Here is a 56,891-nt window from a genome sequence, read left to right as displayed (position 1 = left end):
CGGGTTCGTCGATCTCTCCGGCCGGCAGGGTCTGCTGGGACAACGGGAAGGGCGCACCACCGCCGTTGTGATCGGCTGGCTCACGGACACCCGGGTTCCGAGAGTCGATCGAGTGCATGGCGATCGACCCGGCGGCCGTCTACACCGGCGCGGTCCGCACGAGGGCCTTCTTCCGAACGCGACGTTGGTGGTCGACCACTTCCACCTGGTTCAGGCAAACCAGGCGGTGACGAAAGGTCCGCCGCCGCGTGACGTGGGAACTGCGGGACCGCCGCGGTCGCAAGGCCGATCCGAAGTGGGCGAACCGCCGTAGATTGCCTACAGGGCGGGAGCGACTGTCGGACAACAGATTCGCACGAATATGAAATTCGATTTTGACGAGGACCCGCGCGGGCAGATCCTGTCCGCTGATATCGCGAAGATCGATGGCGCTGGCGCTGCAGGCGTCGCTGCTGCTGCGCGAGGCGCCCACCGCCGTCGCGGAGGGCTTCGTCGCTGCTCGCCTCGGCGAGGACCGTGCCTTCGAATACGGCACACTGCCAGATGGTTTGGACGTCGCGGCGATCGCCGCGCGCGCTTAGCGACCCGGTTGCTTCTGCCCGACGAAGTTGCCGGGCAGGAGCACCCGTTCGTAGCCGCCGGGGTGGATCAGGGCTCAGTGGGGGAGAAGGCCGGTCAACAGCCAGACGCCCACTGTCGTGAGTGCGAAGTTCACGATCAGGAAGACGATCGGTGCGCCGGTTCCGCGTCGTCTCCGTGACAAAGTCTCCAGGACACCGGAGCTCACACCGCCGACAGACAGTACGAACATCGTGACAGCTCCGTCGACACCTCTGACGTAGCCGAGCAGCGCGCTGGTGAGCAGCGCAAGGCCGGAGAACACGGCGACGCCGCACATGGCCCAGGTGATGCCTCGGAGTTTCTCGTACTGCCGCGAGTTCAGACTGGTCGTGAACACCTGGAGCCTCTCGATAGGGTGCAGGCGATCGTCGGCTCGTCGGAACGGCCCGCCTAGTTCCGAACAGTATCCGGACGAAGGAGAGGTTGGCGGCGGCGAGTTCCAACGCCGATGGCGCCGGCGCCATCTCGTCCGGTAGGCCGTGTCCGGGCTCGAAGGCTCCGATGAAGGAGTGCTCTTCCGCTCGCGGGATCTGCGCGGAGGGGTGTCAATCCGACTGGGTATCGGCGAACACGTTCTCGACCTCGTCCAGGTCCAGTCCGGTCGCCTCGGCGATGTCGTTCAAAGGGAAACCGGCCCTGCACAACTCGACGACGAGGACACGGGGACCGTTGAGCCCACCGAACTGCGTGAGTAGCTGCTCCGCCCCCTCTCGGAGTTCCGCGCGTTGGTCCCGGGACCACGGCGCGGAGCGCGTCCGGGACGCTCGTCCGATCCACTCGTGGAGCAACTCGCCGAGGGTCTGGCGCTGCTGCGCCGTGGTCGTGCCGTCCACTGATTCCTCCGTCACGCACAGATCGACGAGAAGCGACGGCTCGGTGCGCTCGAAGCGGGTGAAGGACCGGCGGCCGATGTCCGCGGGCAGGCATCTCAGGCAGACGACGAGAGTCCCGGCGATCGACGGCGTGGCAGCACCGAATACTGCTGCGGCCTCCTGCAATTCGTGTGCCAGCTCGCGCACGTCCCCGATCGGACCGGTATCCGACGTGACGGCGAGATCCATACGGCCGACGATACCGGCGCGGGTTCGGCCGCGATCAAGGGCTACGTCGTCGATGGAGCGGGGACGACCGGCCTGAGGTTGCGCCGCTTGATCCACCCCGAGCTGCTGACCACGGAGTTCGGTGGGACATCCTTCGCGACGACCGCGCCTGCTGCGACAACCGATCCGGCCCCGATCGTGACCCCTGGTGTGACGGTTGCGTTGGCGCCGATCCAGACGTTCGACTCGATGACGATGGGCGCCGTGGTGATGCCGTCGAACCGTTCGTCGGGTTCGACGGGGTGGCCGGCGGTGCTCAGCGTGACACCCGGTCCGATCAGGGTGAGATCGCCGATGCTGATGCCGCCGAGGTCGTAGAATGAGCAATTCTGGTTCACGAAGACCTTCTCGCCGAACTGCAAGTTCAGGCCGTGGTCGCAGTAGAACGGCGGATAGAGCGTGAGTGTCTCCGGTATCGGCCTGCCGAGAATCTCGCTGAGCAATGCGTGGCGGCCCTCGACGTCGCTGTGTCTAAGAACATTGAGTCGCGAGGTCAGGTCCATCACCACCTGAACGCGGCGGGCGGCAGCCCGTGACTCGGGGGTGCCTCGTGGAATGAGCCGCTCGTCGCGCATAGCCCTCCACTCTGGCATCCTCTGAGCCCCTTTCGCTATTTGCGGCCGCCGATCCCGCCTTCGGGCGCGGCACGGTCGATTGCAGCCAGATCGTCGTCGGTCAGGACCAGGCCGGTGGCGGCGATGTTCTGCTCGACCCGGGACGGGTTGCGGGAACCGGGGATCGGGACGATGTAGTCCTCGCGAGTCAGGAGCCATGCCAACGACAACTGTGCGAGGGTGACGTCCTTGCGGCGGGCAATCTCGGTGAGTTCGTCGACGATCGCGAGATTTGCGGAGAAGTTCTCCGGCGCCCACCACGGGAGGCGCTGGCGGAAATCATCGTCGTCGTACTGAGCGCGGGAAGCGACCGCGCCGCTGAGGAAACCGCGGGCCAGCGGCGAGTAGGCGACGAGGCCGATGCCGAACTCCTCGAGGACAGGGAAAAGGGATTCGACGTCACGCGCGAAGATCGAGTACTCAGTCTGTAGCACGGTGATCGGGTGTACTGCGTGCGCCGCGCGGATGGTGGTCTCGTCGGCTTCGGGCAGCCCCAGGTACTTGACCTTGCCGGCCTCGACGAATTCCTTCATCGTGCCGATCACGTCCTCGATGGGCACCTTCGGATCGGGACGGTGCTGGTAGAGCACATCGATCGTCTCGACACCGAGATTGCGCAGGCTCGCGTCGACGACCTCACGGATGTGCTCGGGGCGTGAGTCCAACCCGAACGAGGGCGTGAAGCCGAACTTCGTGGCGATGACGACGTCGTCGCGCACCGGTGCCAACGCTCGGCCGAGCAGTTTCTCGCCCTCGCCCCAGCCGTACATCTCGGCGGTATCGAACATCGTCACGCCGAGTTCGTGTGCCCTGCGGATTGCGGCGATCGACTCGGTGTCGTCGGCAGGTCCGTAGCCGACGGCCGTGCCCATCGCGCCGTAGCCGAGGGCGGAGACAGTCAGACCTTCCTTGCCGAGCGTGCGCTTGTCCATGGATTTCCCCTCGTCGGTTGTCATTCTCAGCCCAATATGGCAGAGGCTGACAGCTTTGTCCATGTACGCTGCCCACGTGGAAAGTTCCTCGACACCGGCGACCTCGGGCTTGCGCGACATCACTCGTGAAGCCGTGCGCACACGCATCTCCGAGGTCGCGGTCGACCTGTTCGCCGAGCACGGTTTCGACTCCGTGACCGTCGAGCAGATTGCCGCCGCGGTGGGGATCTCCGCTCGAAGCTTCCATCGCTACTTTCCGGCCAAGGAAGACGCGGTCATCGGCGACCTCACCCGGTGGGGCGAGTTCGTCCGCGACGTCCTCGCGTCACGGCCGGCCGATGAACCGGTCCTGGTCTCGTTGCGGATTTCGTTCGAATCCTTGCTGTCTCGCTCACGCCGCGACGAGGACGAGCAACGCAGCAAGCGGACCATGCGTGTGCTCACCAGCACCGCATCCCTCCGCGCCCGAAACCTCGAGAAGCACCTGGGCTGGGCGAACATGCTTGTCCCCGTTGCGCAGGCACGTCTGGCCGGTGACTATGCGGAGTTGCGAGCGCAGACGCTCGTTCAGGCTGCACTCGCCTGTTTCGACATCGCGTTGACCACGTGGGCCGAATCCGAGGACTCGGACGCGGTCGAACTCCTGCGCCGATCCTTCGATGCACTCGCCGCCGCGCAGGAGATGTAGGTTCGTCAACTCTCGATGTGCAGCGGAGTTCGGCGAAGCGTGACACCGGTTCCAGTTCTCGGAGCAATTCCCTGCTATTTCAAGAGCTTTGATTCCTCGCTGCCGGAATCGCGCGCCGTTCCGGCATTCCTCGACGAGTCGGCCGCGGCGCCGGTGCCGACGCGACGGCCACTTCCGTCGTGCCCACTGAGCAGGTATTGCCGGGGCGTCGTGCCGACCGTGCGCCGGAAGGCCGCCAGGAACGCGCTCGCGGTGGCGTACCCCACGCTGTGCGCCACGCGCGAAACCGGCTGCCCCTCGGCCAGCAGCGGCAGGGCGGCGCTCATCCGGACCCGCGTGCGCCAGCGGTCGAAGCTCATTCCCATGTCTTCGCTGAAGAGCCGAGTCAAGGTCCGTCTGCTCACGCCGACCACGCGGGCATGAGCCTCGAGGCCCCGCGGGTCGGCCGGGTCCGCCAGCAGGGTGTCCGCCACGATCCGGACGCGCTCATCGGTAGGTCGCGGCACATCGATCGGCCGGGTGGGCAACGGGTGCAACAGGTCCGGCACCAACGCCTCGGCCCGCACGCGCGCATCCTCGGAGAGGTCGGCGCGGGCCAGGTACGTCGTCAGCTCCGCCAGCAAGCCGTCGATACCGACCACAGTGGGCTCGGTCCAGTCCAGCGGGCAGTGCTCCGGGGCCAGATAGAGGCTGCACAGCACCGCGTCGCGGGTGGCGCCGGTCGTGTGGGTGACGCCCGCGGGGATCCACAGCGCCCTGGTGGGTGGCAAGACCCAGTACAACTCGCCCACGCCGACGCTCAGGACGCCGCGTCGGGTCCAGGCGATCTGGTGGTGGGTGTGGCTGTGCGCGGGGATCCACTCCCCGGAGGTGAGTGGGAAGTGGCCCACGACGATCGCGCCGATGTCCTCCATGCGACACAGTCTGGCCTCAGCGCGGATTGTGGCCAAATGTCGTCGGTCATAGCGTCGTCTCGTGCCGATGTTCGTGTTATGCCTCGTCCAGTTCATGCTCGTGCTCGATGACACCGTCGTGATCGTCGCGCTGCCCAGCATCCGAGATGATCTGGGATTCAACCCAGACGGGTTGCCCTGGGTCGTCAACGCCTACTTCCTGGCCTTCGGCGGGCTGCTGCTGCTGTGTGGCCGGATGGCGGATCTGCTGGGACGCCGTCGCGTCTTCCTCATAGGCGTGGCGCTGTTCGGAATGGCAAGCCTGGCTTGCGCGATCGCGCAGGAGCCATGGCAGCTTGTGATCGGGCGGTTCGTGCAGGGCGCGGGTGCTGCGATGGCCAGTCCGGCGGCAATGTCGATGATCACATTGCTGTATCCGGGGCGGGAGGAGCGGGCCAAGGCGCTGGGCATCTGGGGCGGGATCGCGGCCCTGGGCGGAACCTCGGGTCTGGTGCTGTCCGGAGCGCTGACCGACCTGGTCTCCTGGCGTGGGATCTTCCTGATCAACCTGCCCATCGTCGCCATAGCGCTGGCGCTGCTCCCGCGTGTGGTTCCCGAGTCCCGCGCCCGCGACCGGTGCCCTCTCGACGTTCCCGGCGCGGTCCTGGTGACCGGTGCCGCGGTGTCGCTGGTGTACGGACTGCTGCGGGCCGGTGCGACCGGGTGGAGCGATCCGCTCGTCATCGGCGTCGTCGTGCTGTCCGCCGCCTTGGCGGTGTCGTTCGTGGTGGTGGAGTCGCGGTCGGCGGCTCCGCTGGTGCCAGGGTCGTTCCTGGCATCGCGGACGCGGGCAGTCGCCAACGTCGCCACTCTGCTGTTCTCGATGGCGATGTACGCGATGTCGTTCTTGCTGATGATCCAGGTGCAGACCGCGCTGGCATACGGCCCGCTCCTCGCGGGCATCGCCTACCTGCCCTATGGCGCAGGCATTCTGGTGGGCATGTGGCTGTCCTCCCGAGTCTCGCTCAGGATCGGTAGGCGCCGGGCGCTCCTGCTGGCCTTCCTGGTCAACATCGCCGGTCTGCTGCTGCTGTCCGGCCTGGCTGCGGGCGACTCCTATGCCGCTCACGTCCTGCCCGGCATGCTCGTACTGAGCATCGGCAATGGGCTGACACTGCCCGTCCTGGCCGTCGCGGCCGTCGACGGGACCACAGAGGACAACGCTGGGCTCGGCTCGGCCCTGTTCACATCCGTCCAGCAGATCGGCGGCGCTGTCGGTGTCGCCGCACTGGCTGTCCTGGGCTACTCCGGTGGCCTCACCGCCGGCGCGGTCTGCGTGGCGCTCGCGGCGGTGCTCGTCTTGATCCTGCTGCCGCTGAGTGACACCGTCCGGCAGTCGCCCGTTCGACGTGGAGTCGACGGCCGAAAAGCGTCTTCGGGCACCCAAACCTGAACGAATCGAACTGCACCATCGCTCGCCGTTCCGGTGGCGAACTACCTGCCTACATTCCGAACAGCGTCCGGACGAAGGACAGGCTCTCGGGGAGTGCGGCGCGCATCGTCTCGATGTGTCCGGTCGGGTAGGTGCGGAAGGTGACCGGTTGGTGGTTGGCGGCGAGCTCGGTGGCGAGTTTCAACGCCAAGGGCGCCGGCACCATCTCGTCCGCCAGGCCCTGTCCGAGGAAGACCGGGCGGTCGTAGCCGGAGGTCGGGATCTCCAGCATGCCGCGCGTGGCGGCGAGCACCGCGGGATCGTCGAGCGGTCGGTTCACCAGATCGCCGATCGAGACGTTCTCCAGGTCCGTTGCCATCTCCTCGTAGCACTCGTTCTCGGCGCGGGCGAGGGCGTCGAGACCGACCGGGGTCAGATCCCGATCGAGGTCGAGATCGGGTCGGGCCGCGCGGAGTCCGGCGAGGATGTACGAGACGAAGACGGTGGTGCCGGTCAACGGTAGACGCGGGAAGCCCGGCCGCACGAGCGGCGTCAGGTTCTCCAGATTCGACGGCGCGCCGGTCGCCACCGCGCCGCGGTAGTCCAGTTCGGGCGCATACCGTGTCGCGAGCGCTGCCGTCGCCATCGCCGCCTGCCCTCCCTGGGACTGCCCCAGCACCACCCACCGCGATGACAGCGACGGTTCGACCGCGCGCGCGGCGCGCACCATGTCGACCACACTGTGTGCCGCCGACGGGCCGTCGAGGTACGGGTGCACACCCGGCGTACCCAGCCCCACATAGTCGGTGGCGACGATCGCGTAACCCTGCGACAGCCAGTGCCTGAGGTACGGAATGCCGACCGTCCCGGTGACGGTGGGCGTGCACTTGTCGGCGATTCCCACGGTGCCGTGCGCCCACGAGACCACCGGCCACCCACCGTCGGGGGGCGTGCCGGGGGGAAGGAAGACCGCGCCGGTACTCAACGCGGGACGGTCGAGGGGGCCGGTCGACCAGTAGGTGAGCTTCGAGCCCTCGACGGCACCGGGGATCCAGAAGGACTGCGGCAGCGGAGCCACAGCGGTCACCGTGCCGGGGGCGGTGGCCGGGTCCGGTTGCTGCGCCTGCGCGGGGGCCGTGGAAACGACGGCCGAGACGAGCGCGGTGACCATCACCGCCAGGCCGAGTCGTCGTCGGATCATCACAGCGCTCCCGGGTGCCGTTCGCGTGTATGCAGACCCCCATTCTGCGCGCACCGGAGGTACGGCGGCGCCGGTTCGGTCGTCTTCGTGTGCGACCCTCGCCGGCCGAGGCAGGGCATAGTATCCGATACGCAGACGGGCGCAGCGTCGTTCGCGCAGCAGATCGTGGCGGTGGGGCAAATCAATGGGGGTGAATCGATGGGGCCGGGGGAGTATCCGGGCATGTACTCGGGGGAGATGGTAGTCGCGCCGACCTGGTTGGTGGTGGCTGCGATGATCCCCATCCTGCTGACGGCGCTGGCGCTGGCGGGGTTCGCGTGGAAGGAATGGGCCGACCGGAGACGTACGCGGTCATCGCCCGTACACGCGGCCGCGTGGGCGATGGAACACGACGAACTCGACCGCGCGATCCGCGCCCTCGCCGCCCGCGAGCACACGCTGCGGATGGCCGGCGACCTCGAGGCAGCGCAACTCGTCGCGGCAGACAAGGACATCTGCGTCCTGGTGAGCGATCGCCGCCAGAACTGACCGCGCCGCTCGACGCGACCGGGTCAGGGGGTGACGATCGCGAAGTCCGGGTCCGGTTCGTCGACGTACCCGGCGAGTTCCGCCAGTTTGGCGACGTCACCCTCGACGGTGATCCGGCCGTCACCGATCGCCTGGGCCAGGTCCACCCCACCGAGCAGCGCCCCGAGCAACAGGGGCCGGGTGAGGGTGAACGTCGCGTCGGGGTCCGGCAGGTCCGCGACGGTGGCGTCGACGTCGAAGTGCACCAGCAGACCGTTGCGCAGTTGGGTCCGGTGCACGATGTCCTCGTCGGTGACATGCCAGTCGATGACGATGCGTGCGTCCCACGCCCGAGGACCGTCGATCCGCAGCGAGATCGCATCGAACACCTGCTCCACCGACAGCGCGCCCGCGATGTCGGGCGCATCGGTGGTCGTCGGGGTCCCGACGGACCCGTTGCGGAGTTCGTGCGCGCCGGTGAGATAGAAGTTGCGCCAGGTCCCGTTCTCGGCGCCGTACGCCAACTGCTCGAAGGTGTCGGCCTGCAGAGCCTTCGCCTCCGCGTTGTCCGGTTCGGCGAAGACGACGTAGTTCACGACCTGCGCAACCCAGCGGAAGTCACCGGCGGCGAACGATTCCCGGGCCTTCCTCAGCACCTCGGCGGACCCGCCCATGAACTCGACGTGCCGCGTCGCGGACGCCACCGGCGGGTGCTCCCACAGGTGCGCCGGGTTGCCGTCGAACCAGCCCATGTAGCGCTGGTAGATCGCCTTGACGTTGTGGCTGACGGAACCGTAGTAGCCGTGCGTGTGCCAGGCGTTCGTCAACGCCGGTGGTAGCTCGATCTCCTCGGCGATCTCGATCCCCGTGTGGCCCTGATTGATCCGTCGCAGCGTCTGGTCGTGCAGGTACCCGTACAGGTCGCGTTGCAGGGACAGGAACTCGGTGAGCCGTGCCGTGCCCCACGTGGGCCAGTGATGGGAGGCGAACAGGACGTCCGAACGCGCGGCATAGCGGTTGATCGACTCGGTGAGGTACTTCGCCCACACGTGTGGATCCCGCACCAGTGCGCCGCGCAGCGTCAGCAGATTGTGCAGTGTGTGGGTCGCGTTCTCGGCCATGCACAGTGCGCGCAGATCGGGGAAGAAGAAGTTCATCTCCGCGGGAGCCTCGGTGCCCGGTGTCATCTGGAACTCGATCCGGATCCCGTCGACTTCCTCGGTCTGCCCGGTCGAGGTGACGTTCACCGTCGGGGTGATCAGGGTGGGGGTGCCGGTCGACGTGGTCTGCCCCAGCCCGGCGCCGACCGCGCCGCGCGGTCCGCGGGGCAGCGCCGCGCCGTACATGTACGCGGCCCGGCGTGCCATCGCGGTGCCGGCGAAGACGTTCTCCGCCACGGCGTGTTCGACGAAACCGGCGGGCGCGATGATCTCGCAGCGCCGCGCCGCCACGTCCTCCTCGGTGGTGACGCCCTTGACGCCACCGAAGTGATCGATGTGGGAGTGGGTGTAGATCACGGCGGTCACCGGGCGATCGCCCCGATGCTCGCGGTAGAGCGCCAACCCGGCCGCGGCGGTCTCCGCGGAGATCAGCGGGTCGATGACGATCACACCGGTCTCACCCTCGATCAACGTCATGTTCGACAGGTCGAGACCGCGGATCTGGTAGATCCTCTCGGCGACCTCGTACAGGCCCTGCCGCGCGACCAGCCCCGACTGCCGCCACAGGCTCGGGTTGACGGTCGGCGGGCACGGCCCTGAGAGGAAGTCGTAGGAGTCGTTGTCCCACACCACGGTTCCGTCGGAGGCGGTGACCACTCCGGGGCTCAGCGCCCCGACGAACCCGCGGTCCGCGTCCCCGACGTCAGAGTCGTCGGCGAACGGAAGTGTCTCCGCCGCTCGGGCATTGGCTGCTTCGATCGCAGGGGTGACACTTTCGTTCGCCGGCATGTGGACATCCTCTCGGTGGGCTATCGACACGAATTCAATTGTTGTGGAAAGGGGTAGGTCAGCTGAGGAGTTGCGCCTTCGCTGCCGCGAACTCGTCGTCGGACAGCACGCCGGACTGGTGCAGCTGGCCGAGTTGCTGCAGCTTGGACACGAGATCGTCGCCGGCCGGTGCGGCGGGCGACGGAGCGGGCGGGGGTGTGGGCTGGGGTGCGGGCACCGCCGCGGCCTGCTGTTCGGCGTACGCCTGCTGTTCCGCGGCCCGCTGCTGCCCGCGCCGGTTCACGGCATTGGACGTGGCCTGCGCGGTACCCGCGATGACCGCGGTGCGTGCGACGGTGCCGAGCAATCCGGGACGGCCCCTGCGGCCGGCTCGAAAGACCATGTGAATCTCCTGTTTCTAGAGTGCTGCTTCGACGGCGGCGGTTACCGCGTCACGGGGAATCTGGACATGCAGTGCAACCTCGCCGCCCGCGCCGCGGACCGTCGTCGCGAGATCCCGCGCCCACGTCTCCTCGTACACGATGATTGCCGCGGAGGTCCCGGGCTCGAGCGAATCACGCACCACGTCGAGGTCCTCGTCGCTGATGAGTGACTTCGCCTCGATGGACAGGATCGCCAGGCCGATGTCGTCGAGGTCCTCGTCGACGTCCACCTGGGTGATGTTCCCGTCGGCGTCCTTCGCGAGGTAGACGAGATCGAGGAGCGTCACGTAGCCGCGATCGACGACGTTCTGCAGTGCGGCGACGGTGGCGTCGTCGACGCGTGTGCCGGGGAAGGTCAGCACGACCAGTTCGACCGGTCCGATGTTCGATATATCACCCATGCCTGCGAGCCTGCCACCCTTGCGGCGCGGACGTAGGACATCGGACGTTGGCCCGAGGCGTGTCGCGTCGGAGAGGCATTCTCGGGCGGTTCTCCGGGTCGTGGTACGCATGTCTTCATGGGGCAATGGGTGGGGCGGGAGATGTCGATCGCGATCGGATCGGGTGCGGTGTCCGGTGGCGGGACGGCGGCGGCGCTCGGCGGCAACTCTGCCGGGATGTGCCTCGGCGCGTTCATCGGTGCGGTTCTCGGTGCAGTCGTCGGCGGGGTGTCCGTGGCGGCCGGGCATCTGGCGATCCAGTCGGCGACGCATTGGCCGGCCCGCAGCGAGCGGTGCTGGAGGGCGCGTTTCGCGGCGTGTTCCGCGGGCGCGGTCCTAGTCCTGATGGCGGTGTTCTCGATGTGGTTGCTGTCCTCTTCTCCGGGGGATCCGTCGATCGTGATGCCGGCCGTCGCGGTCGGGTTCGCCGCCGTCACCTTCGTCTGCGCGTTCGCGCTCGCGCCGCGATCGGTGCCGGCGTCCGGGGATTCACGTGCGCCGTGGGTTTCGCGCTGATGCGGATCGTCCGACCGCTGGCGCTGACGGTGATGGTCTCGGCGATTGCGCTCGGTGCGTACGGGGCGGGTCTGTTCGACGTCGGTGGCTCGGCGCCGGCGCGGCCGACGGCCGAGGTCGTGTCGGCCGCGGTCTGCGAGATCCCGTTCGACCTGGTCGGGATTGCAACTGCGCCTGTCGAACTGACGCCGCAGTCGCCGGCGCGGCGCGGAACCGTGCCGCGCGACTTCGTCCCGGTCTCGGCGTTGACCTGTGACCCGTATGCGGGCCCGACCCTGTCCGCCGACCTGGTCGTGGTCGCCACCGCTCACCGCTGGGAAGGCGATTTCACTGCGGCGGTCCGGAAGCTCAACGCGCCGTCCGAGGGGCGCCGGCTCCTCCAGGGCGGATGTCCGGTCGCCGGTTCCGTGCGGACTCCGGACCTGTGGTTGGTCGATGCAGGCGGCCGCGCACTCCGACCCTCGTATCCGGTGGACGACTGCGGGTTCCGGCGCATCGGCGGTCTCGCCGAGATCGAGGCCCTCACGGAGGTCGAGACGATCGAGTACCGGTTCACCGTGGCGCCGCCCGCGGCGGCGAAACTGCACCCGTGTGTCGCGGCCGTGCCCGAACCGACGGTCGGGTCCGCGGTCGCCGGGACCGCGGAACTCGAGGGCCTGACCGCCGTGTACTCGGTGTGCGACTACCGGCGTCGGGACGGGGCATGGGTGTTCGACGGTGCGCGGCGGCTCGAAGGTTCGGTGGAGATGCCGGACGCACGGCCGGCCCCGGGGGAGTGCCCGGACGCGACGCGTGCGGTCGGTGCCCTCGCGACGCCGCTCGCGTACGGGGCCGCCCCCTTCGACGTCCTCGTCGAGTTGGACGGATGCCGACGCATCCTGATGGAAGGGCGCGTCCCGATCGCGGCGCCCGTTGATCTGGTCGCCGCGCTCTCCTAGCGACGCAGCTCGTATCAGGTGCGGGCGGCGGGCTCACCGAGACGCGCGCGGACGCCGTCGATGAACAACCCGAGCCCGAAGTCGAAGCGCACGGCCGGATCGCCGTCGAGGAGTTCGTCGTCGGAGCCGAGGTCGGCGCCGGTCTCGGTGTCGGGTGAGGCCGGGGTGCGGGTGAGCGCTCCCATCGCCTCCATCTGCGCGCGGGACTGTTCGTCGACGGTGTGCCCGAGGACGAAGTACAGCAGCGTGTAGGCGGCGAGTTCCGCGTACGGGCGGGGCAGCCCGGCCCGAACCCCGGCTCCGACGAAGCTCTCGCGGGCAAGGTTCGACGTCATCCGCGACGCGTAGGTCGCGGCCACCAGTTCGGCGCCGTCGCGGTGGGCGAGCAGCGCGCCGCGCAGGCGGTGTGCCAACTCGGAGATGCCGTCGTCCCACCGGGTCGACGACACCGGCGCGTCGACGCCCTCGAGGATGCGGTCCGCCATCGCGCCGAGGAGGGTCTGCTTGTTCGGGAAATGCCAGTAGAGCGCCCCGGGCTGGACGCCGAGCGATGTCGCGAGCCGGCGCATCGTCAGGTCGGCGAGGCCGTACTCGTCGAGGATTGCCATGGCGCCGTCGAGGACGTCACCGCGTCGTAGCTGCACTGACTTCTCCTACTTCGATCGGCCGTTCGGGCGGGTTTCCTTTGACACTAATCGACCGCAGCTCTAACGTGAACGCCGTTCAACTTGTACGGCGTTCAATTCGTGACGCCGATCATGTGGCTGTATCCGTCCGGCCCGCTCATGCGGGCTGTTCGAACCCGAGGAGTTGCAGTGACCCAGGCCCCCGCGCGGACCGACATTCTCGCCACCGCCCGTGATCAGGTGCTCGAACGTGGTGAAGCGTTGTCGCAGGACCAGGTGCTCGAGGTGCTCCGTCTGGACGACGATCGGCTCGAGGAACTGCTGGCCCTGGCGCACGACGTGCGCATGAAGTGGTGCGGCCCCGAGGTCGAGGTCGAGGGCATCATCAGTCTCAAGACCGGCGGTTGCCCCGAGGACTGCCACTTCTGCTCGCAGTCCGGTCTGTTCCAGTCGCCGGTGCGGTCCGCGTGGCTGGACATCCCGAGCCTGGTCGAGGCCGCGAAGCAGACCGCCAAGACCGGTGCCACCGAGTTCTGCATCGTCGCCGCGGTGCGTGGCCCGGACGAGAAGTTGCTGGCACAGGTGGCGGCCGGGATCGAGGCGATCCGAAACGAGGTCGACATCCAGATCGCGTGCTCGCTCGGCATGCTCACCCAGGAGCAGGTCGATCAGCTCGCCGCGATGGGTGTGCACCGCTACAACCACAACCTCGAAACGGCCGAGTCGTACTTCCCGAACGTCGTCACCACCCACACGTGGGACGAGCGTTGGGAGACGCTGCGGATGGTGCGCGAGGCCGGTATGGAGGTGTGCTGCGGCGGCATCCTCGGCATGGGGGAGAGCGTCGAGCAGCGCGCCGAGTTCGCGGCGAACCTCGCCGCGCTCGAACCGGACGAGGTGCCGCTGAACTTCTTCAATCCGCGCCCCGGCACGCCGTTCGGTGATCTGGACGTGTTGCCCGCGAGTGAGGCGCTCAAGGCCGTCGCCGCGTTCCGTCTCGCGTTGCCGCGCACGATCCTGCGCTTCGCCGGCGGACGTGAGATCACCCTCGGCGACCTCGGCGCCAAGCAGGGCATGCTCGGCGGCGTCAACGCCGTCATCGTCGGCAACTACCTGACCACCCTCGGCCGGCCCGCCGAGAGCGACCTGGACCTGCTGGTGGATCTCGAGATGCCGATCAAGGCGCTCAATGCCACCCTCTGACGCGGTGCGTGAGGCGGGGGCGACGGACGAGCGCTACAACCCGTTCACCGGGCGCCGGGTCGTCGCCGGTGTCGACGACCCGGTCCCCGGCGCAGCCCGACTGGGGCTGGAGCCGCCGCGATTCTGCGAGCAGTGTGGCCGACGGATGATCGTCCAGGTCAGCCCGGACGGCTGGTGGGCGAAGTGCTCGCGGCACGGCGTCCTCGACTCGGCCCTTCTCGGACGCAGGTAACGTCGCACGGTGTGACGACATCTCGACGCCCGCGCGCAGCCCTGCGGATCGTGGGGTGGCTCGCCGTCCTCGGCGCGGCGGCGGGTGCCGTGTGGGCGTTCCTGGCGCCGCCGGTCCGGATGCTCGTCGTCGCCGAGGATCGCGGCGTGGTGCTCACCACGGAGAGCCTGCACAGCTTCGACGCGATCGCGATCTTCGCCGGTATCGGCCTCGTTCTCGGGGTGCTGTCGGCGGTCGCGGTGTGGGGGATGCGTCGATCCCGCGGTCCGGCCGCGTTGGCCGCGCTGGTGGTCGGTTCCGGAGTGGGCGCCGGCGTCGCGGCGCTCGTGGGGATGGGTGTGGCACGACTGCGATTCCCGGACGTCGAGTCCCCGGCCGTCGGGGACATCGTCGCCGCGGCACCGGGTCTGGTCACGCCGACCGTGCTGATCCTGCAGCCCCTCGCGGCCGCGCTGATCTACCTGCTGCTTGTGTCGCTGAGCCCGGACGACGACCTCGGGATCTCCGATCACAAGCCTGCCGCCGAGCCGGCGCCGGACGTCGCCGTCGAGCGTTAGTTACCGGCGGAGGGCGCCCCGCGCGGCCGGATCGGACCCGGCCGAGTGGGCGACGGGGATAGACTCCTCGGCATCCGCCGCCGGCATCGTCCCGGCTTGCTGTCCGGTCTTCGCGAACTGCCTCCGCTGGGCGCGCTGTGGTGACGGAGCGCCATCACGCTGTGTTTCGACGGCAGGAGGTCGCGGCGATGTCGAAGCTCGACACAACCACCACACCCGGTCCGCACGCGCTGAGGCCGCGCCGATCATGAGCGCGGACACCGGAAACGAGAACGGCGGCCCCGCGCCCGGCGATGGTGACGGGGACTTCCGGTTCCGGCCGTATCGCCACCCTGCGGCCGGCTGGGGCGCTGCCAGGAGCGTCGGCCGCTTCCTCGCCAGGGAAGGCGAATTCGTCGACGGACCGCGTGCGGTGATGCGGATGAATCACGAGAACGGGGGCTTCGACTGTCCGGGATGCGCGTGGCCGGACGACCTCAAGGGGCTGCACCTGGACATCTGCGAGAACGGGATCAAGCACGTCACGTGGGAGATGACCCACAAGCGTGTCGACCGGGACTTCTTCGCGGCGCACACGGTCGGTGAACTGTCGGACTGGACCGACGCAGCCCTCGAGGACCGGGGCCGGATCACCGAGCCCATGAGATACGACCCGGGCACCGACCGCTACGTCCCGATCGCCTGGTCGGAGGCCTTCGAACTTGTCGGCCGGACGCTACGTGAACTCGACGATCCCGATCAGGCCGCGTTCTACACCTCGGGCAGGCTCGGGAACGAGGCCACGTTCCTGTACCAGCTCATGGCCCGCGAACTCGGGACCAACAACCTGCCCGACTGCTCCAACATGTGTCACGAGGCGAGCGGTCGTGCCCTGCACGCGGCCCTCGGCACCGGTAAGGGAACGGTGGACCTGAAGGATTGGGAGGTCACCGACGCGCTGTTCATCATGGGCGTCAATGCCGCCTCGAACGCGCCGAGGATGCTGACCTCGCTGGTCGAGGCCTACAAGCGGGGCGCCCAGATCGTGCACATCAACCCGCTGGTCGAGGCCGCGGCGCGACGGGCGATCATCCCGCACGAGTTCACAGCCATGGCCGCGTTCCGATCCACCCCCACCAGCACGCTGAACCTGCAGCCCCGCATCGGCGGCGACATGGCACTGCTCCGTGGGATGGCGAAGGTGGTCCTCGACGAGGCCCGAACCGACCCGAAGGCACTCGACGCCGAATTCATCGAACGCCACACCAGCGGGTTCGCGGCGTACCGCGCCGTGTGCGAGGCGACGTCGTGGGAGGAGATCGAGCACCAGTCCGGTGTCGATCGCGCCGCCATCCGCAAGGCGGCGCTGGTCTATTGCGCGGCCGACCGCAGCATCTTCAGCTGGTGCCTGGGCATCACCCAACACGATCACGGCGTCGACACCGTCCGCGAGATCGTCAACCTGTTGTTGCTGCGGGGAAACCTCGGCAGGGAAGGCGCCGGTCCCTCACCGGTGCGGGGCCACAGCAATGTTCAGGGGAACCGAACCTGCGGTATCGATCACCGTCCGACGTCGGAGTTCCTCGACCGGCTCGCCGCGGTTTGCGAGATCGACCCGCCCCGACACCCCGGACTGGACACCGTCCGGACGATCGAAGCGATGCATCGCGGCGACGTGAAGGTCTTCGTCGGCATGGGCGGGAACTTCGCGCTCGCCGCACCCGATACGTCGTACACGTTCGCCGGACTGCAGAAGTGCCGGCTGACCGTTCACGTGAGCACCAAGCTCAACCGCAGCCACCTCGTTCACGGCCAGGATGCGCTGATCCTGCCCTGCCTCGGCCGCACCGAGAAGGACCACCAGCGGGCCGGGATCCAGGCGACGTCGGTGGAGGACTCGATGAGCATGGTGCACCTGTCGATCGGCATGAAGCGACCCGCGTCCCCGCACCTGCTGTCGGAGCCGGCGATCGTCGCCGGCATCGCCCGCGCCGCCCTCCCCGACAGCGCCACGCCGTGGGAGCGATACGTCGAGGACTACGACCGGATCCGCGACACCATGTCGCACGTGCTCGACGGATTCGAGGACTTCAACCGCCGGGTCCGGCTGCCCCTCGGCTTCCGTATCCGCCAGCCCGCGCGGGAACTGGTCTTCGAGACCCCCTCCGGCCGTGCGGAATTCTCCACTGCCGCATTGCCGGACGTGGTCCCCACCGAGGACAGGCTGGTGCTCGGCACGATGCGCTCGCACGACCAGTGGAACACCACGATCTATTCCGACAGCGATCGCTATCGCGGTGTGAAGAACCTGCGCACCCTGATCTTCATGAACGCCGACGACATGCGGGACCGCGGTATCGAAACGTTCGGCGACGTCGACATCACCAGCATCGCCCGCGACGGCAGCACCCGCTCCCTGCACCGCTACACCGCCATCCCGTACGACATTCCCCGCGGCAGCGCGCTCGGATACATGCCCGAGATGAACGTGCTCTGCGCCATCGGCGACTACAGTGCGCAGAGCGATCAGCCCCTCATGAAGAACGTCCGGGTCGTCGTGCAGGCAGCGTCCTGACTCGGCCGACGTCTTCTCGGACATCGCCCTAGGGGCGGTGGTCCGAGGTGAAGGCGCTCGCGTGGGCGGCGATGTGGTCGCGGAGTCGCGTCACGGCCGGAGTGGGGCGGTAGTGGCCGGTCACCAAGCCGATGCTGCGGTCCGGTACACCCCGCAGTGGAATTGCGACCAGGCCCGGGTGCGGCGCTTCCGCGGCCGGTAGTGCGGCCACGCCGAGTCCGTGCGCGACCAGGGCCCGGATCGTCTCGAACTCGGTGATCTCGAACGACACCCGCGGCGCGAACCCGATTCGCGCGCAGGACGAGTCGAGGATCCGGCGAAGGTGGTACGACGGCGGGCTGGCGATGAACGGCTCGTCGGCGAGTTCGGCGAGATCGACGCGCTTGCGGGAGGCGAGCCGGTGGCCGCGGGCGACGTGGAGCAGGATGCGCTGGTGCCCGAGCTCGGTGGCGGGCAGATCGTCAGGGCAGGGGATCATCACCGCCAGGTCGAGTCGGCCGTCGCGCACCATCTCGGCGAGGGCGTTGCCGTGATCCTGCGTCAGGTGCAGGCGGATCCGGGGTGCGGTGCTGTGGAAGTCCGCGAGCAGGGAGGGAATGCTCACCGGTCCGAGAGTCAGTGGGAACCCGAATCGCACGAGCCCGCTCTCGGGATCGGCGTTGCTGCGCACCGCCGCAATCGCGTCGTCGAGTGCCCGGACGAGTCCGTGGGTGCGTTCGAACAACTCTCGTCCCTGCGACGTGAGGGCGATTCGGCGCCCCGCCGGTTGGAACAGTTGCACGCCGAGGGTCCTCTCGAGGGCCTTCAGGCGCCTGCTGAGGGATGACTGCGGTACTCCGAGTTGCTCGGACGCGCGAGTGACGTGCCCTTCCGCCGCGGCGGCGTCGAAGGCGGCGAGCAGGGGCGCGACGGCATCGATCTCGCTGGGAATCGAATCATCCATATTCGGATCATAAGTTCACCAGAACATCATTGGACGGATGGGTTTCTCCGGGGCAGCCTTGCTCGCATACCTGCAAGGAGAGGGGCACGCAATGGATCAGGCGAATCGCGGGGGACCGGACGGTGGTGCCGCAGAGGAGATTCTCGACGCGGTCCTCGTCGGCGGCGGCATCATGTCCGCAACGCTCGGTGCGCTGCTGGCGAAGCTGCAGCCGGACTGGTCGATCACACTGCTCGAGCGTCTCGGGGAACTGGCGGGCGAAAGCTCGAACGCATGGAACAACGCTGGTACGGGTCATTCCGGCCTGTGCGAACTCAACTACATGCCCGATGCCGGCGATTCCGGCAAGGCCGAGGACATCGGCCGGTCATTCCATCGGTCACGGCAGTTCTGGGCGGCGCTCGTCGAGAGCGGTGACGTGCACGACCCGGCATCGTTCATCAACCCCACCCCGCACATGGACGTCGTGTTCGGGGAACGTGACATCGCCTATCTGCGTGAGCGATTCGAGACATTGCGGCACCTGCCGATGTTCTCGGCGATGCGGTACACCGAGGATTCCTCGACCGTCCGGGAGTGGGCGCCGCTGCTGATGGAGGGCCGAAGCGATGCCGAGGCGGTCGCCGCAACGCGCTACGAGGACGGGACCGACATCGACTTCGGTGCCTTGACTCATGCGCTGGTACGCGTGATGACGAGCGCCGGGGCGCGGATCCGCCTGCGGCACGAGGTCACGTCCCTCACCCGCGGAGCTGACGGAATCTGGATCGTCACCGGGCATGACCGTGCGACGGGCGGCAGGTTCCGGATCCGGTCGCGATTCGTCTTCGTCGGTGCCGGTGGGTACGCGCTGAAGCTGCTGCAGAAGGCGCGAATTCCCGAGGTGCGTGGGTATGCGGTCTTCCCGCTCGGCGCCCAGTTCCTGCGCACCGGAAACCCGACGGTCGTCGCGCGGCACGATGCGAAGGTGTACGGACAGGCCGCGCTCGGCGCGCCGCCGATGTCGGTACCGCACCTCGACAAGCGCGTCGTCGACGGCCAGCCCTCGCTGATGTTCGGCCCGTACGCCACCTTCAGTACCCGACTGCTCGTGCGTGGCAGGCTGACGGACCTGTTGACCACCATCCGGTTCCGGAACGTCGCCGTTCTCCTGGCCGTCGGAATCCAGAACCTCCCGCTCGTGCGCTATCTCCTGGTCGAGCTGTTCGCCTCGCGCCGAAGGAAGTTCGCGCAACTGCAGCGCTTCTATCCGGCGGCCGACCCGGCGGATTGGAATGTGGTGCAGGCCGGGCAGCGCGCCCAACTCGTCAAGCCGGATCCGCGCCGGATCGGTGTGCTGACGTTCGGGACGGAGGTCGTCGTCGGCGCGGACGGAACGATCGCGGGGTTGCTGGGTGCCTCACCGGGCGCGTCGGTCGCGCCGTCACTCATGGCCGACGTCCTCGGCCGGTGCTTCCCGCACCAGCGTCCGGAGTGGGACCCGGTGCTGCGCAAGCTCATGCCGGGCCTCGGCGCGGACGGTGGCCGCGACCAGCAGGAGGTCGACGGAAACCTCGATCGCACCGGGCATCTGCTGCATCTGCTGCGGCGCTCGGAATGACGGGTCCGTCGCCGGACCCGCCCGTTGGGCTGATCGGCAGTTCGCGGGCCGTGTCGACGGTAGCTTCTGGGTATGGATCTCTGTCACGATGTTTCCGGTTCCGGGCCCACGCTGATCCTCGTGCACGGGGTGTTGGATCGTCGGCAGACCTGGGCGGCGGTGTTGGACCAGTTGACGCCGTATCGCCGGGTGGTGACCGTCGACCTGCCCGGACACGGAGAGTCCGCCGCTCTCGAGGAAGGCGACGACGTGCTGGGCCGGCTCGTCGACGAGTTGGGCGGCTTCGTCCGGTCCGTGACGCCGGCGGGGGAACGCTCACACATCGCCGGGAACTCTCTCGGGGGTTGGCTCGCCTTGGCCCTCGCATCGCGCGGTGAGGTCGCGTCCGCCACCGCCTTGTCGCCGGCGGGCTTCTTCGTCAATCGCGCCGACCAGGCGCGCACTCGCCTGACGTTCCGGACGATGCGGGGCCTCACCCGGGCGATGGGATCGCGGATGCCGGAAACCATGCGATTTCGGGGCCTGCGTTACCCCTCACTTGCTGCCTTCTACGGGCATCCCAGTCAGATTTCGTACGAGGACGCGGTGATCGGCGCCCGTTCACTCGCCACGAACGCCCTGCTCGATCGTGTGACGACGGCATCTTTCGGTTTCCCGCCGCTCGTGGATCCGGATGTGCCGATCACCGTCGCGTGGGGCCGGCGAGACGTGATTCTGCCTGTGTATCAGGCGCGCCGGGTACGCGACGTCTTCCCTCAGGCGCGCGTGATGGTGCTGCCGGGCATCGGGCACGTGCCGATGACCGACGACCCGACGCTGGTCGGCACGATCCTGCTCGGTGGCAGCTCGGCGTCGACCCGGGAGTCACCGGAATGAACCCGCCCTGACCTTCCGAGTTCGGGCCGGATTCAGATCTCGACCGGCACGAAGTCCCTGCCCGCACGGTAGGGGCTACCGGGGGAGCTGATCTCGAACAGCGCCGCTGAGGTCTTCATGTGCTCGAACGCCGGGTAGGGCGGCGGCGGGCAGGCCGAGGGACTCGATGGAGCGTGTCACTGCCGCTACGAGCGGCACCACTCGGAGAGCATCGCTCGCCCGGTTCAAGCAGACGCAGATCGACGCCGGCGGTAGGCCGGGCAGAATGATGCTCGCGGCGACCGAGGCGATGTCCCTGGTGTCCCTACCGGTTTCATCGATCGCGATACCCCGCCGCCGTCGAATCCGGCTGAGTTCCTGGTACATCCGTTGGCGGGTCCAGGTCGATCTCGAGCGCTCCAGGCGGTCGGCAACGATCTCGTCGACAGTTTCCGCGGGCAACGCTGCCAACATGGCCCGACCGCCGGTGCTGATGTGGGGCGCGTGTCGTCCGCCGATCCTCGACGGCACGAGTGTTGCCGAGGGGCCGCCGAACTTGTCGAGAATCAGGACGTCCGGACCGTCGAGAACGGCCAGGTGCGAAACCAAACCCGTGCGAATGTGGAGCGACCGGAGTGGCTCGACCGCAACGCTGCGGAGGTGGTCGTGGCTTTCGGAGTGGGCGCCACGAAATCGGAAGGCTCTCGACCCGAGACGATAGCCGCCGTCGGGCATCCGCTGAATCCAGCCGCTGGCTGTGAGCTGGACGATGATTCGGTGGGTGCTCGAACGCGTGAGTCCCGTGCGGAAGGCCACGGCCTCCAAGCTCAGCACGGAACCAGACGTGTCGAAGGCGTCGAGTATTCGTGTGAGACGGGCGATCATTCCGTCCTGCAGTGCAGGTCTTGCCTCAAATTCAGTGCTAATCATCCTGGCGGCGACATCCTGTGCTTGCGGGCCATTGGATCCCTCGGCGGCCGAGTCGGTGCCTGACAGGTAGGGGAGCCGGCGCAGGGCCGGCCCTTTCCTCCGTGTGCATTCAGGCGCCCGCGACCCGAAGATCGCCTCCGGACGCGTCGCGCGGAGGTCTGCGGACGACTCGGCCGGCCGTGTGGCGCATCTCTTTTCGATGCTTTGCCAATTTGACAGTAGACGACCGTCTACTGTCAATAGCGGAATGGTTGTAGGCGCACACGAGAGGAAAGGGTCGCGGATCCCGGTGGATGCGAAGTGGGCTGGGATTCCTCGAACTTCAGGCCACCGCGAGGGCCACCGCGAGCGCAGCGATGGGCCTGCCCGCGTGGTCGTCGCGCGTCGCTTCTGTCGGGCTCATAGGTAGCGGCGTTGAAAGGCTGTTGCCCGTATCGCTTGCTGGAAGTCACGTTCCACCGTCGACACACGAACACTCTCCTCCGGCAGATGCCGGTCGAGTTGATCCAACTTGACCACGGTGCTCGCCCGGACTGCATTGTCGGGGCAGGGGTCGGTGACCGACTGCCAGCGGACGGCGATCAGGCCATCCGGCCATCCTTGTGGATCGAGCCAGTTGTGAACGCCCGGGTCCTGGCGTGAGATCACGAATGTGTATGTGCCGTCGTCGTTCTTCTGTGCTTGAGTCGTGTTGAGGCTGCTGGTCCGGTGGATGTACTCGTATGCCACACCCCATGGATCGGTGATCTGGATTCCCAGATAGTCGGCTCCGGCCGGGTCCAAGGTGACGACGAGGGCGTCTTCGTCCTGCAGCGAGAAATGGCCGCCGGTGGACATCCCTCGATTGCCGGGGCGAACGCGGGGTGCGGGAACGGCATTCCGGGGGCGCGCTCCGTAGCTGTAGCGGTTGAAGTAGTCGAGCCAGAACGGTGCAAGGGTGCGAAGAAGTTCAGCGGAGCGCTTGGCCACCTGCGAAACGTCGATCTGCGAGTCGTCCTGCTCGATGTCGAGGGCGACGATTGCCACGCGAGTGGGTAGTTCTCTCTCCCAGTCGTTGAGGAGATCGCGAACGATGAGAAACGAGTCCTTCCCGGCAGGGATGGACAGGTGGTTGGGGCCCTCACCCGTCGCTCGGGTGTCAATGGTGATCGTGAAGTTTCCGGATGCGTCGGTGACGATGGCGTCGCCTCCCAGCGTTGCGACCTGCTGTCCGCCCTCCTGCGTCATCCCCGTGGTGCCCGGCAGTCCTTCCCGCATCTCGAAATGGACTTCCGGGGGCGCCGCCGCCGTCCTTGTTCCGCGGATCTCGTACCGGTGATCGCCGGAGACGGTTGTCTTCCGATACACGTTGTCCGGGTTCTCGATTCCGAATCCGGACCGGGGGAGCTCGAGGCCGAGGAACTTTGTGCGGTGCGGTGACCCCCCACATGAGCGCTGGGTCGTATGGGTTCTCGCTCAGCGCGTACTGCGTGCACGCGACAGCGATCGAGTGGGCGGCACGGGCCATGGTGCCCTTGCCTGTATGCGTGGAGCCCTGCGGATCGCGCGCGTAGAGCGCTTCCACCCGCCCGATCTCATGGAGCATTTCGTCCGTTTTCAGGATTTCGCGTGCGGCCGTCTCGAGTCGGCGCTGCGCATCGGTGGCGAGGATGGGCGTGTCGGTCACGGAAGGACTCCTTCTGGATCGGTCGGACAAGGATGCTTGTGGGGTTTGCTCAGTGGGTGGGGGCCGGAGTGATCAGTTCGATGCGCACATCCCCGACGTCCTCGGTGCAACGACCGAACCTCAATGCCATGGCGCCTTCTGTATGGCCGTCGGTGTCGATCCAGAGGTGATCACCGAGGTGCGGGTCGGTTGCTGCCATGACGAGGCGAACGATCCCGTCCGGGCCGGGTTCGGCGTCGAGGCTGGTGGCGTACACGCGGTTGCCGAATCTCCATTCGAGAGACTCCATCCAGTAGTTCATGGGAACGAAGCTCCAATAGGAATCACGCGGCGGGGTGAAGGAGATGATCAGCGCGTGACCGTCGGCGATGGACCAGTACCCGTTGCAGTAGCGATGTCCGCGTGGGGTGTGAATGTCGCCGGAATCGTGCATGGGACTGAGTACGTTGGTTTTCCGGGCTCGATTATCGGCCACCCAACGCGCCCAGATTGCAGTGTTGTGGGAAGCGAAGTCGGCGGCGCGCATCATCCCGCGGCGTAGGTCCTCGGTGCCGAGTTCCGGCCGGTCCGGGCCTGCGCTGACACGTCTGATCTCGAGGGGGCGTGGTCTGTCGGTGCTGGGGTCGCGCAGGTATCGGCGAACCGAGAGGCTGCTGCCGTCGTCGTCGAGTGCGAGTGTGTTGGGCCCGGTGGCGTTTCTCGACAGCCGGATACTGAAGTCGCCGTTGTCGGAGACCTGTAGGTCCTCGTCGGTGATGCTCGCGACGAGTCGGCGTGGTCGCTGATCGGAGCCACTGAAATCTCCTGAATACACAGTGAATTCGATCAGTGCGGTTTCTCGCATGTTGCCCGTCACCTCGTACTCGTAGCGGCCCGATACGGGACTGCTGTCGTACAGCTGTGCGGGGCTGTCGCCGGCGTATTTGCGAACGCCGTCTCGGGACTTCTGGTAGAAGGCAGGGAAAGCCGGGTCGGCATGCTCGACGAATTGATCGATGCCGATGGTCAGGTATCGCAGGAACAGTCGGAAGCCCTCGGCTGTGTCGATCTGCCGATCGGGTGCCTCCAGTTTCGGGTAGGCGGCGCCGAAGTCGGACAGGGTCGTGCCGATGTGCTGCAGCGCCTCCGCGAGTGCTGCTTGATCTGTGGGCGTCGGTGAAGTCATAGCGGAGCCTTTCGGGACGACGAGGCAGGACGGTGACCGTCTGGCCGAGCTGCCGAACAGGATCGGATCAGTGCTCGGAACCGATTCGGATCATGATGCGAGCCAGGCCTTGTCGAAGAGCATCACGCTGTCGAGGGTGGGGGTGACGCCGTGCACCTTCGAGTTCCACGGGACCAGCACCGTCTGCGCCGACCACGTCATGAACGGCACGGTGTCGTTGACCAACTGCTGCATGCGCGCGAAGATTTCCCTCTTCTCATCAGGCATTCGAGCGGACTGAAGGTCGCCGAGGAGGGCATCCATCTCGGGGTTCGAGTAGCCGGTCGAGTTGAGAACGGAGTTGCTCTGCAGCGCGGAGTTCAAACGTTGGAAAGGAACCGCGTCATTCAAGCTCAGGGAGCTGCCGGCGACGTCGAAGTCGTGCTCAATGAGTACCCGCTTCGTCTGATCCGTAGCAGTGGTGATGTAGTCGATGTCGACCGTGAACCCGACGGCTTGCAGCATTGCCTGAACGGCGAGAGCCCGCCGCTGGGAAGTAGGTTCCTGCAGGGACAGGAACGAGATGTGGCCGTCGTAGCCGTCCGACTTCGCCTCTGCCAGGAGCGACTTGGCCTTTTCCGGATCCGTCTGCAGGCCGGAGACGTCAGTGTGCCATTGGGAGAACTCGGGGAACATGTCGGAGCCGGGCAGGCCGGTTCCGTTGTTCACGCGGTCGTCGATGGCTTGTGGGCTGATCGCGTACGCCACTGCCTGGCGAACACGAACGTCGGCGCCGGGGCGTCCTGGGCGGTTGTTGATCAGACCGATAGCACCAAGGTCCTGGGTGTCGATGAATCCAGGAAGATCGGCCGCGCGTGCCCGGGCCACAACTTCCGGGGAACGCAGGAAGGCCGCCTGAATGCCGTTGGATTGCAGCGATTCGAACGTCGACTGGTCACCGCCGAGGGAGACGAACCGCAGTTTGTCGAGGTAGGGTTTTCCTCCCCAGTAGTCCTCCCGGGGCTTGAGAACCAACTCTTCGTGCTGGGCGAATCGCTCGACTGTGAAGGGCCCGGAGCCTATCGGTGTGAAGGAGTCGCCGGCGCCCGAGCCGGGAGCCACGACCAATCCGAATCCTGTCGCGAGCATGGACTGGAAGTCGGACCATGGCTTGTTCAACGTCACTACGGCGGTGTGAGCGTCCGGTGTGGCGATCTCCGTGACCGTGTCGCGCCACAGATCCGTTCCCGATCCCTTGCCTGCGACAAATCTGTCGATGCTCGACTTCACTGCGGCGGCGTCGAGCGGCGATCCGTCGCTGAACGTGACGCCGTCTCGCAGTGAGATCGTCCAGCTGAGTTGGTCGTCCGAGACCGTGACGGACTTGGCGAGCTGCGGCTCGAACTGCTTGGTCTGTGCGTTGTACTTGACCAGGACGTCGTAGATCGCCGCCATCTCCGAACCGCCGGTGGACCCGGCCATCTGAGTCTTCAGGGGATCGAGGCTCGCGATCGGGGCGTATGCGCCGAAAGTGAGGATCCCACCTCGAACGGGGTCTCCGGGTGAATCGGACTGTTGCCCGACGAAGCCGGACTCTGTCGTTCGCGAGACGGCGGGTGCAGCACCGGACCCGTCTGCGGAGGCACACGATGCCAGAACGACCGACGCCGCGGTCGCAGCGAACGCCATGTGAATCGTTCTGCGAAAGTGTCGGAATGCCATTCAACTACCTCCGAAAGGCTAAGGGGCGCATGTATGTGACGCCTACAAGCGGCCGGGATCTCGCACCCGGCGTGTTGCCACGTGCTGCTGCCATGATGTGACGGGCGGCATAGCGGAAGCCGGGTACTCTCGCTCATCGAGACAAGTTCGTTCTACCGCCGGTAACGCTTCAGCACTGCTCTGCGCCTGCGAGAGAGGATCTCTCGCCGCTCGGCACGATCGATTCGTGACGTGGAGTCCGGCAGCTCGGTGGGCAGGTCCGCGAACTTGACCTTCCGTACGGAAGGCGCGGGGAACTCGGAACCGGTGGTGAGCCACCACCGGTAGACGCAGCGGGTGAAAGTGTTTCCTGCGGTGTCGAGCCAGTTGCGGACTCCCGGGTCACGATGGGCGACCACCGCTCGGAAGACTCCATTCTCGTCGAGAGTTGCCTGATGTCCGTTGAGCGAGGTCTGGCGATACGTGTAGTCGAGGGACTGCCCCCAGTAGTCGCCGAGGTGGATGTTCCAGAAGTGGCAGTCCGGTGGTGTCACCTCGAGGATGAGGGCTTCGTCGTTGGCGATCTCGAAGGTTCCACCGCCGTAGGCGATCGAGGCGCCGTCGCTTGCGTACGTCGACTCGACCGGGGGCTGTGTGCGAAGCACGTTGCGTTCGCCGTCGCGCAGGCTGTACATCGTGGACCAGTACTCGGCGAATCCGTCGACGTACCGGCCGAGGTGTTCGACGTGACGGGTCACGGTCCGGGGTTCGGTGACGGGACCGTCGCTCTCCGTGTCGATTCGTTCGATCGAGATGTGGTAGGGCTCCTCGTCATCCCAGTCGTAGAAGTACTGACGTGTGATGATGTTCCCGGCCTGGGGGTGCATCGGGAGCCAATTGGTCGAGTACGGCTCGGCACTGATGATGACTTCGAAATCGCCGTTCTCCTGCAACGTGATTCCACCCGGGTTGGAGATCGCGCCGAGGGTGGAGCCGGTGGCGGCCTTGAATGCGGCACGGAAGTCCTTCGGCTGATCCTCGCCGGACTGCGCCTTCTCGTACAGCCTGACGGTGTCGTACAGGGTCAGCCCGATGTAGCGGGCGCGCCCACCGGTGCCCGTGACTCGATACGTGCCGGCGGGGTCCAGTTCCGTGTGACCGAACAGGCAGTCGGGCGACTCCGTGGCATAGCGTTTCGTGTTGTCCTGCAGATGACCGACTTCGGGGAAGTCGGGATCTGCAGTGAATACGCCCTGTTCGAGGCCCGCGTTGAGAAGGTTCAGTAGGTAGCGGTACCCCTTCGCTCGAACCTCGGGATCGGCGGATCGCGGGTCGTCGGTGATGATCTTCGATGCGTTGCGCAGGTTCGCGCACAAGCTCAGCCATGCCGCGTCGAGTTGGGCGATGTCCTGCCCGTGTTCGCGGGGAAGGTTGTCCATGAGTTGCTCGCTTTCGGGAGGTGGATGCTTCGTCCTGTGACGGCCGTGCCGCCATCGATCGGAATGTCACGGCGATGTCAGGGGGCGATCCAGGCGCGCCGCCTTTCGGGTCGGCGCAGTGTCGGCGCGTGTTCCGGCGGTCGATCGTTCGCTGAACATCGGGTGGCCTCCTGGGACCCGCGATGATGTGATTCCACTCACCAAGTTAGTAATCCGTAGGGATCACTAGAGGTGTGCGCTCTCGCTGAGCGAGACTGGACATTCATCGCTGTGCCACTCCGTGGGACGCGCGGGGGTAGCGGAATCGGAGCTGATGTAAGCGCGTGAGATTAGCTGGATGTGGATTCTTCTCGGCCGTGAGCGACTGCCGAGCGACCACGTGATGGCGGAATCGTCGCGGCGATTTCGATGCTTCGTGATCCACGAGCGCGGATGTGTCGGCGAGGATGGGGCATGTCCCTGCCGCGCGAAGTAGGAGTCGACACGATGACGAAGTACCTGATCTCGTTCCCGAGTGGCGCCATGGTTCTTTCCGACGCCGATCTGCGGGCAGCCTCGGATGCCGCGCATGCGGTGGTGGAGGAGGCGAGGGCCGCCGGTGTCTGGGTGTTCGGAGGTGGAATCGACGAGGGCGTTCCGCCCGTCCTGGTGGATGGGGACGGCACGGTGACCGCGGGCACGTACCCGCAGACGGGGCAACTCGGCGGCGGCTACGCGGTGCTCGAGTTGCCTACCCGCGAGGCGGCTCTGGAATGGGCCGCGAAGATCGCCGGCGCCTGCCGGTGTGCGCAGGAGGTGCGCGCTTTCATGTACGACCCCGCCAGTTGACGCAGTCGTTCTCGCGGGTTCAGGCGGGCGGTCGCAGGGCCGCGAACTCGTCGGTCACACGCAGCCGGGTGTCCGTGAATCGGTAGAGGGTCGCCGGCCGGCCTCCGGTACGCCCGGACCGTGCGGTGTTGCCGGTCGCGGTGATGACACCGCGTCGGGTCAGGACCCGCTGGAGGTTGGTGGTGTCGACCTGATATCCGAGTGCAGCGCAATAGATTTCGCGAAGAGTGGACATCGAGAACTCGTCCGGCGCGAGGGCGAACGCAATGTTGGTGTACGACAGCTTCGCGGCCAGTCGTGCCCGGGCATGTTCGACGACGGTGCCGTGATCGAACGACATCTCCGGTAGTGCCGACACCGGGTGCCACGCGGTGTCGGGTGGCAACTGCGGGTCGGAGGGGAGGGGGACCAGGCCCAGGTAGGTCGAGGCGATCCGGCGATCCCCGGGAACTCGGTGCGGGTCGCTGAAGACCGACAGCTGCTCGAGATGGGCCACCTCGCGGACGTCGACCTTCTCGGCGAGTTGGCGTCCGGCCGACGTCTTGAGGTCCTCGTCGTCCCGCAGAGCGCCGCCCGGTAGCGACCAGGTGCCCTTCTGTGGATCGAGTGCGCGCTGCCACAGCAGGACCATCAGTTCGTCGGAACGGCAGCCGCCACCCCCGTGATTGCCGTCACCTGCGGTGATGGTTTCCGGGGTGGGCCGAACCTGGAACACCGCGGTGAGTACTTCGTGGACGGTGCTACCATGTGACATGTTTTCGATCCTAAGTCGAAAACCTCGATTTCGGAAATTCGGGCCAGCCCGCCCGGGTTGTAGTGGCGGAGCCGTGAACGAGCTTCGCGAAGAAGGAGTGGCCATGACGTCAACGTTGTGGGCGGGTGCAGGACAGATCGTGGATGGCCCCGGTGGATACACCGGCGTCGAGGCCGGGCCCGAGTGGGCGGCCGAGGTGCGCCGTCTGGCGAAGGAACGCAACGCCACGATCCTGGCGCACAACTATCAGCTGCCCGAGATCCAGGACGTCGCCGACCACGTCGGTGACTCGCTGGCGCTTTCGCGGATCGCCGCCGAGGCGCAAGAGGGCACCATCGTGTTCTGTGGTGTCCACTTCATGGCCGAGACCGCCAAGATTCTCAGCCCGGAGAAGACCGTGTTGATCCCGGACGAGCGGGCCGGTTGCTCGCTCGCCGACTCCATCACCGCGGAGCAGTTGCGCGAATGGAAGGCCGAGCATCCCGACGCGCTGGTCGTCTCGTACGTCAATACCACCGCAGAGGTGAAGGGTCTCACCGACATCTGCTGCACGTCGTCCAATGCGGTCGACGTCGTCGCGTCGATCGACCCGGACCGCGAGGTGCTGTTCCTGCCGGACCAGTTCCTCGGCGCCCACGTCAAGCGGGTGACCGGCCGCGAGAACATGCACATCTGGGCCGGCGAGTGCCACGTGCATGCGGGCATCAACGGCGACGAGCTGACGGCGAAGGCGAAGAGCCACCCGGACGCCGAACTGTTCGTGCACCCCGAGTGCGGCTGCGCGACGTCGGCGCTCTACCTCGCGGGTGAGGGCTTCGTACCCGAGGACAAGGTCAAGATCCTCTCGACCGGTGGCATGCTCGACGCCGCCCGCGAGACCGGTGCCAAGCAGGTCCTCGTCGCGACCGAGGTCGGCATGCTGCACCAGCTGCGCAAGGCCGCGCCGGGCGTCGACTTCCAGGCGGTCAACGATCGCGCGTCGTGCCCCTACATGAAGATGATCACCCCCGCTGCGCTGCTGCGCTGCCTCGTCGAGGGCAAGGACGAGGTTCACGTCGCCCCCGACGTCGCCGACCGCGCCCGAAAGTCCGTGCAGCGCATGATCGAGATCGGAAACCCCGGCGGCGGCGAGTAATGGTCGCCGGGCCCGGGGGTGACGGCGTCGTGTGGGAGGCGCGCGCAGATCTCGTCGTCGTCGGTGGTGGCGTCGCGGGACTGACGGCCGCACGGGTGGCGGCCGCGCGGGGACTCCGGGTGCTCGTGCTGAGCAAGGGTGGCCCGACCGACACCGCCACGCAGTACGCGCAGGGCGGGATCGCGATCGTGGGCGACCCCCGCACCGACTCGGTGGACTCGCACACAGGCGACACGTGCGTTGCCGGCGCGGGACTGTGCGACGAGGCCGCCGTCCGGTCGATCGTCTCCGCCGGACGGGAGGCGTTCGCCGCGATCACCGCGCTGGGCGCGGTGTTCGACACGGGCTCCGACGGTGCGGTGTCGCGCACCCGCGAGGGTGGGCACAGCACTCGGCGCATCGTCCACGCCGGCGGCGACGCGACCGGCGCCGAGGTTCAGCGGGCGCTGAATGCTGCCGGAATGCCGGTCCTGTTCGGGGCCACCGCGGCACGCGTCACCACCGACCGTCGAGGTGTCACGGGCCTGATCGCGCTGTCGGACAAGGGACTCGGCGTCATCCATGCGCCGGCCGTGGTACTCGCCACCGGAGGCCTGGGGCAGCTGTACTCGTGCAGCACCAATCCGCCCGGGTCCACCGGTGACGGCATCGCACTGGCGCTCGAGGTGGGTGCCGCCGTGGCGGATCTCGAGTTCGTGCAGTTCCACCCGACCGTCCTGTTCGCGCCGGGCGGGGTCGGACGACGGCCGCTCGTCAGCGAAGCGGTCCGTGGTGAGGGCGCACGGTTGGTGGACGCCGACGGACGTTCGGTCACCGACGGTGTGCATCCGCAGGGGGACCTGGCACCACGGGACGTCGTTTCGCGGGCCATCGCCCGACGGTTGCGGGAGTCCGGGACCGATCACGTCTACCTCGACGCCCGCCACCTCGCCGGGTTCGCCACCCGCTTCCCGACGGTGACCGCATCGTGCCTGGCTGCGGGAATCGATCCGACGGAGCAGTTGATCCCGGTGGCTCCGGCCGCGCACTACTCGTGTGGGGGCATCGTCACGGACGTGCACGGGCGCACCGAGGTGCCTGGGCTGTACGCGGCCGGGGAGGTCGCCCGCACGGGCCTGCACGGCGCCAATCGGCTCGCGTCGAACAGTCTGCTCGAGGGATTGGTCGTCGGCGAGCGAGTGGGATTGGCGGCGAGCGAGCGAGCGGATCTGGCCGTGGAAGCGGACGATCTGCTGCTGCCGTTCCGTCGGCGCGCCCCGCGCGAGCGGGTGCAGGCACTCATGACGGCGCACGCGTCGGTCGTGCGGGACGGCGACGGCCTGGCCCTTGCCACAGCAGAACTGGCGAACAGTGGAGTGGCGGTGGCCGGCAACGACGTCGCGCTCGAGGACACCGCGCTCACGGTGGCGGCGTCGGCTCTCGTGCTGGCCGCGTCCGCGCGACGTGAGAGTCGAGGGTGTCACACCCGGACGGACTTCCCGGAGACGTCCGACGACTACCGCCGCAGCATCCCGGTCCGCATCGGTCGCGACGGCGAACTGGAAGTATCCGAATTGCAATCGACAGGAGCACGATGACCACGCTGGAGCGACTCGATCCGCAGGAGACCCTGACGTTGGTGCGTACCGCGCTCGACGAGGACCTGCGGTACGGCCCCGATGTCACTTCTGTAGCGACCGTCCCCGAGGGTGCTGTGGCAACGGCGTCCGTGGTGGCCAGGGCTGCCGGGACCGTTGCGGGTATCGACGTGGGTCTGACGGTGCTCGACGAAGTCATCGGTGCCGGCAACTACGAGATCCGGGGGCGGGTCGCCGATGGCACCCGCATCCAGCCCGGTGACGCGGTACTCACGGTCAGTGCCCCCACTCTCGGCCTGCTGACCGCCGAGCGGACGATGCTCAACCTGATCTGTCACCTGTCCGGTATCGCCACCGCCACCTCGGCGTGGGTCGACGCGGTCGCCGGGACAGAGTGCCGGATCCGCGACAGCCGAAAGACCCTGCCCGGACTCCGGGGTCTGCAGAAGTACGCCGTGCGGGTCGGCGGCGGCGTCAACCACCGGATGGGCCTCGGCGATGCCGCACTCATCAAGGACAACCATGTGGCTGCGGCGGGATCGGTCGTCGCTGCGTTGCGTGCGGTGCGGGCGGCGGCGCCCGATATCGAGTGCGAGGTGGAGGTCGACAACCTCACTCAACTCGACGAGGTGCTCGCGGAGGGCGTCGACCTCGTGCTGTTGGACAACTTCCCGCTGTGGCAGACGCAGATCGCGGCGCAGCGCCGTGACACGGTCTCTCCGCAGACTCGGCTCGAGTCGTCGGGTGGACTCAGTCTCGATGTGGCGGCGGATTACGCGGCGACCGGTGTGGACTTCCTCGCGGTCGGTGCCCTCACTCATTCGGTGACCGTGCTGGATCTCGGCCTGGACATGTAGGCGGAGGAAGAGCTCTCCTTCTGTCGAGTTCCGTGTCCGGGCAGTCACTGCCCGGACACGGATCTCGGAAGCGGTACTGCGCGTTGCGCCCCTGTCGCCCTGTTTCGGCGGTACAGTGCCGCCATGGCGATGCCGGTATCCGAGTTCGTCGACGTGATGTCTCGGACCTACATGGTTCCGATCGTGGATGGTGCAGTGGTGCACCGTGATTCATATTCCGGCGTCCGAAATCTCGGGTGTTCCTCGGTCTGCCCCTACGATGCAGATCTCGTCCGTAGTGGATGCCTCGTTCCTTGCGTTCTAGCTCACAGTTGATCTTGATCGTTGCTTGGCCGGGCGAATTGTCTGGTAAGACTCATTTCATGGGTGAGCGGGTGGGGAATACGGAGGAATGCTGTGGCGCAGCGATATTCGGAGCAGCCAGAGACTGATGCCGGGGCGACGCGCTCCTCGTCGCGGTCGTCGCAGCGCGCGAGCTTCGACCGTCCCACCCTGTCCGTGACGGTGCAGCCCCGCCCGGCGCTGTGCGCGGTGCTCGATTCCGTCGTCGGGAGTGACACCCGCGGGATGGTTCTCGTCGTTGCACCGGCGGGTACCGGGAAGACGACGTTGCTCGTCGACTGGATCGATCGCGGCGTCGCCGGCACCGAACCCGCGGTCGCGTGGATCACGCTCGACGAACTCGACGACGACCCGAACGAACTGACACGCAGGATCACCGACAGTGTGCAGTCGGCTCTCGCACCGGCATCGGTGGGCGAGACCGACTCGGAGTCGGGTGGGTCTCTTACCGAATGTCTTCGGCAGGTCCGCAGCTCGGGCCGATCCCTCGTCCTGGTCCTCGACGATGCGCACGTGCTCTCCGACGAGGCGGCACTCGGCCGGTTGGCCGACTTCCTCGACGCGGCACCCGTGAACCTGACGGTGGTCCTGTCCACGCGGCGGTCACCTGCCTTGCCGCTCACGAGAATCGCTGCCGAGGGCGAGTTGGTCTGTCTGTCGGTCGACGACCTCGCGCTCGATCGCGTCGCCGCGGCAGCAATCTTCGCGGAGTACCGCTGCGTCGTCTCCGACACTCAGCTCGATGCGGTGTTCGGTCTCACCGGTGGGTGGGCGAGTGCGGTGCGCCTCGCGGCGATCAGACTCAGCACGATCAGCGACGTGACGAGTGGAATCGCCGATCTGACGCGGTACCCGCAGCGGATCTCCGACTACGTGATCGGACAGGTCCTCGACGGGCTGCCCGGCGAACTGCTGCGCTTCGCCCAGGCGACCAGCGTCGTCGATTGGTTCACCCCGGATCTCGCGGAGGAACTCGACGAGGCGGGGGTGGACCGCATTCTGGCGGCCCGAGAGGAACACTGCATCCCGCTGCATCGGGTCGTCGGCGACGGTGAACTTCGGTATGCGTGGCACCCGCTGCTGCGGGCACACCTGAGATCGGAGTTACGTGCGAAGGACCCGCAACGCGCGGCACGCCTCCATCTCGTGGCCGCCCGTTGGCTCCTGGCCTCGCGGCGGCCGGTGGACGCGCTGGCGCACCTGATCGAGGCATCGGACGATGCCGCGGTCGAGGACTTCGTCTTCCGCAACGGTGCCGCGGTCGTCTTCGACGGCCATGCCGAGGAGATCCTCGATCAGCTCGGCGTTCGGTACGGTGACCTGCCCGGGGTCCGGTACCTGCGGGCCCTGGCAGCTCTCGAACAGAACTATCCCGACGCTGCCCGCGCCTACCTCCGCGGTGCCGCGCCGGCAGGCACCGACTGTCGGCACCGTGATCTGGCCGAGGCGTTCTCCGCGGCGTTGACCGTCGAGATCGCCGTGATCGGCGGGCAGCCCATGCCGGCGGACCAGGTCGCCCGGCTGGACGGCTGGACGGGTTCGGTCGGTGTCGACCTCGACTGCTACATGACGATCCAGCGATCGGCCGCGCGGATGTTCCTGGGCGACTTACCCGCGGGTGAACGGCTTCTTCGGGAGGCGCTCACCCTTGCCGAGATCGGCGCGCATCCGCGCCTGATCTTGCGTTGTCTGGCACGTCTTTCCATCCTGGCAGGCATGAAGGGCGACCTCGTGACGATGACGGCCCGCGCCGAGCACGCCCTGCAGTATGCCGTCGATCACGGCTTGACCGATCGCATCGACTCGTTCCAATGCGCGGCCGCGGTGTGCATGGACAGCATCCTGCGTAGCGAGCAACTGCCCGCGGACAGCGCGGCCTGTGCCGTCGTGTCGGCCAATGCCCGCCACGTGCGCCCGGACGGTACGACGGCGCCCGCCTCGGGTGGCCACGCGGAGGTGGCTTTCGCGATCCTGAGAGCTCGGCAGACGCAGGCTCCGTCGGTCGCGGACCTGGAGACGCTGGCGGCCGCGGTGATCGGGCTACTCGGCCGGGGACCGCAGCTGGGATTGAGCAATGCCTTCGTCACTCCGGCACTGGCCGTGCTGCTGGATGCCGGCAGGGTGACCGCTGCGACGGACATCGTCGACCTGGCCGAGTCTGCCTTCGGTGAGATTCCGGACGTCACCGTCGCGCACGCGATGGTCCTGATCACGGGGGGAGCGGTCGTGCCCGCGCTGGAACTGCTTGCCCCCGTTCTCGACTCCTCTCGACGACTGCACCCGGCCCTGGCCGTCCGGGTCTGGATGCTCGACGCCGTCATCGCGCGCCGGCAACACAGGCTCGACGACGCGGTGGCGTCGATTCGGCGGGCACTCGCGCTCGCCGAGCCGTTCGGGATCGTCAGCCCATTCCTGGACAGTGCGGGGGACACCGCCGAACTACTGGCCTCGGTGCCGGCGGGAGGGGAGCACAGTCAGTCGTTCATCGACCACGTGCGCACGAAGATCGCGGAAGCCCACGGCGGCCGCAACCCGGGCCTGACGCCCAGCGAGAAGGTGGTGCTCGGCGAGCTGCACACCGGCAAACAGTTGCGGGTGATCGCCAAGGATCTGCACGTGTCGCTCAACACGGTCCGCACCCATACCCGGAACCTGTACCGCAAACTCGATTCGTCCAGTCGGGCCGAAGCGATCGAGACAGCGCTGCGCCGCGGACTGATCTGATCGCGGCCACAGCGGCGTCGACCTCTCCCTCGCGGCTGCCCGTCGCGGGCCGGTGGGAGAGGTCACCCTCTCCCACCGGCTCACCTCAGTGCGAGAACGCCGAGGCGGAATGCTCCGTCCCCTCCCGGAGTCGCGCGATGACGTCCTTCATCGCCAGGGCCAGCTTCCAGGCGAGGTCCCGGCTGAAGCCCTCACGCAACACGATCCGCAGCACCGCGACGTCCTCGGCGTCGGCGGGCATCGTGTACGCCGGAACCTGGAATCCGCGGGCCCGCAACTCGTGTGAGATGTCGAAAACGGTGAACCCGGGGTCACCCACGACCTCGAAGGACAGCACCGGTATGGCACTGCCGTCCGTGATGATGTGCATGTTGTCGATCTTCGAGATCTCGGCCGAGAGCATCAGGGCGGTGTCGCGGAGGGACTCCATGATCTGGGTGTACCCGGCGACACCCAGTCGGACCAGGTTGTAGTACTGCCCGACCACCTGGTTGCCGGGACGGGAGAAGTTCAACGTGAACGTCGGCATGTCGCCGCCGAGGTAGTTCACGCGGAACACGAGATCTTCCGGCAGGTGTTCCTTCGAGCGCCAGACGACGAACCCGATCCCGGGATAGGTCATCCCGTACTTGTGTCCGCTCACGTTGATCGACACGACGCGGGGGATCCGGAAGTCCCAGTGCAGTTCCGGATGGAGGAACGGCACGACGAAACCGCCGCTCGCCGCGTCCACGTGGATCGGGACGTCGGGTCCTCCGTCGGAGGCGATCTGGTCCAGCGCCTCGGCGATCTCGGCGACCGGTTCGAGTTCTCCGGTGAACGTGGTGCCGAGGATCGCGACAACGCCGATGGTGTTCTCGTCGACTGCTTCCCGGACCTGGTCCGGGGTGATGACGTAGCGGCCCTTCTCCATGGGCAGGTACTTCGGTTCCACATCGAAGTAGCGGCAGAACTTCTCCCAGACCACCTGGACATTGCTGCCCAGGATCAGGTTCGGCCGTGTCGAGTCCTTGCCGGCGGCCTGTCGCGCGGCCCGCCACTTCCACTTCAAGGCCAGTCCGGCGAGCATGACGGCCTCGGAGGACCCGACCGTGGAAACACCGGTGGCCGACGTCGGATCGGACTCGGAGAGGTCCTCCGCGTGGAAGAGTGCCGCCACCATGTTCACGCAACGGGTCTCGATCTCGGCGGTCGCCGGGTACTCGTCCTTGTCGATCATGTTCTTGTCGAACGTTTCCGCCATCAACCGATCCGCTTGCGGATCCATCCAGGTGGTGACGAAGGTGGCGAGGTTCAACCGCGAGCTTCCGTCGAGCATCAACTCGTCGTGGATGAAACGGTAGGCAGCCTCGGGTTCGGTCTCCGCCTTGGGCATCCGCAATGCCGGAATCGGATCGGTTCCGAGGCGGCCGGTGTAGGCGGGAGCCAGGGTCTCGGCGGGAGCGGCAAGGTTGTCTGACATCTTCTTCTCCTCCGGTTGTGCGGGCAGTCGAACAGTGGACCGATCAGGTCAGACCTCGATCGGCGGGTACAGCCGTTCCATCGTGTAGCGCCGGTTGCGTCGGACGGACAGCGCGCTCGCGGTGAGCGACACCAGCAGGATCCCGACGAGAACGACTATGGCGATCCACAGCCGGGAATCGACCTGTTCGCCGACGGTCAGCTGTCGCAGTCCGTTGACGGTGTAGGTCATCGGGTCGAACGGGTGGATGTACTGGAACGGTTTCGCGGTGGTCGGCACCGGATAGATGCCGCCGGCGGAGACCAGCTGCAGCATGAGGAACGCGAGTGTGACGACACGTCCGACTGCCACCCCGAACACTGCGTTGAACGCCTGGATCATCGCCAGGTACGTCGCGGACACCAGTATCAGGAACAGGACGGTTCCGACGACGTGCGTGACGTCGAGCCCGACCCCGAAGTGCACCACCGTGTACATGACGATCACCTGCAGCACTCCGACCAACAGCGCCGGCCAGTACGACGCCAACACCGTCCGGTACAGCCCGACACCCCCGACAGTGGGTCGGGACTGCAACGGGGTCAACAGCATCCACGTGATGATTCCGCCGACGAACAGGGCGAGCGACAGGAAGAACGGCGCGAATCCGGTGCCGAACGTGGACGCGGCGTTGTTCGTCTCCTGCTTCAGCGCCACCGGTGTAGACAGAGTGTTCGCGGTCTCGGTGCGCTGTTCGTCGGTCCATTCGGGGACCTGACCGGCACCCTGGGCCAGTGCATCCGCGAGCTGATGCGAGCCGGTCTGCAGTTCGACCATGCCGGATGACAGCTGGTTCGCGCCGCCGGAGAGCTGAATGCTGCCGTCGGTCAGTTGGATCAGGCCCGAATGCAGTGTCGCGGCACCGGTGTTCAGTTCGTCCACACCGCTGCGCAACTGTTGGACGTCACCGGCGATCTGCCCGCCCTGCAGCATCGCCAGTCCTCGTTGCAGCGGGCTCGAGGGATCGACTACCTGGTATTCGAGCGCACGGGCGTCCCCGCCGATGCGCTGGATCTCGGCGCGCAACGCCGTGGTGTCGGCCTGCAGTTGCGGAGGCGCGACCGCGGTCAGTGCGGCCAGGGCTCTCTGGGAGATCGGATCGGCGTTGCCGGCGAGGAGGTCGACCGCCGTCTGCGCGCCGGGCGGCAACTGCGTGGACTGCGGCAGCTTGGCGTCGAGCGCCTCGATGGACTGCCGCAGTTGCGCGACCTGGCCGCCGATGCTCTGGACGGTGCCACTGTCGAGCGCGTTCAGCAGCGGTCCGGTGACGCCGTCGATCGCGGTGGCGAGTTGCGACGCACCCGCGGCCAACTGCGCCGATCCGTCCCGTGCGGTAACCATGTTCGTCGAGAGTTCGGTTGCGCCCGAAGCGAGTTGATCGGCACCTCCCTTCGCGGTGTCGATGCCGGATGCGAGCTGCCCGGCGCCGTCGGCGGCCTGTTTCAGGCCCGAGCCGGCCGTCTGCAGACCGGTGAGAACGGTTCCGACACCCTGCGCACCGATCGTGGAGTTGACCTGGCCGATGACCTGTTCCGACGCATCCTGGCCGATGATGGTGGCCAGGTAGTTGTTGGCGTCGTTGAAGGTGAAGATCAGATCGGCCTTCTCCGGGTTGTCGCCGTTCGGCGATTCCACCGCCGCACTGAAGTTGTCGGGAATCGTGATCGTGTAGTAATACTTGCCGCTCGACAGGCCCTCGGTCGCATCGTTCTGCGACACCTCGGTCAGATCGAGCTGCCCGGACTCGATCAGCGATTTCACGACCTGATCGCCGGCGTCGACCTGTTGCCCCGTGGCGGTGCGCCCGGTGTCGTTGTTGACGATCGCGGCGGGAATCTTGTTCACGGCACCGAACGGGTTCCAGAACGCCCACAGGTACATGGCGCCGTACAACAGCGGCATGAGGATGATCGTGGCGATCGCGATCCTCGGCATGGTGCCGCGGAAGTACCGCTTCGAGTCGCTGCCCAGTGATATTCCGGCGAGCATCGGTCACCTTCCTTCGGTCATGACGCCGATGTCGCCGGCCCCGAGAAGTCCGTGCATGTCGACCACTGCGCCGACCCCGCAGCCGGGTGGCAGCGGATTGACGTCCGCGGTGATGATCGACTGGCGTTCGCCGAGCGCGACGAGACGTTCGAGCATCTCGAAACGTTCTGCGTCGTCGGCGATCCGATCGATGCGCCCCACGACGAGCAACGGTGGACGACGGGTGTTCGCGACGGCGACGCGAAGCAGCATCTGCTGGAGTTCGGGCAGGTCGTCGACGAATGCGTGCAGTGTGGGTAGCGGGATGTCCCCGAACACGTCCGCGCACATGTCGGCGACGCCCTGTTCGGTGACCCGTGGCACCAGCTTGTACCACGGTGACGTCCACCGGAGCTGCTCGGTGACGAGGTCCTGCACCGTCACCGAGGGACTGACCCCGTCGAGTTCGTCGAAGCATGCGATGGCCGACCTCGTGAACACCTTGTTCGGGTTGTCCCGGAAACCGAGCACGGTGAGTGATCCGCGGGTGAGTCTCATCCGGCCGCACAGGGCCATCAACAGTGCGGTGCGGGCCGCGCCGGTCTGGCCCGCGATCACGGTGACGCCGCCGGCTTCGATGTCGAGGTCGAGGGGGCCGAACACGTGACCCCAGGGGCCTTTCAGCTCGATCCCCCTGGCGGACACCAAAGTTCCGGTGATCTGCTCGGTCGGCGACTGCTCGTCACCGACGAATGTCTCTACCAAGACTGCCCCCGCAGGGAGTCTTTGACCACCTCACCGTTCTTGACGATGACTGCCAGGTTCTTGGCGGGGTTGGCGAGCAGACCGAGGTCGTCGAGCGGATTGCCGTCGACCAGCAGGACGTCCGCCCATGCGCCGGCCGCGATCACCCCGAACGGCGCTTCCCGGTACGGATCTCGTTCGCCGGCCATGCGGAACAGTTCGGCGTTGCCGGAGGTGAGCATCCGCAGCGCGTCGAGGTTGCTGTAGTGGTCGCCGAGCCGGGCCGCCATCTCGCTCTGCCGGGGAGCGAGCTGCGGCTCGAGGAGCAGGTCGGTGCCCCATGCCGTCTTGACGCCGTACTTCTTGGCCCACGCGTAGACCTTGTCGGTGCCGGAGCAGATTTCGCGGTCCTTACCGGCACGATCCGGGTCGGGGTAGTGGTGGTCGCCGAGCGCGAACGGCTGCATCGACAACCACACGTCCTTCTCCGCCATGAGCGCGACGGTCTCCTCGTCGGCGAGGTGCCCGTGTTCGATCGACTTGACGCCGGCCGCGATGGCACGACGGATCCCGGTGACGTTGTAGACGTGGGTGGCGACGTACGTGCCATAGTCGGTCGCGGCATGGACGGCGGCACGGAGTTCGTCGTCGACGAACTGCACGGTGTACAGCGGGTCGTACATGGATGCGGCCCCGCCGCCGACCATGAGCTTGATCTGCGAAGCGCCCTTCTTGAGCTGCTCACGGACGGCGGCGAGGACACGGTCGGGCCCGTCGGCGACGCGCATGAATCCGATCTGTTCGGCGCGGCTCTGGTCGCCACCGAGGATGGTGGGGCATTCGTACACGAATCCGAAATCGCCGTGGCCGCCGGTCTGCGAGATCGCGGCCTGCGAGGGGTAGATGCGCGGTCCTTGGAACAGGCCCCGATCGATGACGGACTTGATGCTGCCGGTGTCGCCGGCCATGTCGCGCACCGTGGTGAAGCCTCGGAGCAGCATGTTCTTGGCCTCGGCCAGGCCGTTGAGTGCGATGTGGCTCTCGGTGCCCATCACCATGTCCACGTACGAGTTTGCGTTCCCGACCAGATGGACGTGCGCGTCGCTCATGCCCGGCATCAGCACCCGGCCACCGCCGTCTACGACGATGGTTTCCCGGCCCGGATCGTCACCCACGGGTGACGTGGACACGCTGACGATCTTGTCCCCGTCGATCAGGACGTCGCCGGCAGTGAGCTGATCGGACACGCCGTCAAATACCCGGACGTTACGAAACAGTAACCGCTTCTTTGCTTCCGGAGTGGTTGTCATACTTCGGCAAGCTAACACTGTGTGTCTCCGGCACCGCCGAAGACACTGAATCTAGTCCTCGATATCACCCTTTTTGTAACCCGGAGTACGCCCTTCTCGATCGCGTGCTGAATCGTCAAATTCCCTGGTAGGGCGAATATTTGAGGCAGGGGTCCGGGTTGCCGGTAGAGCTCGGTAACGAATTGATCGCGGAATGTGTTTCAGGACAATTCGTTCGAGGGTGAGACGCTGTCCGTCGCGTCGACGGAAGCCGGCGCGGGCCTGCTGGATCTTCCGAGGAAGATGACGGAGGCTGCGAAGAAACAGAGGGCGCCGACGAAGGTGCCGGAGTTGGCGAGAGCGGCATCCTCGACACTGCCCGACTGCGTGATGAACGACCCGGCCGCAGACAGGCCGAAGGCGAGAGAGCCGAGGGCATTGAGCCATCCGCTCTGCCAGTCGAGCGAGCGCGGTTCCCAGAGATTTCCTGCGCGTACCAACATCAGGATTGCGAGGGAACTGCTGATCAGGAAGCCGATCGAGCCCTCCGCATTGGGTGTCCACACGTAGTGTTTCTCGCTCGCGATCGTGTGCGCATGCAGTGCCGCGCCGGTGCTGATGTTGAACAGGATCGTGCCCAGGAATTGGGTTGCGGCGGCCAGCCATTCCGCGCGGATCGCCGGTCTACCCGCCACCTCGGTGGTGGCGGCACCACTGAGGATGAGTTGGATGAAGGCTGCGTAGGTGAAGAACCACGAGCCTACGAAGAACGCGGTGTTGGCGCCGACCGTGCCGAGTTGAGTTGCCAGCACCGGTGCGGATCCGAGTGCGAACAACAGTGACCCGATCGTGAATCCCCAGGATTGCATGCGCAGAGTCGGGTGAATCAGCATGTGCCGCAGTATAGGTCGCAATCGATTCTGCAAGCATCGAATCCGAATCTCGGCGCGGCACTTCGAATAGTTCTACGTCCACAAGGTTTTCGGCGGGATCCGGTGTGGCGGGTCTACTCGCGGGGACCTGCACTTGCCGAATCCGTGGTTCCTGATCAAATGTTCTGCGATCCGGTCGTGGATGTGTTCCGGCCTTGCTCGAGGCCGGCGAGCATGAGTTCGAATACGTGCGTGGCGCGTGTGTCCAACTCGGTGACCTCGATTCCGAGTTCGCGGGCCATTGTTTCCCGGAAGACGCCGTATCCGAGGTAGGTCGCGGCGGTCAACGCGTGCATCACTTCACCGTCGGCGTCGGGGGGGAGGGCTCCGGTCTCCTTGTCCCGATCGAGTGCGGCGCGGGTTGCCTCGACGGCCGGGAAGATCCGGAGGTCCGGGTCTTCGTCCAGGGCGAGTAGCGCCTCGAGTTTGATGAAGTCGCTCTGGCGCAACGCCATGCGCCACAGGGCGCGGCGGCGATCGGAGAATGGGCGATCCCAGTGCTTCGCGGGATCGGGGCGGTTGTCCTCGAGCAGTCGCGTGATCGCTGCCCGCAGCAGGCCTCGGCGCGTTCCGAAGTAGTGGTAGATCTGGCCGTGGTTGACCCCGGCCTCCTTCGCGACTTCACGCAGGGTGATGCCGGCGAGGACGCCGTCGCGTTCGAGCAGGCGCAGCACTGCGTCGATCAGTTCGTTCTCGGTCTCCTCGCGGGTCCCCCTCCGGCGCCTCGGCCGGTCCACGTCTTCCGGTTCGGTTGCTTTCCGCATGCGCTCACCTTCCCTGAAGTGCCTTGGAGGCATGTCTTGCCGTGACTCACTTCACAAGATACAGTCCCGGCCTACCGAACGTTAATAACGAACCGTTAGTAGGTGAGGCAGTGACGGATACCGACCTTCCACTGGAGGGGATCCGAGTGTTGGACATGGCGACGGTGCTGGCGGCACCCGTGACCGCCACCTGCCTCGGCGACTTCGGCGCCGAGGTGGTGAAGATCGAGGAACCGGGTGTCGGCGACTTCATTCGAGCGGGCAGTGACAGTGAGTCCCGGCGGTCCCTGCAGTGGGTCCAGGAAGGACGGAACAAGAAGTCGGTGACCATCGACCTGCGTACCGAGCGCGGTCGGCAGTTGGTCCGCTCGATGCTCGGGTACTTCGACGTGGTGGTGACCAACTACCGCCCGCCGACGTTGGAGCGATGGGGACTGAGTCCCGAGGTGATGGCCCGGATCAATCCTCGCGCCATCATCGTGTGCATCACCGGTTACGGATTGACGGGCCCGTATCGTGATCGCGGCGCGTTCGACCGTGTGGCGAGCGCCTTCTCCGGCCTGACCTACGTCACGGGAGAACCCGACCGCGACCCGGTTCGCTCCGGTTATTCAGTGATCGACTACATGTCGGCCTATCTGGCGGCGTTCGCCACCGTCACCGCCCTGTATCACCGCGACCAGCGTGGGGGCGCCGGCCAGATCGTCGATCTGGGCCTGTACGAGGCGGGCTTCCGCGCCAGCGAGAACGCATTACTGACTTACGGCGCCCAGAGGCAGGTGCGTGAGCGCGTCGGAAACCGCAACCTCGGCATCGTTCCGGCCAGTGATTTCGACACTGCCGATGGTCGGCGCATCTCGTTGCACGCCGGCACCGACGCCCTCTTCCGCAGATTCGCCACGGCGATCGGGCTACCCGATCTGGCGACCGATCCACGGTTCGTGACACGAGCGGCCCGCGTGACCAACCAGCTTCAGCTGTATCCGATCATCGCCGACTGGGTGGGCGGCCAGACCGCCGCCGACGCTGTCAAGTTGCTCAGCGACGCCGACGTTCCGGTGGCCCCGGTCATGAATGTCGCCGACATCGCCACTGATCCGCACTATCTCGAACGCGGCACGGTCGTCACCGTCGACGACGTCGAGCACGGCGCGCTGCCGATGGCCGCCCCGCTGCCCCGCATGAGCGCGACGCCGGGGACGATTCGCACCCTGGGGCCGGCCCTCGGGGAGCACACCGGCGAGATCCTGGCCCAGTTGCTGGGGTTGGACGACGACGAACTCGCCCTTTTGCGAGCCGATCAGATCATCTGAATTGCCCTGCTCCTGAACCCATTGCTCTACAGACCGATTCGACCGATCGGACATGAACAGAAAGTTGTTTCGATGACAACCATCTCCACCGCTCGCGATACCTTGCGGGTGATCAATCCGGCCACCGAAGAGGTGGTCGCCGAACTCGCGGTTCACGGTGAGGACCTTTGTGCCGACGCTGTCGGCCGCGCCGGTGGGGCGCAGCGGACGTGGGCCGCCATGCCCGGTGAACGACGCAGCGAGATCCTCTGGCGTTGGGCGCAACTGGTCGAGAACGACTTCGCCGAACTCGGCCGTCTCGACACGGAGGACACCGGCAAGGTCCTCGCAGACGCCCGCGCTCAGGCACGTCGTGGGGCGCGTCATGCCCGCTACTGGGCGGGTAAGGCGGACAAGCTTTTCGGGCAGCAGTTCGCCGACGTGCCCGGGCAGCTCTCCTACACGCGGCTCGAGGCACTCGGACCGTATGTCGTCATCCTGCCGTGGAATGCCCCGGCGCATTCGTTCATGGCGCGGGTCAGCCCCCCTCTCGCCTGCGGAAACTCCGTCATCGTCAAGCCGTCCGAGCTGTCGCCGAGGTCGGCGGTCCGACTGGCGGAGCTCGCGGTGCAGGCGGGCTTCCCCGAAGGGGTACTCCAGGTGATGGTCGGAGGCGGTGCCACCGGCGCCGCGCTGTGTGCCCACCCCGATGTGGCCGGGATTTCGTTCACGGGGTCGGTTCCCACCGGACGCCACATCGCCCGTTCGGCCGCAGACACCTTCAAGAAGCTCACCCTCGAGATGGGCGGGAAGTCGCCGATCATCGTGTTCGACGACGCGGATCTAGACTCGGCCGCTCGTGCAACGGTCCTCGGCATCCTGAACAACGCCGGCCAGGTGTGCGCCGCCGGCAGTCGACTACTCGTCCACGCCTCGATCGCGAAGGAGTTCGTGGCGGAGGTGGCCGCGCGGATGAGTCGGGTGCGCGTCGGGGACCCACTCGATGCCCACACTCAGATGGGCCCGGTGGTCAGCTGCGGACAGTACGAGAAGATCCTCGGGATTCTCGACAACGCGCGTAGCGAGGGGGCGCGCATCGTGCTTGGTGGTGGCCGTCCGGCAGCGCCGCAACGCGGCTTCTACGTCGCGCCGACACTGATCGATCGAGTCGATTCGAGCATGGCGGTGGCGAGCCAGGAGATCTTCGGCCCTGTACTCAGCGTGCTGACATTCGAGACCGAGGAGCAGGCGCTCGAGCTCGCGAACGAGACCGAGTTCGGCCTGACGTCCTACGTCTGGACCCGCGATCTGGGGCGGATGATCCGGATGAGCGAGGGGATCGACGCGGGTGTCGTACACGGCAATTCGAATCTCGTGTTGGACTCGGTACTGCCGTTCGGTGGCTTCAAGCAGAGCGGGCTCGGTGGGGCCTACGGCGATGACGCCGTGGCCGGCTGTACCCGAACGAAACGTGTCACGCTCCGCATCGCCGATACCCCGCTGCCAGGACCCTGGCCGGGAATCTGACTGCCCCACAAAACTTTGGAGACCAACGCATGCCCACAGATACACGCATCATCGTCCAAGACGCCACCGACGGCCCGTTGTCACTGAGAGAGGTAACTCTGCCCGATCCCGGCCCGCACGACGTGCTCCTGCGGATCCATGCCACCGGCGTATGCCAGAGCCAGCTGTACTGGATGCACGCCGCCCGCCCCGGACCGATGCTGTTCGGACACGAGGGGTACGGCACAGTCGTCGCCACGGGATCGGCCGTCACTCACGTCGCCGCCGGTGATGCCGCGATGATCACCTGGGTGCCGCGCACGGACGACCGCACCCCGACCCGAGCCGCGGTCGACCTGCCCGACGGTCGCACGGCGCATTCGCCCAACGTCTACACCTGGGCCGAGCACACGCTCGTCGACGAGCTTTATGTCCTGCCCCTGGGACCAGAGTCGCGGGCGGACGTCGTCTCGATTGTTGGTTGCGCCGTGGTCACCGGCGCCGGCGCCCTCTGTCACGCGGCGCCTGTCGAGGCCGGAAACACGGTGGCAGTGTTCGGTGTCGGTGGAGTGGGGCTGTCGGCAGTCGCAGCTGCATCCATCCGCGGCGCATCCAGGATCGTCGCAGTAGACCTCGACGCTGACAAGTTGGCTTTCGCGAAGCAGTTCGGCGCCACCGACACCATCGACGCCTCGATAACGGACAACCCTTCGGCAACGATCTTGGAACTGACCGGGGGTGTCGACATCGCGGTGGACTGTGTCGGTCATTCCTCGACCACTGTGCAGGCCCTCGACAGTGTTCGTGCCGGTCGCGTGGGCGGCACCCGCGGTGGCACTGTCGTTCTCGTCGGACTCCCGAAAGGCCCCACCGAACTGAATCTCGCCGGCCTCATCGGCGGACAGAAGCAACTTGTCGGTACCAGCGCCGGTGGCTGCACCCAGGACGACATCGAAGCGTTCCTTCAATGGCACACCGACGGCAGGCTCGATCTCGACGCGTTGGTCACCGACCGCTACCCCCTCGCGGATATCGACGCGGCCGTCGGTGATCTCGCAAGCGGACGCGTTCTCGGCCGCGCGATTGTCACGATGTGACAGTCGGCTCGGCGCCCGAACTCAACATCAATTGCTCAAAATTCGTTGTCGCTCAGCGACTGTCATTAAGGAAGACTGGAAATGAGGCGATCGTCTCTCGTTCGTGTCGGCACTGTGCTCACGGCACTGGCGACCACCACGATGCTCCTCGCCGGATGCGCCGGCGGGACAGGCTCGACGACGGACACGTCAGCGGTGACGACGGGCCTGGTCGGCGAGCAAGCCGACGGCGGTGACCCGACCTCCGGTGGCACGCTGTCGTACGCCACATTCGTCGGCATCAGCAGCTTGGACCCGGCCAACAGACAGGACAGCGGGGCGACCGGCGGCAGCGAGATGGCCGCGATCTACGACTTGTTGATCCGCTACGACACGGAGGCCGAGGCTTTCGTGCCGCAGTTGGCGCAGTCTCTGGAAGCGAACGGCGACAACACCGTCTGGACATTGAAGCTCCGCCCGGACATCAAGTTCAGCGACGGCACCCCCGTCGATGCGGACGCAGTGCAGTGGAGCATCAATCGCTACGTGGAGAAGAACGGCCTGCAGACTCAAGTGTGGAAGGCCTCCGTCGCAGACGTGACATCGGTGGATCCGTCGACGGTTGTCTTCACCTTGAAGCGGCCGTGGAACGACTTCCCGATCATGCTCACTTCGGGACCGGGAATGGTCGTCTCGCCGTCGTCGATTGCGACCGGGACGTTCGTCGCTGTCGGTGCGGGTCCGTTCGTCGTGGACAAGTTCGCATCTCAGGAAGAACTGGTGCTCACCGCCAACCCCACCTACTGGAAGGGGCAGCCACACCTCGCGAAGTTGCGTTTCCCGGTGATTCAGGGTGAACAGGCCAAGCTGGAAGCGCTCCACAGTGGTGGGATCGACGCGGCCTACATTCGGAGGGCTGAGGCAGTCCACAGTGCGCTGGCCGCCGGCGACATCGGTTACGTACACACCGTCAGCTTGGGCACTGTCGGTGTCATCAACCAGCGGGAAGGCCGCGCAGCGTCCGATGAACGTGTACGCAAGGCGATCGTTGCAGCGATCAACCCCGAGATCTACAACGACCGTGTCGAGGATGGCTACGGCATGCCCGGCAGTGACATGTTCCAGTCGTGGTCCGCATGGCACGGCAATGTCGCGGCCAGCGGCTACGACCCGGAGGCTGCGAAGAGGTACCTTGCCGAGGCCCGAGCCGACGGATACGACGGCAAACTCACCTACGTCGGATCGAATACTCCCGAAACCCAGCGAAACGCCCTCGCCTACCAGTCCATGCTGCAAGCAGTCGGATTCACTGTCGAGATCTCGTATGCGCCGAGCAATACCGATCTCGTGCGCCGATTGTTCGTCGAACATGACTACGACGTCGCGCACTCGGGACTGAGTGTCCTCGAGGAGTCACCGTTCGTGCGGTTGTTCGTCAACTTCCACAGCGATTCCCCGTCGAACGTGCTCGGCTACAAGAACGCGGAGATGGACCAGTTGCTCACCCAGTTGCAGACCGCGTTCACCGACGACGACCGACGGGCCGTCCTCGAGAGGATGCAGACACTGGTCAACGACACGGCACCGCTGGCCACTATCGGTGCTGGCAAGGTACTCGTCACCTGGAGACAGAATGTGCACGGCGTCACGCCGAGTGCAGACGGAATCATGCTGTTCCAGGATGCCTGGCTCGCCTCCGAACCGTTGGCTTGAGTGGTCGCGTCACACCGCGGTCGCGAGTATCGCGGCGGCGGTGAAGAACAGTCCGGCGAAGACCCGGCCGGTGACCTGCTGCTGCCGCGGCGAGCGCAGCAGTCGCAGTGCGTGGGCGGCGAGGCCCGTGTAGCCGGTCATCACGACGACGTCCACGGCCACCATCGTCGCCGCGATGAGAGCGTACTGCGGCAGCAGCGGGGCGGACGGATTCAGGAACTGGGGTAGCACCGCGAGAATGAAGACGACGGCCTTCGGGTTGCTGATATTGATCAGGAAGGCCCTCAGCACGAGGGACGCGGCGGTGGCGCGGCTGGTGTCGGAGTCGGCCTCGACGGGGGTCGGCGCCGCCCGCCACTGCCGCACACCGAGATAGGCGAGGTACGCCACCCCGAGCCATTTGACGACCGTGAACGCGGTCGGCGATCCGGCGAGGAGGGCGCCCAGGCCCGCGGCGACGATGACGATCTGCAGCAGCAGTGCCAGTTGCAGCCCCAGGATGTTCCAGTAGCCGCGGACGAAACCGTGCCGTAGCCCCGTCGACATCGACGCGATCGCGCCGGCTCCCGGTGACAGGCTGATCACCCAGCTGGCGCCGAAAAATGCCAACCACATCTGCCACGACACGAGGGAGAAGCTTAGGCCCGTCGACGGCGTCGCTCGGCGGAGGGTGGCGCTACGATCCGCCGCTCACGCAGCTGCGCGGCGGATCGACCAGCGAACAGAACGCGGTCGGCATCACCGGGGTGTAGCCGGCGGGGGTGCCGCCGCGGGCGACGATGTCGCGGTAGGTGTCGACGGCATCGGTGGGGCGACGGGTCAACGTCGGGTCGGTGAGCGCGTCGACCGTGTACAGGCCGAAACGCGGACGGTACGAACCCCACTCGTAGTTGTCCGTGATCGACCAGTAGTTGTAGCCGATCACGTCGGCGCCGTCCTCGCGAGCCCGCTCGATCCAGTAGATGTGGTCTCGCAGATGGTCCGACCGGGTGTAGCCGTCCGGGCGTGGCTGCCCGTTGTCGGTCGGCATCCCGTTCTCGACGACGTACAGCGGCACCGTCGGCAGCTTGCGGTGATACGCCATGAGCGCGTGGTAGATCCCGTCGGGCTGTGGCACCACGTCGTAGAACCGGTCGGTGGCGGCCGCGATCGCCGAGACGTTGTCGAGGGAGACGCCGTAGTAGTAGTCGATGCCGAGGAAGTCGAGTTTGTCGGTGACCCGGTCGACGAACAGGGTGTCGAGCATCCCGAACACGGCAGGGATGAACGCGAGATTGCTACCGACGCGGGCGGCCGGGTCGAGTTGATGGATGCGGTCGTAGATCGTGCGGTGCGCTCGGGTCATGCCGTCGAACATCTTGTGGACGTCGAGAAGGGAGATTCCGCCGAACGTCAGTTCGCGCTGCGCGTAGGTCGTCGGCTCGTTGAACGTGATCCAGATCGCCCCGGCGTCCTTGTAGCGCTCGACGACCTTCTCGGCGTTGGCCAGCCAGTCGTCGACGGTGCGGGGATCGGCCCAGCCGCCACGGTCGGCGATCCAGCCCGGATAGACCCAGTGGTCGAGCGTGATCATCGGTGTCATGCCGTGGCCGCGGATGCGCCGGATCACGTCGTCGTAGTATGCGAATTCGGCCTCGTCCCAGGTGCCGGGGCTCGGCTGCACCCGGGCCCACTCGACCCCGAAGCGGAACACGTCCACCCCGAGCGCGGCGGCGTTGTCGATGTCCTCGGTGTACCGGTGCCGGAAGTCGACCGCGTCGCCGATCTCGTCGTGCGTCTTCCCGGACGCCGAGTACCGCGCCCAGTTGCTGTCCGGGGAGGACCCCTCCGACTGGAATCCCGAGGTGGCGACACCCCACAGGAAGTCGTCGCCGAGGGGATCGGCCTGTACCGCCGGGGCGGCCAGCAGGGTTGCGGTGAGCGCGACGATCGCGGCGCCGAGAACGGTTCTCACAGTTGCTCCTTCAGAAGACGGTGCCGAGATCGTGGGCGACGAGGGTGTCCATGCTGTGCTCGGCGAGCGCAGCGATCGTCATGGACGGGTTGCAGGCGCCGGTCGAGCCCGGAATGCGTGAGCCGTCGAGGACGTAGAGCCCCCGCTGCCCGTGCACGCGGCCGACGTCGTCACATACCGAGCCGAACGGCACGCCGCCCAACGGGTGGAAGGTGTTGGTGTCGAAGGCGTTCACATCGATCGCCGACACCCCGAAGCCGGCGCCGACGATCTGTTCGATCCGCGCCCGGATCGCGTTCGTCAGGTCCCTGTCGAACGCTTGATCCCAGGTCAGGACCGCATCGTCGCGCCCGGGGTCGTAGTGCCAGATCCCGCGACCGTCGACGACGCCGTAGCCGATCACCGACGTCGTGTGCAGATCCAGTGGAAACGGCACCGGGCCGAGGACGATCGTCAGGGCACCGGCCGGGTTGTCCCAGTCCTTGACCCCGACGCACGCCGGCCCGCCCTGCCACGCGCCGGGGCTGTCGGTGGCCCGGGTGACCATGAAGATGCGGTCGCCGTTGTTGCCCCAGCCCGTGCCGACGGCGTCCGGCAGGTCCGGGATCAGGTTCTTCGCGCGTGCCTTGACCAGCAGGCGGGTGGTGCCGGGAGAGCCGGCGCCGAGGAACAGTGCGTCCGAGACGATCCGCTTGCGCTCGAGCACCGCGCCGTCCCGGCCGATCCGGTCGCAGTGCACGACCCAGGAGCCGTCCCCGCCGCGTTCGATGTCGGCGACCCGGTGCAGTGGCGCCACCTCCACCCGCCCGGTGGCCTCGGCCTCCGCGAGATAGGTGACGTCGACGGAGAACTTTCCGCCGTTGTTGACGCCGTAGATCACATCGCCGTTCGTGTACGACGGGCGCATCTCCCCGCGCAGTTCCCTCCGCGCGAACTCCCAGTCGATGGGCATCGGCACCCGGAACGTGTGCAGGCCCTGGGCGTCGGCCATCTCCACGAACCGGCGCGACGAGCGGTACTGCGGACTGTTCAACAGGTCGTCCGGGATGGTCGCGATCCGCAGCATGCGCGCCACCCTCGGGTAGTAGACCGAATCCATCCGCTCGTAGTCGATGCGCGACGAGACGCACCTCGCGAAATTCTCGCCGTCGGGTTGCATCGTCATCCCGTGGTAGACCAGCGAGCCGCCGCCGACGCCGGCACCGCACAGGATGTCCATGCCGTTGCCGGGGATGCGTTCCATCAAGCCGGTGAACGGTGGGAACACGGCCGGGGGAGCGCCCGTCATCACCGGGTGCGGCTGCAGCCACGCCGAGCGTTGGTCGGGGGAGAGCATCCGGGGAAACGTCTCGGCGTTCGGTCCGGTCGGCCACCGGATGCCGCGCTCGAGGACGAGGGTGTCCACACCGGCGCGGCCCAGATGCATCGCCGCGATCGCACCGCCGAAACCGCTGCCGATCACGACGGCACGGCGACGCTGTTCGGTGACCTCGGCTCGACGGAAAGCGGTGGCGGCTGCCGGAGCTGCCAGGGCGGCGCCGGCAGTCATCGTGCCGGCGGCGCCGGCCGTCATGACCGCGGCGGTGCCGCCCAGGAACGTGCGCCTGGTCACTCGCGGAACGATGGGACTCGGATCGGGGGTCACGGCAACTCCCTGTGCTGCGGTGTCGGATGCTGGGATCGACGAGCTCACGCAGATGGGGACTCTAGGGTGGACACGTGTCCAGTGTGGTGTCTTTCGGGTGAATTGCAGCTCAGAGGTGTTGCTCACCGCAGGTGGAGGCCTGTTCGGCGCACGTGTGGGGCCGGATCGTAAGTAACTTGCACCCATCGCGGATAATCGGTGTGAACCCTTGTTCTCCAGAGAGGACCTCTCATGCTTGCCCGCACCGACCTTCGCGGTCGTACCCCTTCCACCGCTGAGCTTCGAGGCGCCCTGCCCCGCGGCGGAGTGGACGTGGACGCGGTGCTGCATCAGGTCCGCCCCGTCGTCGAGGACATCCGCAACCGCGGCGCCGAGGCGGCGCTCGAGTACGGCGAGAAGTTCGACGGTGTTCGTCCCGCGACGGTCCGCGTCCCGCAGGCCGAGTTGGACCGTGCGCTCGCCGAGTTGGATGCCGATGTGCGCGCCGCCCTCGAGGTCGCGATCGAGCGGACCCGCAAGGTCCACGCCGATCAGCGCCGCACCGACACGGTCACCGAGGTCGTCCCCGGCGGCACCGTCACCGAGCGCTGGGTGCCGGTCGAGCGCGTCGGCCTGTACGTGCCCGGTGGCAACGCCGTGTACCCGTCGTCGGTCGTGATGAACGTCGTCCCGGCACAGGCCGCGGGCGTCGAGTCGCTCGTCGTCGCGTCGCCGCCGCAGGCCGCGTTCGGTGGCCTGCCGCACCCGACCATCCTCGCCGCAGCCGCGATGCTCGGCGTCGACGAGGTGTGGGCCGTCGGCGGTGCACAGGCCGTCGCGCTGCTCACCTACGGCGGCACCGATACGAACGCTGACGAGCTCGCCCCCGTCGACCTCATCACCGGACCGGGCAACATCTACGTCACCGCAGCCAAGCGGCTGTGCCGCGGACTGGTCGGCATCGACGCCGAGGCCGGCCCGACGGAGATCGCGATCCTTGCCGATCACACCGCCGACCCGATTCATGTCGCGGCCGACATGATCAGCCAGGCCGAGCACGACGTCATGGCCGCGAGCGTGCTGGTCACCACGTCGACCGAACTGGCCGACGCGGTCGACCGGGCGCTCGCCGCCCAGCTCGAGCTCACCAAGCACCGGGAGCGTGTCGAGACCGCGCTGCGCGGCAGCCAGTCCGGCACCGTTCTCGTCGACGACATCGCCGCCGGGTTGAAGGTCGTCAACGCGTACGCCGCCGAGCACCTCGAGATCCAGACCGAGGACGCCTCCGCCGTCGCCGCGCAGGTGCGGTCCGCCGGAGCGATCTTCGTGGGACCGTGGGCGCCGGTCAGCCTCGGCGACTACTGCGCCGGGTCCAACCACGTGCTTCCCACCGCGGGCTGCGCGCGGCACTCGTCCGGCCTGAGCGTGCAGACGTTCCTGCGGGGCATCCACGTCGTCGACTACTCGGAGGCGGCACTGAAGGACGTCGCCGGGCACGTCATCACGCTCGCCAACGCCGAGGATCTCCCGGCGCACGGCGAGGCCGTGCGGCTGCGTTTCGAGAGCCTGCGGTGAGCGCCGGGAACATCCCCGGATCGGCCGTCGGCATCGACGACCTCTCCATCCGGGAGAACCTGCGCGGTCAGTCCCCGTACGGCGCACCGCAGTTGACGGTGCCGGTGCAGCTCAACACCAACGAGAACCCGCACCCGCCGTCGAAGGCGCTCGTCGACGACGTCGCCGAGGCCGTCCGCGCGGCGGCCGCGGATCTGCACCGCTACCCGGACCGGGACGCGGTCGCGTTGCGTACCGACCTGGCCGAGTACATGACCCGGCAGACCGGTGTACCGCTCGACGTCTCCAACGTGTGGGCGGCCAACGGCTCCAACGAGGTGCTGCAGCAGTTGCTGCAGGCGTTCGGTGGGCCCGGCCGGAGTGCGATCGGCTTCGTGCCGTCGTACTCGATGCACCCGCTGCTCGTGGCCGGCACGCAGACCGAGTGGATCGCGGAACCGCGCCACGACGACTTCTCGCTCGACACCGCGGCCGCGGTGCGCGTGATCGAGGAGCGTCGCCCCGACATCGTCTTCGTCACCAGCCCCAACAACCCCACCGGGCACAGCATCCCGCTCGAGGATCTGAAGCAGATCCTCGCGGCGGCGCCGGGAATCGTGATCGTGGACGAGGCGTACGCCGAGTTCTCGTCCGTGCCCAGTGCAGTGGGCCTGATCGACGAGTTCCCCACCAAGCTGGTGGTGAGCCGCACGATGAGCAAGGCGTTCGCGTTCGCCGGTGGCCGCCTCGGCTACCTCGTCGCGGCCCCCGCGTTCGTCGACGCGATGCTGTTGGTGCGCTTGCCGTATCACCTGTCGGTGGTTACCCAGGCCGCCGCCCGCGCCGCGCTGCGGCACGCCGACGAGACCCTCGGCAGTGTCGCCGAACTCGCGTCCGAGCGGGACCGGGTCAGCGCGGAGCTGGCGGCGATGGGCTACCGAGTCGTCCCGAGCGACGCGAACTTCATCCTGTTCGGACTGTTCGAGGACGCCGCCCGGACGTGGCAGCACTACCTCGACGAGGGCGTGCTGATCCGCGACGTGGGCATCCCCGGCCACCTGCGTGCGACCGTCGGACTGGTCGCCGAGAACGACGAACTGCTGCGCGTCAGCAGAAAACTTGCCGCCACCGAATTGAAGGGCCTGTGATGAGTGATCGGATCGCGCGCGTCGAACGCACGACCAGGGAGTCGAGCATCGTCGTCGAACTCAACCTCGACGGCACCGGAATCGTGAATGTATCCACGGGCATTCCGTTCTTCGACCACATGCTCACTGCCCTCGGCGCGCACGCCAGTTTCGACCTGACCGTCCAGGCGAAGGGTGACGTCGAGATCGACGCCCACCACACCGTCGAGGACACCGCCATCGTGCTCGGTCAGGCGCTCGGTCAGGCGCTCGGCGACAAGCGGGGCATCCGCCGCTTCGGCGACGCCTTCATCCCGATGGACGAGACCCTCGCCCACGCCTCGGTCGACGTCTCCGGGCGCCCGTACTGTGTGCACACCGGTGAGCCGGAACACATGCTGCACAGTGTGATCGGTGGCTACCCGGGCGTGCCGTACTCGACGGTGATCAATCGGCACGTGTTCGAGTCGATCGCTCTCAACGCGCGGATCGCGCTGCACGTGCGCGTGCTGTACGGCCGCGACCAGCACCACATCACCGAAGCTGAGTTCAAGGCCGTCGCGCGGGCATTGCGCGAGGCCGTCGAACCGGACCCGCGGGTCTCCGGTGTCCCGTCGACCAAGGGTGCGCTGTAGAGCCATGGATACGGTCTTCATGTACATCCTGTTCCTCGCCGCGGGCTTCGCCATCGGCGGCGCCTACGCGATGTGGAAGGTGAACAAGCTCGCATCCCTGGTCCTGGTTGCACTCGCGGGTCTGGCGGCAGCGTCGGGAATCCTGCGACTGATCTGATGCGTGAACTCCTGCGTACCCGCGGGATCCTGGTCGCTCTGCTCATGGGTGCCACCACCTTCGGTGGCTGGTCTCTGCTGTTGCCCGTGGTCCCGCTCGCGGTCAAGGACGGTGGTGGCAGCGACGCGGCCGCCGGCGCGTCCACCGCGATATTCATGGCCACCACCGTCGCGACGCAGTTGCTGGTGCCCGGATTGCTCCGCCGGTTCGGTTATCGGGCCGTCCTCGCTGTCGGCTGTGTGTTGCTCGGTCCGCCGTCGCTGGCCTTCCTGTGGAGCACGGCGATCGGTCCCGCGTTGGCGATCTCCGCGGTCCGTGGGATCGGCTTCGGCCTGGTCACCGTCGCCGGTATCGGATTGCTGGCGGAACTGGCGCCGCGCAACCTGCTCGGCCGGGTCACCGGTGCGAACGGGGTCGCGATCGCGGCCGCCCAGATGATTGTGCTCCCTTTGGGCCTGGCCCTGTACGAATCTGGTTCCACCACTGCGGTATTCGTTCTCGGTGCGCTGATTCCGACGCTGTCGCTGGCATCCATCTCGCGGCTGCCGTCCGTGCCCAAGCCCGGCCTTCCCGCGGGGCGCAAGGGGCTGCCCGTGGCGGTCCTGTTGATCCCGTGCGTGTCGATGCTCGTGGTGTCCGCGGCCTACGGCGGCATGTCCTCGCTGCTGCCGATCGCCACGGAATCCCGCGCTGCGATAGCGGGATTGGCGTTGTCGGCCTCCGCCGGTGCGATGCTCGTCGGACGATACGGCGCAGGCGTGATCGCGGACCGCATCGGCGCGGGGCGCACCCTCGTTCCCGCGCTGGTTCTCGCCGCGGTGGGCATGGGCCTGGTGGCGTTGTCGGTGGGGGGCGTCGGCGGTGACGCGGCGCTCGTCGTAGGTGCAATGGCATTCGGCGCCGGGTTCGGCGCCGTCCAGAACGAGGCCCTGCTCACGCTGCTGGCCTCGGCCGGGCCCGATCGGGTCGGGGCGGCCAGCGCCGCCTGGAACATCGCGTACGACGGCGGCACCGGCATCGGGGCTCTCGCCCTGGGTGTCGTGGCGGGCGCGGCCGGTTACCCGATGGTGTTCGCGCTCGCGTCGATCGGCGCCCTGGTCGTTGCGCCCGCAGCCCTGGCGGTGCGCGGGGCGGG

Annotated in this window: 52 protein-coding genes (1 of these 52 only partly in view); 26 read left to right on the top strand and 26 right to left on the bottom strand. The window is 67.1% G+C overall.

All coding sequences use genetic code 11. The features are described from left to right. The first annotated feature begins 425 nt into the window (after positions 1-425). Positions 426-581 (top strand): hypothetical protein, encoded by a 156-nt coding sequence (locus IJ15_RS26425; protein ID WP_197059787.1) that lies wholly within the window; start codon positions 426-428, stop codon positions 579-581. 74 nt (positions 582-655) lie between these two features. On the opposite strand, the gene IJ15_RS25250 is transcribed toward IJ15_RS26425, so the two are convergent. The 4 genes from IJ15_RS25250 to IJ15_RS0109150 form a co-directional block, all read right to left on the bottom strand. After that, positions 656-958, bottom strand: coding sequence for a hypothetical protein (locus IJ15_RS25250; RefSeq protein WP_051918677.1), 303 nt, complete (start codon positions 956-958; stop codon positions 656-658). Positions 959-1,166: 208 nt separating this feature from the next. Then, positions 1,167-1,682 (bottom strand): hypothetical protein, encoded by a 516-nt coding sequence (locus IJ15_RS0109160; RefSeq protein WP_031938036.1) that lies wholly within the window; start codon positions 1,680-1,682, stop codon positions 1,167-1,169. A 41-nt stretch (positions 1,683-1,723) separates the two neighbouring features. After that, positions 1,724-2,296: a DapH/DapD/GlmU-related protein gene (locus tag IJ15_RS0109155; RefSeq protein WP_031938035.1), complete on the bottom strand. Its 573-nt coding sequence runs from the start codon at positions 2,294-2,296 to the stop codon at positions 1,724-1,726. Positions 2,297-2,331: 35 nt separating this feature from the next. After that, complete coding sequence (locus IJ15_RS0109150) at positions 2,332-3,267, bottom strand: aldo/keto reductase (protein WP_031938034.1); 936 nt, start codon at positions 3,265-3,267, stop codon at positions 2,332-2,334. Between the two features lie 133 nt (positions 3,268-3,400). Here IJ15_RS0109150 and IJ15_RS0109145 point away from each other — a divergent pair, with 133 nt between their 5' ends. Continuing rightward, positions 3,401-3,955: a TetR family transcriptional regulator gene (locus IJ15_RS0109145; RefSeq protein WP_231569475.1), complete on the top strand. Its 555-nt coding sequence runs from the start codon at positions 3,401-3,403 to the stop codon at positions 3,953-3,955. A 74-nt stretch (positions 3,956-4,029) separates the two neighbouring features. Here IJ15_RS0109145 and IJ15_RS0109140 read toward each other — a convergent pair whose 3' ends face one another. Continuing rightward, entirely contained in the window at positions 4,030-4,869 is an 840-nt protein-coding gene (locus IJ15_RS0109140; RefSeq protein WP_051918675.1) for an AraC family transcriptional regulator, read from the bottom strand. Between the two features lie 67 nt (positions 4,870-4,936). Between IJ15_RS0109140 and IJ15_RS0109135 the strand changes: the two genes are divergently transcribed. After that, complete coding sequence (locus tag IJ15_RS0109135) at positions 4,937-6,301, top strand: MFS transporter (RefSeq protein ID WP_031938031.1); 1,365 nt, start codon at positions 4,937-4,939, stop codon at positions 6,299-6,301. A gap of 49 nt (positions 6,302-6,350) precedes the next feature. On the opposite strand, the gene IJ15_RS0109130 is transcribed toward IJ15_RS0109135, so the two are convergent. Next, complete coding sequence (locus tag IJ15_RS0109130; RefSeq protein WP_031938030.1) at positions 6,351-7,481, bottom strand: lipase family protein; 1,131 nt, start codon at positions 7,479-7,481, stop codon at positions 6,351-6,353. A gap of 237 nt (positions 7,482-7,718) precedes the next feature. Between IJ15_RS0109130 and IJ15_RS0109125 the strand changes: the two genes are divergently transcribed. Beyond that, on the top strand, positions 7,719-8,009 hold the full coding sequence (locus IJ15_RS0109125) for a hypothetical protein (RefSeq protein ID WP_231569474.1): 291 nt from the start codon (positions 7,719-7,721) through the stop codon (positions 8,007-8,009). Between the two features lie 23 nt (positions 8,010-8,032). Here IJ15_RS0109125 and IJ15_RS0109120 read toward each other — a convergent pair whose 3' ends face one another. The 3 genes from IJ15_RS0109120 to IJ15_RS0109110 are packed head-to-tail and all read right to left on the bottom strand — an operon-like array spanning position 8,033 to position 10,760. Next, positions 8,033-9,937 (bottom strand): alkyl/aryl-sulfatase, encoded by a 1,905-nt coding sequence (locus IJ15_RS0109120; RefSeq protein WP_031938028.1) that lies wholly within the window; start codon positions 9,935-9,937, stop codon positions 8,033-8,035. Between the two features lie 58 nt (positions 9,938-9,995). Next, complete coding sequence (locus IJ15_RS0109115; RefSeq protein ID WP_031938027.1) at positions 9,996-10,319, bottom strand: SHOCT domain-containing protein; 324 nt, start codon at positions 10,317-10,319, stop codon at positions 9,996-9,998. A 15-nt stretch (positions 10,320-10,334) separates the two neighbouring features. Next, the gene (locus IJ15_RS0109110; protein ID WP_031938026.1) at positions 10,335-10,760 is read right to left on the bottom strand and encodes a DUF6325 family protein; all 426 of its coding nucleotides are present in this window, start codon (positions 10,758-10,760) and stop codon (positions 10,335-10,337) included. A 117-nt stretch (positions 10,761-10,877) separates the two neighbouring features. Between IJ15_RS0109110 and IJ15_RS0109105 the strand changes: the two genes are divergently transcribed. Continuing rightward, complete coding sequence (locus tag IJ15_RS0109105; RefSeq protein ID WP_156112061.1) at positions 10,878-11,315, top strand: hypothetical protein; 438 nt, start codon at positions 10,878-10,880, stop codon at positions 11,313-11,315. Then, on the top strand, positions 11,300-12,253 hold the full coding sequence (locus IJ15_RS0109100; RefSeq protein ID WP_031938024.1) for a hypothetical protein: 954 nt from the start codon (positions 11,300-11,302) through the stop codon (positions 12,251-12,253). Before IJ15_RS0109105 ends, IJ15_RS0109100 begins: the two co-directional genes overlap by 16 nt. Before the next feature lie 14 nt (positions 12,254-12,267). On the opposite strand, the gene IJ15_RS0109095 is transcribed toward IJ15_RS0109100, so the two are convergent. Further along, on the bottom strand, positions 12,268-12,897 hold the full coding sequence (locus IJ15_RS0109095) for a TetR/AcrR family transcriptional regulator C-terminal domain-containing protein (protein WP_031938023.1): 630 nt from the start codon (positions 12,895-12,897) through the stop codon (positions 12,268-12,270). A gap of 171 nt (positions 12,898-13,068) precedes the next feature. On the opposite strand from IJ15_RS0109095, the gene bioB reads away from it, so the two are divergent. The 4 genes from bioB to IJ15_RS0109070 all read left to right on the top strand — a co-directional run bounded on the left by bioB (position 13,069) and on the right by IJ15_RS0109070 (position 17,425). Beyond that, entirely contained in the window at positions 13,069-14,082 is a 1,014-nt protein-coding gene (bioB, locus tag IJ15_RS0109090; protein WP_031938022.1) for a biotin synthase BioB, read from the top strand. Beyond that, the gene (gene bsaP, locus IJ15_RS0109085; RefSeq protein WP_051918673.1) at positions 14,069-14,314 is read left to right on the top strand and encodes a biotin synthase auxiliary protein BsaP; all 246 of its coding nucleotides are present in this window, start codon (positions 14,069-14,071) and stop codon (positions 14,312-14,314) included. The genes bioB and bsaP overlap by 14 nt, the downstream gene beginning before the upstream one ends. Before the next feature lie 11 nt (positions 14,315-14,325). Next, complete coding sequence (locus IJ15_RS0109080) at positions 14,326-14,871, top strand: DUF2567 domain-containing protein (protein WP_231569473.1); 546 nt, start codon at positions 14,326-14,328, stop codon at positions 14,869-14,871. 247 nt (positions 14,872-15,118) lie between these two features. Beyond that, on the top strand, positions 15,119-17,425 hold the full coding sequence (locus IJ15_RS0109070; RefSeq protein WP_031938019.1) for an FdhF/YdeP family oxidoreductase: 2,307 nt from the start codon (positions 15,119-15,121) through the stop codon (positions 17,423-17,425). A gap of 28 nt (positions 17,426-17,453) precedes the next feature. Here IJ15_RS0109070 and IJ15_RS0109065 read toward each other — a convergent pair whose 3' ends face one another. Beyond that, complete coding sequence (locus IJ15_RS0109065) at positions 17,454-18,368, bottom strand: LysR family transcriptional regulator (RefSeq protein ID WP_031938018.1); 915 nt, start codon at positions 18,366-18,368, stop codon at positions 17,454-17,456. Positions 18,369-18,459: 91 nt separating this feature from the next. Here IJ15_RS0109065 and mqo point away from each other — a divergent pair, with 91 nt between their 5' ends. Continuing rightward, the gene (mqo, locus tag IJ15_RS0109060) at positions 18,460-19,968 is read left to right on the top strand and encodes a malate dehydrogenase (quinone) (RefSeq protein WP_156112060.1); all 1,509 of its coding nucleotides are present in this window, start codon (positions 18,460-18,462) and stop codon (positions 19,966-19,968) included. Positions 19,969-20,040: 72 nt separating this feature from the next. Further along, on the top strand, positions 20,041-20,844 hold the full coding sequence (locus IJ15_RS0109055) for an alpha/beta fold hydrolase (protein WP_031938016.1): 804 nt from the start codon (positions 20,041-20,043) through the stop codon (positions 20,842-20,844). A 75-nt stretch (positions 20,845-20,919) separates the two neighbouring features. Here IJ15_RS0109055 and IJ15_RS0109050 read toward each other — a convergent pair whose 3' ends face one another. The 5 genes from IJ15_RS0109050 to IJ15_RS0109030 all read right to left on the bottom strand — a co-directional run bounded on the left by IJ15_RS0109050 (position 20,920) and on the right by IJ15_RS0109030 (position 27,703). Further along, on the bottom strand, positions 20,920-21,753 hold the full coding sequence (locus IJ15_RS0109050; RefSeq protein ID WP_081880658.1) for an IclR family transcriptional regulator: 834 nt from the start codon (positions 21,751-21,753) through the stop codon (positions 20,920-20,922). Between the two features lie 399 nt (positions 21,754-22,152). After that, complete coding sequence (locus IJ15_RS0109045; protein WP_156112059.1) at positions 22,153-23,100, bottom strand: DUF1214 domain-containing protein; 948 nt, start codon at positions 23,098-23,100, stop codon at positions 22,153-22,155. 368 nt (positions 23,101-23,468) lie between these two features. Further along, positions 23,469-24,584, bottom strand: a complete 1,116-nt coding sequence (locus IJ15_RS0109040; RefSeq protein ID WP_031938013.1) for a DUF1214 domain-containing protein — start codon at positions 24,582-24,584, stop codon at positions 23,469-23,471. A gap of 90 nt (positions 24,585-24,674) precedes the next feature. Then, positions 24,675-26,045 carry an ABC transporter substrate-binding protein gene (locus IJ15_RS0109035; protein ID WP_231569472.1) on the bottom strand — a complete coding sequence of 457 codons (1,371 nt, stop codon included), beginning with the start codon at positions 26,043-26,045 and terminating at the stop codon, positions 24,675-24,677. Positions 26,046-26,437: 392 nt separating this feature from the next. Next, on the bottom strand, positions 26,438-27,703 hold the full coding sequence (locus IJ15_RS0109030) for a DUF1214 domain-containing protein (protein ID WP_156112058.1): 1,266 nt from the start codon (positions 27,701-27,703) through the stop codon (positions 26,438-26,440). 486 nt (positions 27,704-28,189) lie between these two features. Between IJ15_RS0109030 and IJ15_RS0109025 the strand changes: the two genes are divergently transcribed. Beyond that, positions 28,190-28,531 (top strand): YciI family protein, encoded by a 342-nt coding sequence (locus tag IJ15_RS0109025; RefSeq protein ID WP_031938010.1) that lies wholly within the window; start codon positions 28,190-28,192, stop codon positions 28,529-28,531. 19 nt (positions 28,532-28,550) lie between these two features. Here the strand turns inward: IJ15_RS0109025 and IJ15_RS0109020 are convergent, their stop codons facing one another. After that, positions 28,551-29,285 carry an NUDIX hydrolase gene (locus IJ15_RS0109020; RefSeq protein ID WP_031938009.1) on the bottom strand — a complete coding sequence of 245 codons (735 nt, stop codon included), beginning with the start codon at positions 29,283-29,285 and terminating at the stop codon, positions 28,551-28,553. Between the two features lie 103 nt (positions 29,286-29,388). On the opposite strand from IJ15_RS0109020, the gene nadA reads away from it, so the two are divergent. The 4 genes from nadA (at position 29,389) to IJ15_RS0109000 (ending at position 35,920) form a co-directional block, all read left to right on the top strand. After that, entirely contained in the window at positions 29,389-30,420 is a 1,032-nt protein-coding gene (nadA, locus tag IJ15_RS0109015) for a quinolinate synthase NadA (RefSeq protein WP_031938008.1), read from the top strand. Continuing rightward, positions 30,420-31,997 carry an L-aspartate oxidase gene (locus IJ15_RS0109010; RefSeq protein WP_031938007.1) on the top strand — a complete coding sequence of 526 codons (1,578 nt, stop codon included), beginning with the start codon at positions 30,420-30,422 and terminating at the stop codon, positions 31,995-31,997. The genes nadA and IJ15_RS0109010 overlap by 1 nt, the downstream gene beginning before the upstream one ends. Continuing rightward, positions 31,994-32,854, top strand: coding sequence for a carboxylating nicotinate-nucleotide diphosphorylase (gene nadC / locus IJ15_RS0109005; protein ID WP_031938006.1), 861 nt, complete (start codon positions 31,994-31,996; stop codon positions 32,852-32,854). Before IJ15_RS0109010 ends, nadC begins: the two co-directional genes overlap by 4 nt. A gap of 498 nt (positions 32,855-33,352) precedes the next feature. Beyond that, complete coding sequence (locus tag IJ15_RS0109000) at positions 33,353-35,920, top strand: LuxR C-terminal-related transcriptional regulator (RefSeq protein ID WP_231569471.1); 2,568 nt, start codon at positions 33,353-33,355, stop codon at positions 35,918-35,920. An 85-nt stretch (positions 35,921-36,005) separates the two neighbouring features. Here IJ15_RS0109000 and IJ15_RS0108995 read toward each other — a convergent pair whose 3' ends face one another. The 6 genes from IJ15_RS0108995 to IJ15_RS25245 all read right to left on the bottom strand — a co-directional run bounded on the left by IJ15_RS0108995 (position 36,006) and on the right by IJ15_RS25245 (position 43,118). Beyond that, the gene (locus IJ15_RS0108995) at positions 36,006-37,382 is read right to left on the bottom strand and encodes a glutamate decarboxylase (RefSeq protein ID WP_031938004.1); all 1,377 of its coding nucleotides are present in this window, start codon (positions 37,380-37,382) and stop codon (positions 36,006-36,008) included. Between the two features lie 48 nt (positions 37,383-37,430). Then, positions 37,431-39,410 carry a YhgE/Pip domain-containing protein gene (locus IJ15_RS0108990; RefSeq protein WP_031938003.1) on the bottom strand — a complete coding sequence of 660 codons (1,980 nt, stop codon included), beginning with the start codon at positions 39,408-39,410 and terminating at the stop codon, positions 37,431-37,433. Between the two features lie 3 nt (positions 39,411-39,413). Further along, positions 39,414-40,154, bottom strand: coding sequence for an ATP-binding cassette domain-containing protein (locus IJ15_RS0108985; RefSeq protein ID WP_231569470.1), 741 nt, complete (start codon positions 40,152-40,154; stop codon positions 39,414-39,416). Next, positions 40,148-41,443 carry a metal-dependent hydrolase family protein gene (locus tag IJ15_RS0108980; protein ID WP_031938001.1) on the bottom strand — a complete coding sequence of 432 codons (1,296 nt, stop codon included), beginning with the start codon at positions 41,441-41,443 and terminating at the stop codon, positions 40,148-40,150. Before IJ15_RS0108980 ends, IJ15_RS0108985 begins: the two co-directional genes overlap by 7 nt. A 200-nt stretch (positions 41,444-41,643) precedes the next feature. Beyond that, the gene (locus tag IJ15_RS0108975) at positions 41,644-42,315 is read right to left on the bottom strand and encodes a hypothetical protein (RefSeq protein ID WP_031938000.1); all 672 of its coding nucleotides are present in this window, start codon (positions 42,313-42,315) and stop codon (positions 41,644-41,646) included. Between the two features lie 155 nt (positions 42,316-42,470). After that, the gene (locus IJ15_RS25245; protein WP_197059785.1) at positions 42,471-43,118 is read right to left on the bottom strand and encodes a TetR/AcrR family transcriptional regulator; all 648 of its coding nucleotides are present in this window, start codon (positions 43,116-43,118) and stop codon (positions 42,471-42,473) included. 110 nt (positions 43,119-43,228) lie between these two features. Here IJ15_RS25245 and IJ15_RS0108965 point away from each other — a divergent pair, with 110 nt between their 5' ends. From IJ15_RS0108965 to IJ15_RS0108950, 4 genes are all read left to right on the top strand, one after another. Continuing rightward, positions 43,229-44,431 (top strand): CaiB/BaiF CoA transferase family protein, encoded by a 1,203-nt coding sequence (locus IJ15_RS0108965; protein ID WP_031937998.1) that lies wholly within the window; start codon positions 43,229-43,231, stop codon positions 44,429-44,431. Between the two features lie 72 nt (positions 44,432-44,503). Continuing rightward, positions 44,504-45,937 carry an aldehyde dehydrogenase family protein gene (locus IJ15_RS0108960; protein WP_081880656.1) on the top strand — a complete coding sequence of 478 codons (1,434 nt, stop codon included), beginning with the start codon at positions 44,504-44,506 and terminating at the stop codon, positions 45,935-45,937. A 29-nt stretch (positions 45,938-45,966) separates the two neighbouring features. After that, a complete protein-coding gene (locus IJ15_RS0108955) occupies positions 45,967-47,013 on the top strand; it encodes a zinc-binding dehydrogenase (protein WP_081880655.1) in 1,047 nt (348 codons plus the stop codon). A gap of 81 nt (positions 47,014-47,094) precedes the next feature. Further along, positions 47,095-48,705, top strand: coding sequence for an ABC transporter substrate-binding protein (locus IJ15_RS0108950; protein WP_031937995.1), 1,611 nt, complete (start codon positions 47,095-47,097; stop codon positions 48,703-48,705). Between the two features lie 9 nt (positions 48,706-48,714). Here IJ15_RS0108950 and IJ15_RS0108945 read toward each other — a convergent pair whose 3' ends face one another. The 3 genes from IJ15_RS0108945 to IJ15_RS0108935 are packed head-to-tail and all read right to left on the bottom strand — an operon-like array spanning position 48,715 to position 52,232. Further along, on the bottom strand, positions 48,715-49,332 hold the full coding sequence (locus IJ15_RS0108945) for a LysE family transporter (protein ID WP_031937994.1): 618 nt from the start codon (positions 49,330-49,332) through the stop codon (positions 48,715-48,717). 49 nt (positions 49,333-49,381) lie between these two features. Beyond that, positions 49,382-50,659 (bottom strand): glycoside hydrolase family 1 protein, encoded by a 1,278-nt coding sequence (locus tag IJ15_RS0108940; protein ID WP_031937993.1) that lies wholly within the window; start codon positions 50,657-50,659, stop codon positions 49,382-49,384. A 10-nt stretch (positions 50,660-50,669) separates the two neighbouring features. Further along, a complete protein-coding gene (locus tag IJ15_RS0108935) occupies positions 50,670-52,232 on the bottom strand; it encodes a GMC oxidoreductase (protein ID WP_081880664.1) in 1,563 nt (520 codons plus the stop codon). A gap of 303 nt (positions 52,233-52,535) precedes the next feature. On the opposite strand from IJ15_RS0108935, the gene hisD reads away from it, so the two are divergent. The 5 genes in view from hisD to IJ15_RS0108910 are tightly spaced (at most 4 nt apart) and all read left to right on the top strand, a layout consistent with a single transcriptional unit that may run on beyond the window. After that, on the top strand, positions 52,536-53,858 hold the full coding sequence (gene hisD / locus IJ15_RS0108930; protein ID WP_031937991.1) for a histidinol dehydrogenase: 1,323 nt from the start codon (positions 52,536-52,538) through the stop codon (positions 53,856-53,858). After that, positions 53,855-54,985 (top strand): histidinol-phosphate transaminase, encoded by a 1,131-nt coding sequence (locus IJ15_RS0108925; RefSeq protein ID WP_031937990.1) that lies wholly within the window; start codon positions 53,855-53,857, stop codon positions 54,983-54,985. The genes hisD and IJ15_RS0108925 overlap by 4 nt, the downstream gene beginning before the upstream one ends. Beyond that, positions 54,985-55,599, top strand: coding sequence for an imidazoleglycerol-phosphate dehydratase HisB (gene hisB / locus IJ15_RS0108920; RefSeq protein ID WP_031937989.1), 615 nt, complete (start codon positions 54,985-54,987; stop codon positions 55,597-55,599). The genes IJ15_RS0108925 and hisB overlap by 1 nt, the downstream gene beginning before the upstream one ends. A gap of 4 nt (positions 55,600-55,603) precedes the next feature. After that, positions 55,604-55,756, top strand: a complete 153-nt coding sequence (locus tag IJ15_RS26420; protein WP_031937988.1) for a hypothetical protein — start codon at positions 55,604-55,606, stop codon at positions 55,754-55,756. Then, positions 55,756-56,891 carry the 5' portion of an MFS transporter gene (locus IJ15_RS0108910; protein WP_031937987.1) on the top strand. Its footprint extends 16 nt past the window's final position, so only the first 1,136 of its 1,152 coding nucleotides appear in the window; it begins with the start codon at positions 55,756-55,758; its stop codon lies beyond the right edge, outside the window. Before IJ15_RS26420 ends, IJ15_RS0108910 begins: the two co-directional genes overlap by 1 nt.

This window comes from Prescottella defluvii (assembly GCF_000738775.1).
GTDB lineage: Bacteria > Actinomycetota > Actinomycetes > Mycobacteriales > Mycobacteriaceae > Prescottella > Prescottella defluvii.
This window is presented reverse-complemented; position numbering and strand designations above follow the sequence as displayed.

Bases quoted from the DNA above. Each gene is read 5' to 3' on its own strand.
- mqo (WP_156112060.1), top strand. From the start codon at position 18,460: ATGGATCAGGCGAATCGCGGGGGACCGGACGGTGGTGCCGCAGAGGAG.
- IJ15_RS0109020 (WP_031938009.1), bottom strand. From the start codon at position 29,285: ATGTCACATGGTAGCACCGTCCACGAAGTACTCACCGCGGTGTTCCAG.
- IJ15_RS0109135 (WP_031938031.1), top strand. From the start codon at position 4,937: ATGTTCGTGTTATGCCTCGTCCAGTTCATGCTCGTGCTCGATGACACC.
- IJ15_RS0109050 (WP_081880658.1), bottom strand. From the start codon at position 21,753: ATGATTAGCACTGAATTTGAGGCAAGACCTGCACTGCAGGACGGAATG.
- IJ15_RS0109130 (WP_031938030.1), bottom strand. From the start codon at position 7,481: ATGATCCGACGACGACTCGGCCTGGCGGTGATGGTCACCGCGCTCGTC.
- nadC (WP_031938006.1), top strand. From the start codon at position 31,994: ATGACCACGCTGGAGCGACTCGATCCGCAGGAGACCCTGACGTTGGTG.
- IJ15_RS26420 (WP_031937988.1), top strand. From the start codon at position 55,604: ATGGATACGGTCTTCATGTACATCCTGTTCCTCGCCGCGGGCTTCGCC.
- IJ15_RS0108975 (WP_031938000.1), bottom strand. From the start codon at position 42,315: ATGCTGATTCACCCGACTCTGCGCATGCAATCCTGGGGATTCACGATC.
- IJ15_RS0109140 (WP_051918675.1), bottom strand. From the start codon at position 4,869: ATGGAGGACATCGGCGCGATCGTCGTGGGCCACTTCCCACTCACCTCC.
- IJ15_RS0108950 (WP_031937995.1), top strand. From the start codon at position 47,095: ATGAGGCGATCGTCTCTCGTTCGTGTCGGCACTGTGCTCACGGCACTG.
- IJ15_RS0109030 (WP_156112058.1), bottom strand. From the start codon at position 27,703: ATGGACAACCTTCCCCGCGAACACGGGCAGGACATCGCCCAACTCGAC.
- IJ15_RS25245 (WP_197059785.1), bottom strand. From the start codon at position 43,118: ATGCGGAAAGCAACCGAACCGGAAGACGTGGACCGGCCGAGGCGCCGG.
- IJ15_RS0109055 (WP_031938016.1), top strand. From the start codon at position 20,041: ATGGATCTCTGTCACGATGTTTCCGGTTCCGGGCCCACGCTGATCCTC.
- nadA (WP_031938008.1), top strand. From the start codon at position 29,389: ATGACGTCAACGTTGTGGGCGGGTGCAGGACAGATCGTGGATGGCCCC.
- IJ15_RS0108935 (WP_081880664.1), bottom strand. From the start codon at position 52,232: ATGACGGCCGGCGCCGCCGGCACGATGACTGCCGGCGCCGCCCTGGCA.
- IJ15_RS0108990 (WP_031938003.1), bottom strand. From the start codon at position 39,410: ATGCTCGCCGGAATATCACTGGGCAGCGACTCGAAGCGGTACTTCCGC.
- hisD (WP_031937991.1), top strand. From the start codon at position 52,536: ATGCTTGCCCGCACCGACCTTCGCGGTCGTACCCCTTCCACCGCTGAG.
- IJ15_RS0109105 (WP_156112061.1), top strand. From the start codon at position 10,878: ATGGGGCAATGGGTGGGGCGGGAGATGTCGATCGCGATCGGATCGGGT.
- IJ15_RS0109025 (WP_031938010.1), top strand. From the start codon at position 28,190: ATGACGAAGTACCTGATCTCGTTCCCGAGTGGCGCCATGGTTCTTTCC.
- IJ15_RS0109040 (WP_031938013.1), bottom strand. From the start codon at position 24,584: ATGACTTCACCGACGCCCACAGATCAAGCAGCACTCGCGGAGGCGCTG.
- IJ15_RS0109150 (WP_031938034.1), bottom strand. From the start codon at position 3,267: ATGGACAAGCGCACGCTCGGCAAGGAAGGTCTGACTGTCTCCGCCCTC.
- IJ15_RS0109125 (WP_231569474.1), top strand. From the start codon at position 7,719: ATGGTAGTCGCGCCGACCTGGTTGGTGGTGGCTGCGATGATCCCCATC.
- IJ15_RS0109155 (WP_031938035.1), bottom strand. From the start codon at position 2,296: ATGCGCGACGAGCGGCTCATTCCACGAGGCACCCCCGAGTCACGGGCT.
- IJ15_RS0109160 (WP_031938036.1), bottom strand. From the start codon at position 1,682: ATGGATCTCGCCGTCACGTCGGATACCGGTCCGATCGGGGACGTGCGC.
- IJ15_RS0109035 (WP_231569472.1), bottom strand. From the start codon at position 26,045: ATGGCCGGGTCCACCGGCGGTTCGGAGATGGCGGCGATCTACGACGTC.
- IJ15_RS0108960 (WP_081880656.1), top strand. From the start codon at position 44,504: ATGACAACCATCTCCACCGCTCGCGATACCTTGCGGGTGATCAATCCG.
- IJ15_RS0108995 (WP_031938004.1), bottom strand. From the start codon at position 37,382: ATGTCAGACAACCTTGCCGCTCCCGCCGAGACCCTGGCTCCCGCCTAC.
- IJ15_RS0109115 (WP_031938027.1), bottom strand. From the start codon at position 10,319: ATGGTCTTTCGAGCCGGCCGCAGGGGCCGTCCCGGATTGCTCGGCACC.
- IJ15_RS0108955 (WP_081880655.1), top strand. From the start codon at position 45,967: ATGCCCACAGATACACGCATCATCGTCCAAGACGCCACCGACGGCCCG.
- IJ15_RS0109010 (WP_031938007.1), top strand. From the start codon at position 30,420: ATGGTCGCCGGGCCCGGGGGTGACGGCGTCGTGTGGGAGGCGCGCGCA.
- IJ15_RS0109065 (WP_031938018.1), bottom strand. From the start codon at position 18,368: ATGGATGATTCGATTCCCAGCGAGATCGATGCCGTCGCGCCCCTGCTC.
- bsaP (WP_051918673.1), top strand. From the start codon at position 14,069: ATGCCACCCTCTGACGCGGTGCGTGAGGCGGGGGCGACGGACGAGCGC.
- IJ15_RS0109110 (WP_031938026.1), bottom strand. From the start codon at position 10,760: ATGGGTGATATATCGAACATCGGACCGGTCGAACTGGTCGTGCTGACC.
- IJ15_RS26425 (WP_197059787.1), top strand. From the start codon at position 426: ATGGCGCTGGCGCTGCAGGCGTCGCTGCTGCTGCGCGAGGCGCCCACC.
- hisB (WP_031937989.1), top strand. From the start codon at position 54,985: ATGAGTGATCGGATCGCGCGCGTCGAACGCACGACCAGGGAGTCGAGC.
- IJ15_RS0108980 (WP_031938001.1), bottom strand. From the start codon at position 41,443: ATGACAACCACTCCGGAAGCAAAGAAGCGGTTACTGTTTCGTAACGTC.
- IJ15_RS0109070 (WP_031938019.1), top strand. From the start codon at position 15,119: ATGAGCGCGGACACCGGAAACGAGAACGGCGGCCCCGCGCCCGGCGAT.
- IJ15_RS0109120 (WP_031938028.1), bottom strand. From the start codon at position 9,937: ATGCCGGCGAACGAAAGTGTCACCCCTGCGATCGAAGCAGCCAATGCC.